The sequence below is a fragment of the Enterobacter sp. 50588862 genome (assembly GCF_001462935.1).
Classification (GTDB): Bacteria; Pseudomonadota; Gammaproteobacteria; order Enterobacterales; family Enterobacteriaceae; genus Enterobacter; species Enterobacter bugandensis.
In genome coordinates, this window is sequence record NZ_LNHM01000010.1 from 1 (window position 1) to 57,671 (window position 57,671).

Here is a 57,671-nt window from a genome sequence, read left to right on the forward strand (position 1 = left end):
TGTTTTGGCGGTGAGAGAGACGATTTTCAGCCTGATACAGATTAACAGAATTTGCCTGGCGGCTTTAGCGCGGTGGTCCCACCTGACCCCATGCCGAACTCAGAAGTGAAACGCCGTAGCGCCGATGGTAGTGTGGGGTCTCCCCATGTGAGAGTAGGGAACTGCCAGGCATCAAATTAAGTAGTAAGCCGGTGCATTAATCCGGTGGTTACAAGCAGTCTTCGGTGGAGCGGTAGTTCAGTCGGTTAGAATACCTGCCTGTCACGCAGGGGGTCGCGGGTTCGAGTCCCGTCCGTTCCGCCACTTATTAAAAGCCCTGAGTTAACGCTCAGGGCTTTTTTCTTATCTGTCGTGTCATTGTTGCGGAAATAGCAAAAATCCTCTGCGTTTTGCGATCTTTTTCTCTATAACAGCGCAAGCGATAATCCTCCTCAGTTTACGAACATAACGATTGAGGAATATTATGACTCTCCCTGCATTCGGTCTTGGCACTTTCCGCCTGAAAGACGACGTAGTTATCGCATCAGTTAAAACCGCTCTTGAACTTGGCTATCGCGCCATTGATACGGCACAGATCTATGAAAACGAAGCTGCCGTTGGACAGGCTCTTGAAGAGAGCGGTGTACCGCGTAATGAACTGTTCATCACCACCAAAATCTGGATCGAAAACCTCAGCAAAGACAAGCTCATTCCAAGCCTGAAAGAGAGCCTGAAGAAACTGCGTACCGACTATGTCGATCTGACGCTGATCCACTGGCCGTCACCGAACGATGCCGTTTCTGTGGAAGAGTTCATGCAGGCGCTGTTGGAAGCGAAAAAGCAGGGCCTGACCCGTGAAATTGGTATTTCCAACTTCACCATCCCGCTGATGGAAAAGGCGATTGCCGCTGTTGGCGCTGAGAATATTGCGACCAACCAGATTGAGCTGTCTCCATACCTGCAAAACCGCAAAGTCGTGGACTGGGCAAAACAGCACGGGATCCACATCACCTCTTACATGACGCTGGCCTACGGTAAGGCTCTGAAAGACGAGGTAATTATCCGTATTGCAGAGAAACATAACGTGACTGCTGCGCAGGTTATTCTGGCATGGGCAATGGGTGAAGGCTATGCCGTGATCCCATCATCAACCAAGCGCGAAAACCTGGCCAGCAACCTGCTAGCGCTGGATCTTCATCTGGATGACGATGATAAAAAAGCGATCGCAGCACTGGAGTGCAACGACCGCCTGGTGAGCCCGGAAGGTTTAGCCCCTGACTGGGATTAATAAGACCCTCCCTCTGTAACCCGAACCCTCACACAGCTCCTCCGGGAGCTGTTTTTATATGCTCGCTCAGGAAGTCGATAAAGGCGCGTATGCGCGTGCTTACCGCTCTGTCGCTGTAATACACCGCGCTGAAAGGCATCTCGACCGGCAAACGTTTATCGGCCATTAGCTCTACCAGTTCACCCCGCGCTATCTCTTTATCAATCATATAGTCTGACAAGCAGGCGATCCCATTCCCTTCCAGGCAAAGCTGCTTCAGCGTTTCTCCGCTGTTAGACGATAACCCGCAGGTAATTTCATGAAGCTGGCCATCATGACAGGCAACAGGCCAGGTGTTCAGCGACACCGGCTCCGTAAAGCCCAGGCACAGATGCTGCTTCAGTGCTTCAACCGTCTCCGGTTTACCATGTTCAGCAATATACTGTGGCGACGCGATAATTTTACGGTAGCTGGCAAACAGCGGGCGGGCCCGCAGGCTGGAATCTGTCAGGGTTCCCGCCCGAATAGCCACATCCACTTTCCGCTCGATGAGGTTAATAAACGTCTCGGACGAGACCAGAGAGAGCGTCATCTCCGGATAGCGTTCACGGAAAGGTTTGATTAACGGCATCAGAAAATGAAGCACAACCGGCGTGGCAGCATCAATGCGCAGCAACCCGCGCGGCGTGCTGCGGGTTTCCATAATCTCCGTCTCCGCTGCGGCCATCTCCTGCAGCACCGACTGCACGCGGCGGAAATAACGTTCCCCTTCTTCCGTCAGGCTGAGCTGCCGCGTCGTTCGGTTGAGCAGACTCACCCCAAGCTTCATCTCCAGCTTTTTCACCGAACGGCTAATGGCCGAGTTAGCCTGTCCCAGCTGCTCGGCTGCGCGGCTAAAGCTGCCGCTCTCGACGACGGCGACAAAGATTGTCAGCTCTTCCGAGGTTGCTTTCATTGTTGCACCACCTGCAAAATTCTATTGATATTTTGACCATTTTTGTTATTTAAGCACTGGCGCATACTGCCTGTCATCTTAATCCTGATGATACGGAGTATTTTATGCCACTGGCGCTACTTGCCCTGACGATCAGTGCCTTTGCAATTGGCACGACCGAATTTGTTATCGTGGGACTGGTTCCTACCATCGCTAACCAGCTTGCCATCTCGCTGCCCTCAGCCGGGTTGCTGGTGTCCATCTACGCCCTGGGCGTTGCCGTCGGCGCGCCGGTGCTGACGGCCCTGACCGGACGTTTTCCGCGTAAACAGCTGTTAGTCGCGCTGATGGTGCTGTTTACCGCCGGGAACGTTCTGGCCTGGCAGGCACCGGACTACACCACGCTGGTGATTGCCCGCCTGCTGACCGGTCTGGCACACGGCGTGTTCTTCTCGATTGGTTCCACCATTGCAACCAGCCTGGTCCCCAAAGAGAAAGCGGCTTCAGCGATCGCGATCATGTTCGGTGGGTTGACCGTCGCACTGGTCACAGGCGTACCGTTGGGAACGTTTATCGGACAGCATTTCGGCTGGCGTGAAACGTTTCTGGCCGTCTCCTTACTGGGCGTTATCGCTCTGGTGACTAGCCTGTTGCTGGTACCATCGAATATTCCAGGCCGGGCGAGCGCCAGCCTGCGCGATCAGCTGAAAGTGCTTACCCATCCGCGTTTGCTTATCATCTATGCGGTTACGGCTCTGGGCTATGGCGGCGTATTCACTGCCTTCACCTTCCTGGCACCGATGATGCAGGACCTGGCGGGCTTCTCCCCGAATGCCGTGAGCTGGATTTTGCTGGGATACGGTATTTCTGTGGCCATTGGCAATATCTGGGGCGGCAAGCTCGCGGATAAGCATGGTGCGGTACCGGCGCTGAAATTTATCTTCGCCGCCCTGGTGGTTCTGCTGATGATTTTCCAGTTCACGGCTTCAATGCAATACGCCGCGCTGGTCACGGTACTGGTGATGGGGATCTTCGCCTTCGGTAATGTGCCAGGGCTTCAGGTTTACGTTGTCCAGAAAGCCGAGCTCTATACGCCGAATGCGGTGGATGTGGCATCCGGTCTGAATATTGCCGCTTTTAATATTGGTATCGCGCTGGGCTCCATTATTGGCGGACAAACCGTCGAACACTTCGGATTAACCCAGACCCCATGGATTGGCGCGGTGATTGTCCTGGTCGCCTTCCTGCTGATTGGCCTGAGTGGACGCCTCGATAAGCCAGCCCGCGTAGCGCTGGGGTAACATCAGTAAGTGATTGCTTACAAAACTGGAAAGCGGTTTCTCAGAAATTGCGTTGAAAGTGTGACCTAAAGTCCCTATAACATTAGAACCAGTCCGTTTTCAGGGCTGGTTCATGTTACAGGGGCTGTTTCCAAAAGTGCGAAAAAATACCTATGCCATGCGTTATGTTGCCGGAATGCCCGCGGAGAGGATCTTACCTCCGGGGTCGTTTGCGAGCATAAGCCAGGCATTACCCGCCGGCACACCGTTAAGCAGCGATGATAAAATCCGGGTTCTGGTCTGGAATATCTTCAAGCAGCAGCGCGCGGAGTGGTTATCGGTACTCAAAAATTTTGGAAAAGATGCCCACCTGGTTCTGCTCCAGGAGGCGCAAACTACCCCTGAACTGGTACGGTTTGCCACCACGAATTACCTTGCCGCCGACCAGGTGCCGGCATTTGTTCTGCCGCAGCATCCCTCTGGCGTAATGACGCTTTCTGCTGCCCATCCGGTCTACTGTTGCCCGCTCCGCGAGCGCGAACCTATCCTGCGTCTGGCGAAATCAGCGCTGGTGACGGTCTATCCGCTGCCGGATACCCGTATGCTGATGGTCGTCAATATCCACGCGGTAAACTTTAGCCTCGGCGTGGATGTGTATAGTAAGCAGTTACTTCCTATTGGCGATCAGATTGCGCATCACAGCGGGCCCATCATCATGGCAGGCGATTTTAATGCCTGGAGCCGTCCGCGCATGAATGCGCTGTATCGCTTTGCGCGCGAAATGTCGCTGCGTGAAGTTCGCTTCAGTGATGACCAGCGTAAAAAAGCTTTTGGTCGTCCTCTCGACTTTGTCTTCTATCGCGGTTTGAGCGTGCACGACGCCTCTGTACTGGTGACGCGCGCTTCGGATCACAATCCTCTACTCGTTGAATTCAGTCCCGGCAAACCTGATAAATAATGGTGTGTCAGGTCTGCCGTGGGGCAGGCCGCGCGGGTGCTGCCCTTTTATTTTTAACCAACAAAGGACAGTACGATGACAACAACACACTCCCATCATGACAACGTAGAAAAACAGTTTGGTTCTCAGGCAAGTGCTTATCTGAGCAGCGCCGTGCATGCTTCAGGTCGCGATCTGGTGCGTCTCGGTGAACGTCTGGCGGCATTCCCGCAGGCGCACGTGCTGGACCTGGGATGTGGAGCAGGGCACGCCAGCTTTACGGCTGCGCAGCAGGTAGCCCACGTTACCGCATATGATTTATCGAGCCAGATGCTGGACGTCGTTGCTGAGGCGGCGAAAGCGAAAGGGCTGAACAATATTGATACGCGGCAGGGCTATGCGGAGTCTTTACCGTTTGATGACGCGTCGTTTGATGTCGCGATCAGCCGGTATTCCGCACACCACTGGCATGACGTCGGCCAGGCATTGCGCGAAGTCAGACGTGTTCTGAAGCCGGGGGGCACCTTCATCATTATGGACGTGATGTCTCCCGGACATCCGGTGCGTAATATCTGGCTGCAGACGGTCGAAGCGCTGCGCGACACCTCGCACGTTCAAAACTACGCCAGCGGGGAGTGGTTATCGTTTATCACTGAAGCCGGGCTGATTGCGCGCTCGTTAATAACAGACCGTTTACCGCTGGAGTTCAGCTCCTGGATAGCCCGTATGCGTACCCCGGAGGCGTTAAGCCAGGCGATTAGGCTTTACCAGGAGAGTGCGTCCGCAGAGGTGAAGGCGTACTTTGAACTGCAGGCGGATGGCTCATTTACGAGCGATACCATCATGGCTGAAGCGCAAAAAGCGGGATAAACAAAAAAGGCACCGAGGGGAATCGGTGCCTTTTTATCTTTCGATCGTGTATCAGGAGTCTGGCGTGGCGCTGTTCTTCACAAACAGCGTCAGCTGGTCGCCCGGTTTCAGATTGTCAGTATCATTATTCCAGCGCATCACATCTTTGATGTTCACGCCGTGTCGTTTTGCGATACTGGACAGTGAATCGCCTTTGCGCACGCGATAGGTGATGCTATCGCTGTTGCTGGCGAGACGCTGTGCACTGTTACCTGCACCCACCGTCAGTGTCTGACCCACCTTCAGCCCAGAGCTGCGCAGATTATTCCACTGCTGCAGATCTTTCGCCGTCACGCCAAGACGTGAGGCAATGCCTGAAAGGGTATCCCCTGAACGCACCTTATAGCTGCGGCTGCTAACGGATGAAGCATCGGCGATCAGCGTTGACTGAACGGCGGCAATTTCACCCGATGCTAAAGACTCACGTAACTGCGCCGCATGTTTCTGCGGAACCATCACATACTGTGGGCCGCTTGCCCCCAGCGTCGAGCCTTTAAAGCCTGCATTAAAGGTTTTCAATTTACTTACCGACATACCCGTCATATCAGCAACTTGTTGAATATCAACCGGATTGCTGAGGCGCACGCGCGCCAGTGCACGACTTTCGTCTGGTGTTGGCAGTTGTACACCGTAACGCTTGCTGTTCTTGAGAATATCGCTCAAGGCCAGCATCTTCGGTACGTAAATCTTCGTTTCCTGTGGCAGTGAGAGCGACCAAAAATCGGTGGATTTACCCCGTGCTTTATTCGCTTTCATTGCCTTCAGTACACGACCTTCGCCACTGTTATACGCTGCGACCGTTAACAGCCAGTCGCCGTCAAACATCTTGTTCAGACGTTGCATCATGTCGAGAGCGGCTGTCGTTGAAGCGACAACATCGCGACGCGCATCATAGTTGCGGGTCTGTTTCAGACCATAGTTTCGCCCGGTGCTCGGAATGATCTGCCAAATGCCTGCGGCATTGGCGCCAGACGTCGCGTGTGGGTCAAAAGCGCTCTCCACTATGGGTAGGAGTACCAGCTCCATAGGCATGTTACGTTTTTTAACTTGCCCGGCTATCCAGTACATATACGGCTCTGCCCGTAACGTTACATCGTGGAGATAGCTCTTATTTCTTAAATACTTCTGCTTCTGTTCGCGAATCCGGCTGTTTTCCGGAATTCCCATCTTTAGCTCGTCGCCAATAGAGGTCCACAAGTCTTGCTCCTGCGCGAAAGATGTCCCATCGTCCATCCAGCGCGCCGAACTTGTAAACTTCCCTGCTTCCCCTTGACCAGCTGCAGAAAGGCTCTGTGCGTGCTGTTGTACGTTGCTGCCGTTCTGCGACTGGCAACCTACAAGCAGGACAGAGGCGAGTAATATCGCTTTTGCCTTCATGTGTGTGTCAATAGTTGCTTAAAAGACGAGCGATGATAACGGCGAAATTTTGAAAAGGCAACCCGCATTTATCTGAAGTTATCTTTCTTTGACCTTAACCATGCAAATCGCTGCTCTGGTTGTTGCAAATTTGTTTCTTGGTTAATTTTATTAATTAAATCAATATCATCTGTTCGTAAGAATAAATTAATCTGGCGCTCATTTTTCAGAATTACGGGCAGTGTATTTTGGTTTTTTGCACGTAACTCCTTCACTTTGTGATAATAATCCTGAATCGCCCGATCCTCAGGTAAGAGGCTTGCAGCAAACTTCATATTTCCTAATGTATACTCATGGGCGCAACAAATAAGGGTGTCATCCGGTAACGCACTAATCTTTTGTAAAGACTGATACATCTGTTCAGGAGTGCCTTCAAACAGTCTTCCGCAGCCGCCAGAGAACAAGGTGTCGCCACAAAAAAGATAAGGTTTGCTGTAGAAACACAGATGTCCCAAAGTGTGACCCCGTGTAGCAAATACGGAAAACTCCCACTCGTGGATGAGGATATTTTCGCCTTCTTCGACTACTTGCGTCGTTCCCTTATTTTGTGTCTCAGCCGGTCCGTACACCACAAGATGCGGAAATTGGGCGCGCAGTTCCTGCACGCCGCCAGTATGATCGTTATGATGATGCGTCAACAGAATGGCGTCAGGCTGCCAGCCGTTATCATTTATGGCGCGCAGTACAGGGGCGGATTCGCCGGGATCGACAATGACGCATCGACGCTCGTCATCGACCAAAACCCAGATGTAATTGTCCTTAAAAGCGGGAATACTGATAAGATTCATACATTACCTCTTATAGCGTGGCGGGTGTTTTGATGAAACCGGCAAGGATACCTCAGTCTGTCGCAGCACCGGAACGTTGGGCGGAATTGCCCTGGGGTGAATACTATCGCGAGGCACTGGAGCAGCAGCTGAAGCCCTGGCTCGCGAAAATGTATGGCTTTCACCTGCTTAAGATTGGCAATCTCAGCGCGGAAATCAATACCGAAAGCTGCGCTATCTCACATCAGGTTAACGTCTCTCTCGGCGGATCGCCGGTTCAGGTGAAGGCAGACCCGTTGCATCTGCCATTTGCAGAGAAATCCGTTGATGCATGCCTTCTTGCACACGCGTTGCCCTGGTGCAGCGATCCTCACCGTATGCTGCGTGAAGCCGATCGCGTTCTGATTGATGACGGCTGGCTGATCCTCAGCGGATTCAATCCGCTGAGCCTGATGGGGCTGCGCAAGCTGGTGCCCGTGCTGCGCCGAACGCCACCCTATAACAGCCGGATGTTCACCATGATGCGCCAGCTCGACTGGCTTTCACTGCTGAACTTTGAAGTGCTCTGCTACGGCGGTTTTCAGGTACTGCCGTGGGCGCGGAAGGGGGGAGTGTTGTTAAGCACGCATTTGCCCGCCTTAGGCTGCATGCAGTTTATCGTCGCGCGTAAGCGAACCATCCCCCTTACGCTTAACCCGATGAAGCAGAGCAAATCGAAAACGCCTATCCGGCAGACCGTTGGCGCAACGCGGCAGTACAGAAAGCCCTGATCAGGATTCAGGCTGGTAGCCTGCATCCTCATGGGCCGGGTTTAAAGCCGCCGCGCGCGCCAGTTCGTCGCAGCGTTCGTTCTCAGGGTGACCAGCATGCCCTTTTACCCATTCCCATTTTATTTGGTGCTGACCTAATGCCGCATCCAGCCGCTTCCAGAGATCGACATTTTTAACCGGCTTTTTATCCGCAGTTTTCCAGCCGCGTTTTTTCCAGTTGTGGATCCACTGGGTGATACCCTGGCGCACGTACTGGCTGTCGGTACTGAGCACCACGTCGCAGTGTTCTTTTAAGGCTTCCAGCGCCACAATGGCCGCCATCAACTCCATACGGTTGTTGGTGGTCAGGAAATAGCCTTCGCTAAAAGTTTTTTCATGCTGGCGATAGCGCATAATCGCGCCGTAGCCGCCGGGCCCTGGGTTGCCGAGACAAGATCCATCGGTGAAAATTTCTACCTGTTTACGCATCTCTGGTAGACTTCCTGTATTTGAAACGTTCAGTTAAACGATAAGTCTGACATAAATGACCGCTATGAGCACTGCAATTACTCGCCAGATTGTCCTCGATACCGAAACCACCGGTATGAACCAGATCGGCGCGCACTACGAAGGGCATAAGATCATTGAGATCGGTGCCGTTGAAGTGGTGAACCGTCGTCTCACGGGGAACAACTTCCACGTGTATCTCAAACCCGATCGGCTGGTGGATCCAGAGGCGTTCGGCGTTCACGGTATTGCCGATGAGTTCTTGCTGGATAAACCGACCTTTGGTGAGGTGGCAGACGAGTTTCTGGAATACATCAAAGGCGCCGAACTCATCATCCATAACGCCTCGTTCGATATCGGCTTTATGGACTATGAGTTTAGTAAGCTCCATCGCGATATTCCGAAAACAAACACCTTTTGCAAAGTGACCGATAGCCTGGCGCTGGCGAGGAAGATGTTTCCCGGCAAGCGTAACAGCCTCGATGCGCTCTGTTCACGTTACGAAATAGACAACACCAAGCGAACGTTGCACGGGGCATTGCTCGATGCCCAGATCCTGGCCGACGTCTATCTGGCAATGACCGGCGGACAGACGTCGATGAAGTTCAGCATGGAAAATGAGTCACAGCAGACGCAGGGCGAAGCGGGCATTCAGCGCGTTGTCCGTCAGGCAAGCCGCTTGCGGGTTGTTTTAGCCAGTGATGAAGAGCTACTTAACCATGAATCCCGCCTCGACCTGGTGCAGAAGAAGGGCGGAAGCTGTATGTGGCGCGCCTGAAAAAACGCCACAATGCCTGTAAAATCATCGGTTGGGTGAATTTTGCAGCAAACGATTCAAAACGTGAGAAAAAGCGTTGACGAGATCGGAGGCACACCGTAATATGCGCCTCGTTCCCCAAGCGGGAACAGTGGAGCGGTAGTTCAGTCGGTTAGAATACCTGCCTGTCACGCAGGGGGTCGCGGGTTCGAGTCCCGTCCGTTCCGCCACTATTCAGGCCCACGTTATTTATAACGTGGGCCTTTTTCATATCTGTACTTTTTCGTCTGCGCGTTCGCTCTTCACGACTTTCCTTTGCGAGGCGCGAGAGCAGAGGGCAATGCCAAACAGAATCAGTACCGTGCTGACCAGATGATACGAATGCAACGTAACGTGAAGGAACATCACGCTGAACAGACCGCCGCTCAGCGGAATAAGGTGGGAATAAATCTCCCCGCGGGTTGCACCGATAGCCGCAATGCCTTTATTCCACAGCAGGTAAGAGAGCCAGGAAGGAAAGACCACCAGGTACATCAGCCCGCTTAAAAAGCCCGGTGCGGTATAGGCCGTCCAGTCAGGTAAGCCGGTCTTTATCAACGATATCGCCAGTACCGGTAACAACACCAGGGCACCGAGGACCGCGCTCACGGCCACAAAGGCATTCCCACCGACGCTTTTCGGCTTCATCCGCAAGAAAGCACAATAAACGGCCCAGCTGGCGGCAGAGCCCATGGTCCAGATATCGCCGCGATTCAAATTTTTAAGCGTATCCAGATGCAGCAGATCGCCCTGCATGACCAGCCAGACGACGCCCAATGAACTGAGAACAACGCCAGCAATATTCTGTACTGATATTTTCTCTTTAAAGACCAGCTTGTTTATCAATAAAACCAGGGCAGGCGTTGTAGATAAATAAATAGCTGCATTAAGAGATGAAGTATATTGCAGGCCGATATACAGCGTGAGTGGGAACATAACCTGTCCGCACAGCGCAAGAAATATGATCGTACCTTTCGCCTTTTTCATCATCGGCCACTGGGCGCGAATCTGTCTGATATAAAGCATCGATAAAAGAAGAGCCGTAATTATCCAGCGTGCGGCGGATAATATAATCGGGTCTGCATGCGCCACCAGTAAATGACCGACGACATAATTACCCCCCCAAAAACAGGCCGCGAGACTAAGTAAAAAATAGGGCATAAAGGCTCCTGATAATAAACATTTTGTCTGCCTTTAGAGTACTGCCGGTGCAGAATTAAATGCTAATATAATATTTTCATCTCACGGTATTGGCTGAAACTATGAAGTTTACTCTCAGGCAACTTGAGTTCTACATTGCGTTAGCGGAAACATTACAAATTTCCAAAGCGGCCAGCCGTTGTCATATATCGCAATCTTCCATGACGGTCTCTATGCGCAACCTGGAGGAGGCGGTGAATGCCCCTCTCTTTATCCGTCATGCAAAAGGGATCCAGTTAACTCCCGTGGGCGAGCGATTTCTCAATCATGCCCGCAAGATCCTCCACGATAGCCGCGCGGCGGTGGAGGATCTCCATCAGCAGCCTGAGGCGATTAACGGCGTCGTGCGCATCGGCATTGCCGAAACCCTTTCCGCTTATCTGCTGCCCAATCTCTGGGGCGATATTGCGCAGCGTTTTCCGCTGCTGGAGACGGCATTTCATGAGGCGCCCGCATCGCAGCTGCTTCAGGCTTTGCGTCAGGGAGATCTTGATTTTTGTCTTTTGCTGACCTCCAATATCAGCCACGATAGTACGCTTGAGGTCGAAACGTGGATCCGTTCGCCGCGCCGGTTATGGACCGCCATCGGCCATCCTCTTCTCAGCGTGCCGGAGCTTCGGTTAAAGGATGTGGAAAAGGCGCCATTTCTGTTGCTGGTGACGGACGATTATCCCGATGTGATATCCGACTACTGGCAAAGCAGGGGCTGTCATCCTGACATTCATTTTCGCACCAACTCCTTTGAGGCGATTCGAAGTCTGGTCGCGCAGGGAAAGGGGGTGACGATTTTATCCGATCTGGTCTATCGCCCGTGGGCGCTCGGCGGTCAGCGCGTGATCCGGCGCACCATTGACGACTGCATTACCTATATGGATGTGGGCATCGTCAAAAACGTCGGGCAGCCGCTTTCTCCGGCCTGTTTGCGGTTGATGGATTTTTTACGACAGCAAACGGCACGTTTGGGCGAAGCGCGCTGAACTGCGTCCCTGAGATTTCCGTTATCCGCCAGATATTTCCTGATTTCCCTGAGGGCCTTCTTGCCCGCAGGTCGTGTATTCCGCTGCTGGGGATGAAGACAATAAGCGCCTTGCTTATTTTCTTTACCGAAACGGAATTGTGCTATGTCTGGTATTACCGCGAGCGGTATTCGTTCCCTGCTCGCCTCCCGTCCACTCTTGTTGGTTCTCTGCTGTGCCACCGCTTGGCCGGCATACGCTGAAGAGTCGATGACCGTTGAGGGGTATTATCGCGATCCCGCGTCATTTATCGCTCCGGCTCATACTCCAGCACAACAATTGCCTGCCAGCGACGGTGCGGGCGCGCTAAAAAACATCCCGGGTTTTTCCGTGCTGCGCAGCGGCGGGAGTAACGGCGATCCGGTGTTGCGCGGAATGTTCGGCTCCCGGCTGACGTTGCTTGCTGACGGCGTCAGCACTCAGGGGGGCTGCGGCTCGCGCATGGATACCCCAACGGCCTATATCACTCCGCAAAGTTACGACACGATAACCGTCATCAAAGGCCCACAAAGCGTGCTCTGGGGGCCAATGGGGTCCGCCGGAACATTGCTTTTTGAACGCCAGCCGGACTATTTCAGCGTACCTGAGCTAAAAGGCAGCGCTGAGCTGCTGCGGGGCGCGAACGGACGCGCGGATCAAAACCTTAATCTCGCGTTTGGCGACCCGCGCGGCTACGTCCGCCTGGACGGTAATCATTCGGAGGCGGATGACTACCGGGATGGTCATGGCAACCGCGTGCCGGGCCTGTGGCGCAGATGGAACAGCGGCGTCACGGTTGGGCTCACGCCTGATGAGGATACGCTGGCGGAGCTAAGCGTGGGAGCCAGCGACGGTAAAGCCCGCTATGCGGGTCGGATGATGGATGGTAGCCGTTTTGCCCGTAAAAGCGCGGCGCTAAAACTGGAGAAATATCACCTGAGCGAGCACGTCAGCAAACTTAGCTGGCAGCTCTATGCCAATGATACTGACCACATCATGGATAACTACAGCCTGCGTCAGCCCGTTGGACCGAAGCGTAAGTCTGAAGTTGGCGGCGTGGTGATGGGCAGCCGCCTTGCCGGCGTGTGGGAAGATGAAACCACCACGCTTACCGCCGGCGCGGACGTAATGCGTAAAAGTCACCGTAAAAAAAGCGCAGGATCGTGGCGTGACGATGCCCGTTTTACCCAGGCGGGTCTGTTTAGCGAATGGCGCCAGTCCGTCACGGCGGACGATACGGTCATCGTGGGTGCGAGGCTGGATAGCATTCGTGCGGACGATCGGCGCAGCGCGCAAAATAGCTCCCGGCACGACCTCCTGCCCGGCGCATTCACGCGCTATGAGTATCGCGTACCTGACGCACCCGTCATGCTTTATAGCGGCATCGGTTATACCGAACGTTTTCCTGATTACTGGGAGCTATTTTCCGGCAAGGCTGGAGAACAAAGCTTTCGTCAACTGAAAACAGAAAAGACCCTGCAATGGGATAGCGGCGTGCAGTTACACGGCGACAAGGTTAGCGCCTGGGCATCGGCCTATGTCGGGCGAACTACCGATTACATTTTGTTTGATTATAGCCGCACGCCGTCGCAGGCCAGCAACATCAATGCCGCCGTAATGGGCGCGGAGACGGGCGCAAGCTGGAGCCTGACGCCCAACTGGGCACTGACGGGAAGCCTGAGCTACGCCTGGGGCGAGAATCGTAGCGATAAACAGCCGCTGCCGCAGATGCCGCCGCTCGAAGGGCGGCTGGCGCTGGACTATACCGGGCAACAGTGGCGCACCGGATTACTCTGGCGTGTGGTTGCGCCGCAGCATCGCGTGGCGCAAAACAAAGGTAACGTCACCGGCCAGGATCTCGGCCCGAGCGCGGGGTTTGGTGTGCTTTCGTGGAGCGCGGGCTACACATTTAACGACCATTTTGAGTCCCGCGTGGGTATTGAGAATCTGTTCAATAAATACTACAGCGAGCACCTCAACCTGGCGGGCGCCAGCCAGTTCGGATACGCCGCAAATCAGCAAATCCCTGAACCGGGGCGCGTATGGTGGCTGGCTATGACATACCATTTCTGATCCTGAGCGTCATTGCTGAGAGCGACCGTTGAGGCGTACGTTTGCCTCTACCGCCTGTTTACAGGCGGTTTTTTTATGTCATATAGCAATATCGAACATTTGCGTTTTCGCCAGCAGGCAATAGAGCTGACAGTCGCTGTTTACCCCCAGTTTTTCCATCGCGCGCAGCTTATGGGCGCTGACGGTTTTATTACTCAAATGCAGCTGTCTGGCGATCTCTGTCAGACTCATCCCTTTGCAGAGCATACGCAACACATCAATTTCACGGGGCGAGAGCTCTTGCTCCGTTTGTGCGCCGGTCTGGAACAGGGAATGCATCAGCTCGCGCTCAATATAAACTTCCCCATTGATCACTGACGTCAGCGTTCTGCTCAGGGTTTTCTCACAGGTGTCCCGACTAATATAGGCTTTGGCGCCTGCCTCCAGCGACATGCGGATAAGCTGCGTGTTTTTGTAGGGCGAAAGCACAATGATTTTAAGCTGCGGATATTTACGGCTGAGCCATTTAATCAGCAATACGCCGTCCATTCCGTTGAGCGGGTTAACGGTTTGGCTGGTGGCAAGAGAAAAGCCAAGGAACAGAATGTCGACAGGCTGTTGGGATAGCAGTGAAAGCAGCTCAGATGGCGTTGCGGTATCGCCCTGAATGCAAAACTCCGGGCGGGGTGAGCCGTCGCTGAAAAGAGAGGGCATATTGGTGATCATGGATAAGACGCCACGACGGATAATGGTGTGCTCATCGGCAATAGCGATACGGACTTTCATGGTTTCTCCTTCGAAAATGTGGGCGACGGTAGGGATAACGCCGCCGGATGACCAGAAAGATACAGATCCTATGCAGAGCATTCTTTAGTACTTGTCAGATAATTCCTTCAGTGCGGTATCGAGTTGCTGCAGATTCGCTTCCATGCGCGCGCAGAAACGCGATGTCAGCGCAGGCAGGGCTTCAGCCGTTATGACCCCTGCCGCCAGCATCTCCGGCAACACTTCAATCGCCTGACAGGTGCGGGTGGCGTTGCGCATGGCAAAGAGGCTCCAGGAGGCCTTCAGACGATGCGCGAGCTGGCTTAGCGTTTGCGGTGACGGGGTGTTTTCCCGTAGCTGTCGAATATCAAGGGTAATGGCTTCGCGCATTTGCTGGCGCATCCGGGTCATGATCTCCGGTTGACCGTTGGCCAGACGCCGGAGTTCGCTGAGGTCAGGCCCCTGATTGCGCAGGCTGTATTGCTGCGCCAGCGCCTGATGCAGGGCATTGAGGGAGAGCGGTTTTCGCAATAACGCGTCCATTCCGGCATGTTTTGCCCGATCGTCCTCACTCTGCAGCGCGCTGGCGGTGTAACCGAGAACAGCGGACGGCGCGGTGATGCTGCCGGCAATATCGCGCAGGAGTATTAACGATGTAAGTTGATAGCCGTCCATGAGGGCCATCTGGCAGTCGGTTATCAGGATATCCACCGGCTCGTTTTCCAGGCGCGCAAGCGCTTCGCCAGCGCTGGCGCAAGGAATAACCTCCTGACCCAGCTCCTGCAGCTGGAGCGCTAACACCGTCAGGTTTGCCGGAAAATCGTCAACGATCATGATGCGATGCGGTGGCAGAGGGGTTATTACAGGTGCCTCATCGGCCGTTGCCGCCGGGCTGGCGACATGAAGCGGTATGCTCACCGTCACCTGCGTACCGCTCCCCGCTTCGCTGGCTATCGTCAGCACGCCTCCCATTAGCTCGACTAACTGGTAACAGATCGCCAGCCCCAGCCCGCTGCTTTGCGGCGTGCTGCTGTCAGTCTGAAACCACGGCTGACCGAGGTGTGGAAGGGCATCGGCCGGGATACCGATGCCAGTGTCGCGAATCAACAGCTGCAAATGTTCACCGTTAAGCTCGGCGTGAAAAACAATTTCTCCCTGCGGCGTATATTTAATGGCGTTGCCCAACAGATTGGCGATGACCTGATTCAGCCGTGCTTTATCGAACAGGAACCAGCCGTCGTGCGGCACGTTCAACTCGCTGCGCCAGTGGAGACCTTTAGCGTTGGCGCTGCTGGCAAAAATCTCCGCGCTGGCGTTAAGCGTCTGCCACAGGGGCCAGGCCTGTGGCTCCAGCCTTAACTCGCCTGCTTCAATCCGCGACAAATCCAGTACGCCGCCAATCACGTCGCGCAATGACCCTGCTGCCTGCCAGGCGATGTTGAGGGACTCGCTTTTGTCGCGCTCCATCTCAAGCAGGCCCAGCATGGCGTTGAGCGGGGTACGAATGTCATGGCTCATGCGGGCGAGGAAGTTCGATTTTTCAGTGCTGGCCTGCTCCGCCTGCGCCAGCGCCTGATTGAGCGCAGCGGTCAGCGCGGCTTTTTCAGTGATATCGATCCAGCCTCCGACCACGCCCTGAGGCCGCCCCCGCGTATCGGTATAGCGGCAAAGCCACCAGTAAAGGGTGGAATTGTTCTGTGTGGTTTCACCCGTTAACGGCGACGCGGCATGGAGCAGCGAGAGGCGATGCGGCAACGTAAACTGTTGGGCAAGCTCGCCCAAAGGCAGGCTGGAAAAGGGGGCGCCCTCTTCGGGCTGTGCCGTGAGTAACGGTGAGTGAATAAAGGAGTCGTTATAGCGCGTCAGCCGCCCGGTCGGATCGCAGACAAACAGCGGCACCGGGACATTGTTCATCAGAGTTTGCCAGAGTGAGAGCGCGTTGTGCAGCTCTGCCGTGTCCCGCTCGCGCTGGCGTCGCTGGCTCTGCGCGGCGCTAAAGGTCAGCAGGGCGACGAATGCTGCGCAAATCGCCACCACGGCGAGCATGACCAGCCATAGCGATTGCACCGGGGCGGTGGGTGTCGTCTGTACGGCCTGCGACAGGTTAAGGCTCGCGTAGATATCAGCCTGCGTTACGGACGCCATGACCGCATTCACCCTTTTGGCATCCGCCGGGTCAGCAATATTTGGTACAAACCATAGCGGCACTTCCGGCAGCGCCAGCGGCGTCAGCGACAGATTGCTGGCGTTATGCTGGCGCAGCAGGTGATGGAGTATAAACGCATCGCCCGCAAGCCCGTCCGCGCCTCCGGCTTTGAGCAATTCAAAACCCTGATCGAGCGAGTTAACCAGCACCAGGTTATCCGCAGGTAACGCCTGACGCAGTAACGTGACGAGCGGAGAGATGCGTATGACGGCAATCCGCTTATGCTGTAATGCGGACAAGGAGCCGGAAAGGGGGTTGCTGTCCTCACTGAGCAGGGCCCAGCTCAGTGAGTCAAACGTGATGGCACTCTTTGACGGTGGCGTCGCGCTGGCGACTATGCGCAACGTGTTCTCCGCATACTGAAGCGGGGGCGCATCAAGGTTGAAGGTCAGGCTATACAGGTTGGACGGAAACAGATTGAGCAGCAGATCGCGCCATACCCCCTGAATATGCCCGTCAGGCGTGAGCGTGACCATTGGCGGCGAAATAGCGGGAAGCAAAACGTGCAGCGTGATTTTGGGCGCATTTTCCTTCACGGGGGAATGGCGGGCGTCAAAGACGCTGCCGTCCGGCAAAAGCCACTTTTGTTCCAGCCATTCAGCGTCTTCCGGGTTAAGGGTGTGAATACGCTCGTTGAAGATTTCCAGCGTGTTTGCCTGCTCAGGCAGAGCCCAGGCACGAAAATGTAGCGGGGGAGTATCGTCCAGCGGCGTCAGGGTCAGCGTGGTGGCGGGGGAGTGGGTCAGCCAGTTACGTAAAACAAACTCCGGGGCGATGAATTCCCGCGCTTTCCCTGCTGCCAGCTGCCTGACGTTTTCTCCCGGTGAGGCTGAACCCGTCGCAGAGCAGCGGGCCGCGACCTCTGAGGGTAATTCCGGAAAGCACAGTGTACCGCCGCGTCCCTCTTTTATGCTCAGGGACGCCAGCGGGAAAGCGAACATTGGCTCGCTGGCGACCAGATCGGCTGCAGGACGCCTTGCGGCAATTAACACATCGATGCGCTTTCGCTTCAACGCATCCAGCGCCGTTGCCGGGTCGCTAAAACGCTGGACGTCCGGCAGCGTCGTATTGCTAAACAATATGCTGAGTTCATCATCCAGAATTCCCGGCGGCCGATCGATAGCGAGAAAAGGCGGCGCGGCGCTCAGCAGGCCCACGCGCAGCGCGCCAGCCGCCGCGTGCCCGCTTATCAGCATGAGGATAAATAATGTCGCCAGCCAGCCTCTGCGCATGCTCAGCTAACCAGCCCCAGACTTTGCGCGCACTGGAGCAGCTCGAAATCATTCCTGGCGTTGAGTTTGCTCATGGCACTCTTTTTTTGCGTACTGATGGTCTGCTTCGTCCGGTTAAGCTGGGCGCTGATCTCGTTCACGGTGAAACCGCGCACCAGCAGGCGCAGCACTTCTGTTTCCCGTTCGGTCAACTGCGCCTGAGGCCTCACCGGTTCGATTTGCCCCCGCAGGGTGCTGCGCAGCGTCTGCAGCAGATTGTTGGACAAACTGGCTTTGTTGAGAACGGCATGCACCCCGCTGCGCCGCAGCGAGTCCAGAAGCTCAGGATTGGTGATCATGGTGACCACCACAATCATGCTCTGCGGATAATGGCGAATCAGCGAGCGGATCATGGTTAATCCGTCCGGGCTGCGCGTGCCGGGCATACTCAGGTCGGTGATGATGATATCGACAGGCTCGCTCGCCAGTTTATTCATGAGTTCATCAGCACTGAGCGCTTCGTGAACGACCCGATAAAGGTCCGGGCGCGTCTGCAGCAATGTGCGCAAGCCTAATAAATAGACAGGGTGGTCGTCGGCAATCAGAACTGTTTTTAGCATGACATCCGATCCGGCAAGGAAAAGACAGGTGTTCACCGCACATCTTAGCGAATGGCGCTTTAGCATCACTCTTACAGTGTAGAGCAGAGTAAGGTGAAAAAGAGTAGCTAAAAAGTGGTGGGCTGTATAGTTGCTGGGGGGCATCAGCCGATCCTGATGGAAAACCGAAAGGTAAAGTAACGACGTTTTCACATTCTATGATAGAGATTTTTTCCGGAGCAGCTGAATGGTTTGTTATTTATCGCGAAATAGCGGCATGGAGGACGATATTTCTCAGGTACGGAAAGGAATTCCTTATTGTTCAGGTTGAATATCAGGTATTACTCAGGCGTTACTCAGAATAAACTTTCTGAAATCATGAATTGGTTGTGGAAAAATCAGGACGGGAAATAGCGCAAAGAGCGAAGGTACTATCATTTATAAGGATATGTTGTTAATTTGTGCCTGAATTAGATAACAGACATGTAACTGTTAATCCCTGCGCTTTTTCGTCATAACAATGTAAACGCTGTAATTTTATTATCCAGGACCTACCCGTGAATAACGAAGAAATCTCTCTTTCAGCGTCAGTAACGTTCGTACCGGAAAAATCATCTCTGGCAACCGTGGATCATGGTGATATACATCTGACGCCCAACGAGCGTCGTTTGCTGGAGTTGATCCTCAGCGGCAAATGTAAAAAAGAGACCATATTTGAAGAGATCTGGCTTAACCAGGGCATGATTGTTAGCGAATCCAGCTATCACCAGCTTATAAAAATGCTCCGCCGCAAGCTGCAAAATGCCGGCCTGCCGGGCTCGATCATTAAAACCATTCCCCGTTATGGTGTAGTACTGGCACCCTGCGAAACGCAGGACAGTGAGGTCGCTTGCCCGCCGCCAGAAGAGCCTGATAACGCGTCTTGTCCCACTCCCGTCGATTGCCCGTCGTTGCCTGCTATCACGGCGGAGTCAATGAAAACTCCCTCACGTCAATACGGGGCTCTGCTGGCGGCGCTGTGCAGCTTGTTGATTATTCTTCCAACGCTGGTGGTGGTCTGCACGGCCGACACGCCGCAGGCGTTTCAGGAAAATCTCTACGTAGATGGCGTCATGTTTCATCTCTCTTCGCTGCGCAGTGTCGATCGGCAGGCGCTGGCGAGAAAGCGGCATGCCCTGCCGGCGGGCATCAATAACGTGTACATCGCGTCGAACGGTCCAAAAGTGTTCGTTGCGCAATGTGAAGGCGAACTATCTCAGGAGGGAAAATGCGGTTACGAATACTATTCGTCATATTGATGGTTTGCATCAGCGTTTCGCTGGGTGGCGCGCTGGCTTACCTGACCAGCAACTACCTGGAAAGTAGAAAAGTGCCCGCCGAGCCCTGCAGCAGCGTCATACGTAATGGCAAATTTATTGATGAAAGCCTGCAGCATTACCAGTTTAATGGTGTAATCACCTGGTGGCCTAAACTCCACAGGCTAACGCTATTTGGTGTAAAAACCGATGAGGCCGGTAACCGGGTATTCAACCGAACCCTGCAGTTAAAATCGGTGACACAGAAGGGAAATGTCATCAATGGCCGGGTGGCAGAATTAAAAATTGCCGTTGGCGATCAGCTGCCGGAGAAGACCTTTCTGATAAGTGAAGATGGTCAGTATATTAACCTGTTATTCAAGCCGATTAATAAAGATAGCTGGCTGATGAAAATTAATGATAACTGGGTAGCAATGTGTGAGTATAAATAATCTCACGATAATTTTATTATAAGACATATCCAGGCTGACGAGTTTTAAATCTGCTGCTGCAGTGAGCTGTTCTCCTGTTTTCAGGAAGATGAATATCCTATCTTGCGGGACAGGATTTCATTATTAAACCTGGAGCAGGATATCTCCCATGTTAAAGAAAAATAAAATATCTCTGAGCGCTATCGCCGCGGGGCTGGCGTTAAGCGGAATGCTGGTCAGCACGTTTAGCCATGCGGCCACAACCGACGCCGCCTCACAGATGCCGGATATTAGTCAGAAAAAAATTCTCGTAGGTTATTGGCACAACTGGGGAATTAACCCGGAAGAGATAGACAAAGCGCGCGGCTATCAGGGAGGCTTACCTTCTGATATGTCGCTGCGTGAAGTGCCGAGAGGCTACAACGTCGTCAACGTCTCCTTCATGAAAGTCATGGATGGGCAGAGCGGGAATATTCCCACCTTCAAACCCTACAACGCGAGCGATGAGGAGTTCCGCGCTCAGGTTGCAGAGCTGAACGAGCAGGGGCGCGCGGTGTTGATTTCACTGGGCGGCGCTGACGCGCACATTGCACTGAACAAAGACCAGACTGAAGCGCTTGCGGCGGAGATTATTCGCCTGACCGATCGCTATGGTTTTGATGGTCTTGATATCGACCTGGAGCAGACGGCCATTACCGCGGCTGACAACAGTACGGTGATCCCGGCGGCGCTGAAAATGGTGCGCGACCATTATCAGCAGCAGGGCAAACACTTCATCATCAGCATGGCGCCAGAGTTCCCCTATCTCCAGGCCGATCGCGGGGTGAACTACAAAGCCTACCTGCAAAATCTTGAGGGCGTGTATGACTTTATCGCTCCACAGTATTACAACCAGGCGGGCGACGGCGTGAATATGATGACGCAGGAGGAGAAGGACGAAGTCGGTGAATGGTGGCTGCCGCAGGAATGGGGGAAGGGCTATAGCGACCGTCAAAAAGAGCTTTTCCTTTACTATCTCACCGACAGCCTGGCAAACGGGACGCGCGGTTATGTGAAGATCCCGGCGAACAAGCTGGTGATTGGTCTTCCGGCCAACCCGGATGCGGCAGGAACCGGCTATGTGCGAGACGCGCAGAGTGTCTTTAACGCACTTTCGCGACTGGAAGAGAAAAATGAAGCGGTAAAAGGGCTCATGACCTGGTCAGTGAACTGGGACAATGGCAACACTAAAAATGGTCAACATTACGGCTATGAATTTCTGAACCGCTACCAGAGCATCCTTGACGGCAGTCTGCCGGATGGGGGCGACGAAACAGATACTCAGGCGCCAACACAGGTGCAGGGCGTGCAGGCCACGCTGAAGGGGCAGGATGTTTCGCTCAGCTGGCTGCCAGCTAAGGATAATACTGGCGTGGCGGGGTATGCCATCTGGCGCGGTCTGGAAAAGATCGGTGATACCCATGAACTCAACTTTACTGACACCCAAACCCAGCCTGGCATGAGCTATCGCTATACGGTCATCGCCTATGATGCAGCCAACAACTTCGCTACGCCGAGCCAGCCGGTCAATGTTACCGTGCCCGATAATGACGATGGCGGAGGCGAAGAGGGCGGCCAGGGCGGCGACGTTACCCCATTCACGCCGGGTAAACTCTATGCCGTAGGGGATAAAGTGCTCTATGAGGGCAACGTTTATCGCTGTCAGATTGGCCATACAGGTGCCAGCCATTGGTCGCCGGATCGGGCCCGCAACTTGTGGGTAGCTGAATAACCTATTTCTTAAACAGCATGGCTTCGCAGGGAGCCGTGCTGTTTGTTTTACAGGACAACGACTATGCAAACTTCTCTGGTTATTGCCAAACGTTACGATCGGTTTTCTCGCCTTCTGCACTGGGTGGTCGCAGCCGTCATTATCTACGCGATGTGCATGGGCTATATTCTGCACGCGCTGGAAGGAACCCGCTGGTTTACCTTCTTCTCCGTGCTGAATATGTCGCTGGGTACCATCGCCACGCCTGTCATGATGGTGCGCTTCGTCTGGCGTTTCTTCCGCCCTTCGGTGCCCTATCCGGCAACGGTAGCCGGACGTAAAAAACAGCTGGTGGTATTTATTCATGAGCTGTTTTATCTGACCATTATGGTGGTGCTGGTTAGCGGTTTTCTGATGCTGCAAAAAGACTACAACCTGTTTGGTCTGGTGCCGGTTTCCCGCCCGATCGCCATCGCCGAAGTGAATGCGTTTTTCTTCCAGGTGCATCGCTACAGCTGCATTTTGCTGGGTGTGATTCTGCTTGGGCATGTCGCGGCGGTGTTGAAATACACCTTTAGCGGGCAGCGGGAGATTCTGCAGCGGATGCTGTGAGAAAGAGGCTCACTCCCCCCATCAGATGCGCGGTGTTGCCGATCCTGTGAAACATCACCATCCCGCGCATCTGCCTTCCGTGCAGCGTTTGCAGAACAACTTCCCGGGCAAAGCTGCTTTCACGTTGCTGTGAGTACCAGGCGCGAAAACCGGGCAGGAACGGCGTATCGCAGTGTGCGTCCAGTAGCGTCAGGGTGCTAAGCGTCTTTTCCTCATCAGGGAACAGCGCTTCCGTACTGCCTTGCCAGTGGATCTCCTCGTCTGGCATCGAGAGGCGAAACACGACGCAAGAACCCGTCTGCGACAGGCGAATAATTATGGCACTGGTGCTGGCCGCGAGCGCCTGTTGCTGTTGGATCCAGCCGCGGTACTGATATAAACAGTTGGCAAAAATCGCCGAAAATACCAGGTACCACTGCGCCTGCCAGATTGCGGGGATGAGATCGGGCGTTAGCGTGTAAAAAATCCCTTCCCGCTGCTGGGTCGCCAGCACCACAATCAGGTATTGAATAAGCAGCAGAGCGCCAACGCCGCGTCCGGAGAGCGCAAACACGCTCAGTAAAACCACCGTCGTTTGCACCAGCAGCAGGTTTAGCCCCTGCCAGAGCGGTGGCAGGAAAAAGTACCCCGTCATCAGCACCAGGGTATTCGCGGCAAGAAGCAGAGCTTCCCGCCCGTTAAACCGCGGGTGCGACAGCATTTTGCTCTCACGCAGCAGCGGCAGAATGGCGAGAATGCCGGTTAATGCCGCCAGCACCCAGGAAAAAAAATGCAGAGGCGCAATCGGATACCCTGAGAGTAACAGCGCCAGATTAAGCAGCAGGCTGCCGCAAAAAATGCTGAAGATTAACTGCAGGGGGTAGATCAGTTCACCAATAATCGGCCTGCGCGCAAAACGCAGCGCAGGCAGTTGCGCATTCAGACGAAAGACGGCGACGCACAGTGGAAATATCGCGACGTCGAAGAGGGCGAACAGGCACGCCAGCGTGAGCGGGCGGCCTATCCAGACGCCAGCAAACACATGCAGCAAGCCCGCGGTAGCCAGCCACAGCGGCCACTCTCGCGGGGCCGTCAGCCATAACGCGGCGAAAAGCAGCGGCGCCGGGAGCCAGAGCGTGGTGGAGAGGCTCCAGCTATCCCGCGTATGAAAGCTCAGCAATGCCAGCAGGATATAGAGACCCGAAAAGGCCAGCCAGCGGATAATATTGGTAATCAGCGTTGTTCTCCCACTGAGGCATTCAGCGTTATTCAGGTATTTATCATTTTAAGCTCAATTATTTTATCGTCGCTATTGATACGCTGGGATTTTTTCTAAAGGGCTTAACGATGGACTGGCAAAGCGACAAACGCGATCCTGCTACCCTGTGGTTTTCACTTTCTTCACGAGCGGCAGAACATGAACAGGGAAAGGAGTGGCATATCGCGGCATTATTGTGGAAAGAAGCGGCACAATATGCAAAAGCGCATCTGAATATTGAATGGGCGAACTTGCGCGGAGACTTTTGTACTTTACGTGCAAACAGGCTGCCTAAATATAACGAGTAGTCTCTGCTATTATCGGAGATTGCATGTCCCTCAGAGTGTGGAACCATGGTTGAGAGTGTAATACTCGTTTTTAGCGTTTTTCTGGGCGCCATTATCGGCAGTTTTTGCAATGTCATCATTTATCGGCTCCCCTTGATTCTCCACGGTGAAGCACTCTCTTTATCGTGGCCTGCTTCCCACTGCCCACGCTGTAAACACCCCATTAAATTTCGCCACAATGTTCCTCTGATGGGCTGGCTGCTGCTGCGCGGGCGCTGCGCCAGCTGTGGTCAGGCGATATCGTGGCGCTATCCGCTGGTTGAAGGGCTTATGGCGCTGCTGTACGGGGTGATTATCTGGCAGCAGGGCATCACGCCGCAGAGCCTGTTCGACCTGCTGGCGGTGACGTTTTTGCTGCCGCTGCTGTTTATTGACCTGCGCACCATGCTCCTGCCCGACCGTCTGACGCTCCCGCTGCTAGTGATGTCGCTAGCGTTTGCCGTCAGCGGCTATAGCCGGGTGGAGCCAACGCAGGCATTAATCGCCGCTCTGCTGGGATTTGGCGTGCCCTGGGCGCTCTCTTTGCTGTTCCGTTTATTGCGCGGCCATGAAGGGATGGGGATGGGGGATATGAAACTGCTGGCGGCGATCGGGGCGTGGCTTGGCCCGCTGGCGCTGCTGGATGTTTTTGTTGCCTCGACCCTGCTGGCGCTGATCACGGCGCTGATTCTGTTGCGGATCAAGCCCGGTCAACCGTTTCCCTTCGGACCGTATCCGATTATTGCCGCGATAGGGTGGGTGATCTTATACCGATAAAAAAGCGCCGGAACGAAGGGGCGATTTCCGGCGCAAAAATGATAACGAAAGTGTAGGCAGGGAATGATAATGTGAGGCGCGGGTCAGTGAAGACCCGGCCAGAGTTAACTTACAGTATTATTTGCACTCTTTAGGCATGTTGGCAGCACCTTCTTTCTTCCAGACGCCCCACTCGCCATCGGAACCAGGCTTAACGCCTCGGGTTTCCCAGCTGTTCAGCCAGATGTTGCCCTCATAGCTCACTTTTTCACAAGGTGTCTTGTAAGTCTTGCTGTGATCCCAGGCTTTTACATCGGTTTGCGCCGGGCGCAGCTTGATCACCTTCGTTGCCGTGGAGACTTTACCGGTATCAGGTGCCGTCACTTTCACCTGCAGCGTCACGTCCACATTGTCGGTATACGGATGTTTACCCATGAGGTTGGTGCTGAAGTTATTTGGTGACGAGATCTGAATCTTATCGGCGTGATTCAGTGCGGACCATTCAATTTTTGCCCCTTTTAACGAGTCATTATTTTTGGACACGACGGCGGCAGCAATAATGTCACTGCCAACAATGGTGTCCTGGTTGTTGCCCGTATTGATCTGCACATCAGAAGCCTGCTGCGCTTCCTTCACGGTCACGGTGATATCGTCGGTGCTGGTTTTGCCATTTTTGGCCGTCACCGTCAGGCGATAGGTCACTTTACCGATTTTGCCGGGTTTAATCAGCGCGCGGGCTTTTGCCGCGTGGACGGTTGAAACCCATTCGCCACCGTTAGCAACCTGCAACGCACCAATGTCCTGCCCTGAAATGATAGTCCATTGGTATTTTTCAGCATTGACGCTTGCGGAACCGTTAAGGTCATAACCACGTGATTCACTGTTGCTGTAAACGGTGAAGTCACTGCCTGCCTTCGCCTCCGGTGCCGTGCTATCCGCTTCAGCTTTGGCATTCAGGGTGACGGTTTTTGAATCACTCACGTTTTTATCATTGGTGACGGTCAGCTTCACGTTGACGGTAAAATCGCTCTCAGGTTTAGCCTTCAGGCGAATGCTGGCTTTAGCACTGGTGCTGTTTTCCAGAATGACCTTATCGGCATTGCTGGTGACGGCCCAGCTGTACTTCAGCTCTTTCCCCGTTGAGGCGCTACCGTCCAGCGACAGCGTGCTGGTTGACAGGTTATGACTGGATGGCGTGACGTTGGCCACCGGTTTGGTAATGACTTCACCGCCAAAATCGACGTCAATCATCTGATAAAATGCGTTATCGGTATCGCGCACGCGCCAGACGGCATAAATTTTCTGCTTACCTTCACGCTCCGGTACGTCGCAGGTGTGGGTTTCGAAGCCTGTCGGGAGAGAAATATCGGCCGACGGGTTGCCTGGCGCATAGGTATAAACCTTATGGCAGAATGGCTTATCTTCAAACATCGCCCTGGTCAGGCGCGAATCCGCACCCGGAACAGACTGCCAGTCCGGCTTAGTGATGTAGTAGGTAAAATAGGTGGTGCGGTGCTTAGCCGGTAAATGCCATTTAAACTGGTGCGGACCCGCAGACATAGGGTTGTTGTAGGTATTCTGCTTTTCGTCATCAAGCTTGCTGAAGGCGGGAGTTGCCGTTGAACCACCGCTTGCCAGTTTTCCATCCGGCGGGAACTGGAACAGCTGTTCGTTGGCGATCGGGGTTGGGCTCATATCGTTGCCAGCCGGGAGCTTCGGCGCTTCCACGGCGTCAGCAGGCCAGACGTTACTATGCTCACCTTTATCGTTCATCGGCGGGAAATGAATCACCGAACGGGATTTTGGTTCAAAAACATAGCCATGCGCCAGTGCGCCCGTGGAATACATACCAATCAATGCCACGGCTAACGCCGACGTAATATTATTCATCTTGAGTAGTTTCAAAATAATCTTCCCTGAATTAATTGAAGGACACTTCTACGTGACTGAGAGGGTTGTTCTGTTTGGCATACACCTTATTTGGCTCTGACTCATCAGGTGTAATCTCGCCGTTGCTGTGCCTGAAACCGGCACGCAGTTCGGGGTGCTGCTGATTGATAGCCTGGGCGAGGGCGTAGGACCAGTGGGCCTCTTCGCCAGCAAGAATGGTGACGCGCGTTTCCAGATTTGGCAGTTCGGTTCCGTCGTTAAAGAAGCGTGCACGAATCGTTTGCCCTTCAACGACCTTCACTTTCTCACCGTTGACGGCGCGTTCCAGCGTGCCTAGTTCTTTCATGCAGTTCTGGTGACCCTGTTCGCAGTTTGCCGATGGCGAGGTCGTGGCGGCGTTAGCTGAAACGCTGACGCCCGCCCCTGCCAGTAAAGCGGCAAGGACAAAAGCAGATCCTGTTAATTTCATAAGTTCCCTTATTTATTACTGAACAATAACGAAAAGTTAATCTCACCTGCGGCGCAGGTAAAAAGGCGTTATTACCGTGTGATAACAGGGACAAATAGTAACGGGAGGAGACAACCGGCTTGAATAAGAGACTTCTCTGAGCAATTAAGAGTCGGGGAGTTTCGGCAGAGAAGAGCGACCGTTCGTGCTGTAAAGAGGGCGGAGCGCGACAGAGTATGAAATAGTACTGCCAATTTCAGTCCTTGACGCATATTAATAAAATCTGAGCGAGTACGGAGTTTAAGAAATGACGTTTTTACGGTTGTCCTGAGTGTTGAATTAATAAAATAAAGCCTGGCTTATATCCAGGCTTTACTATTATGTTAACCAAAAGGGTTTTTAAGGGCAGCTATTATTAGCTGCATCCGACGTTCGCCATGCCCCCCACTCACCGCCGCTTCCTGGCTCTTCTTGTCCTGCGTTGACATACCACTGATTCAGCCAGATTTTGCCGTTATGCGATACGCGGGTACATTTCACCGGGTAGGCGATCCGCGGGTTATACGCTTCTGCGCTGTCATCAGGAATATCAGGTAACTGTGGTTTTTTCACCGTTACGGTGATCTTCTCAGCGCTCATGCTTCCGTCTTTGCCCGTGACGGTTAACCAGTAGGTTGCTTCTCCGTCTGTATTGGCGGGAATGAGTGCCCGGGCGGTAGGCCCTGAAACTTCACGTACCCAGCCTCCGGCATGTTTCTCCTGTAGCCAGAATGTGCCAGTACTGTTTTTGTCGATAGTCCATTTCCAGGAGACGGCATTCTTGCTGGCGCTCCCATCTAACTGATACGCACGGGAAGAATCGGTCGTGCCGGTAACGGTAAAGCTTTCTCCCGGCACTGCCTTTACTTCCTCCTGTTCTTCCTCTTTGAGTTCCAGAATCCTGGCTACCGCTTTTGCCATATTGGGGTGAGTACCTACTTTCGCTGAATCCCCCGCAGCTAAAGGTGTACCGGTTTCCTGGAGAATGGAGCGCATCTGTTGAGGCGTGACGGTGATATTGTGCGCTTTTGCAATGGCCGACAGGCTGGCGACCACGCCTGCGATAATCGGGTTCGCGGAGGACGTGCCGGAGAAACTTGAGGTGTATTCCGCATTTTTTATGCTATGCAAACCGCCGTAACCCGTAGTAACCACATCCCAGCAGCCCCAGCTGGCGCTGGTCACACGTGAGCCATAGGTGCTGAAAGAGGCTTTTTTGCCATTGTTTGCACAAAACGCGCCAGCAATGATCGCGCCGGAATCCCGCTTTTTAACGTCAAATTTTCCATTAAATCCTGCATGATCGAGGTTGATATTGCCATTGCCTGCCGCCTGAATCACGTGCACGCCCTTATCCGTCAGCGCTTTTATCACGTCATAATAGGCTGGAGCGTTTTCCTGGGGGACATAGCAAGAGGAGGTGCAACCTGTCACATCTCCTCCGCCGGTCTGCATACCAATTTGCACCACATCTCCTGCCTGGAGTCTGGGGATCATATTGTAGAGATTATTGGCCTGCCATTTGACGTATCCCATACGGGCGTTCCACGTCAGACCTTTGATGCCCGCATTGATATCTTTCGCCGCCATAATCCCGACGGAGCTGGTGTCGTGATCTTCGCCTGGCGTATAGCGCTTATCACCTTCATGGAAATCGATCGGCGGCAAATTCACATGGCTGGTATTCCATGCGTTGTTTTCCATTGAGACCAGCGAAATGCCGCTACCATCGTGCCCTGAATACTGATTTACGCTGTCGCGATTAACGCCACCCATATAGTAGCCGGGCCGTTTTTCATCTGGCGATTTGGTGTAATCCTGCAATCCACGAAAATCCGGGACGGTGGCCTGGCTGGTACTGTTCAGGGCATAGCTCAGCCCGGAATAGGGCGGCAGGTCGGGAGCCGTGACCCCCTTTTCCAGCGACACCGGCATAGATTCCGGGTAAGCCAGCTCAATATCTTGTCGCGCCGCCAGTTCATTAATTACGTCATTGATATATGCCGCGTCATGTTGCTTATCGGCTGGCAGGGCTATACGTAAATAACGGTTAAAGCCGTAGCGTTCATTAAGCGCATCCATCTCGCTTAATTCACTGCTGCGTAAATGATTTGCCGTAAATAACGGACTCACGGCGAGGGTACTGTCGCGTAATGAAAAGGGTGAAGACTTATTAAGCGTTGTACCGGGTTTTAATTTCACGATAACGGAGAGATACGAAGTGCCTTCCCAGGCTTGCTCGTGCGCGACGGAATTTTGCGCAAAAGCGGGGGCACTCAAAAGTGCACAAATAAGCAGGGCCAGTCCAGTTTTATTCATGTCAACGATCTTCCTTATTAAATGACATCCAGAGTATTGCTGGGATCATCCTGCCATTAGGGGAAAACCTGCATAAGAAGAAGGTCAGCAATAAAATTGCGAGGTGTCTGTTCCATGTTAAGAATTACCTGCTCCGGAAAATATACGGCTGAAATTGGGCTGAGAAATTTATGAAGCAGGCTGAAAGAGTTGTTAAACATCAATGCCTAAGTATTGAATTTAATGAGGGGCGGAAAATCTCATGAACATCTCCTGAGTGCTGTATGGAGTTTAGGAATTATCTGGATCTTAATATCGCTAACCAGGGAGTTTAATTAATAAGGGATGCGTCACAATGCCCAGTGTTTCGTACTGTTCTTTACGTCAAAAATTATCCGTGTGGATAATCCTTTTACATTATTTATTTTCCATCTTTTTGCTCACTGTTCCCCCCGTCGCGCGGGCGCAAACTGAAACTCACGCAACCATTGAAAGCGAAAGCAATCAGCCCCTGCGGGATAAAATGGCCGGCATGTGGGGAAGCGCCCAACAAAACGGCGCGGGTGATGCCCTGCGCGGTGCGGCAAATAGCGAGGTGAATGCCGCGTTAACCCAGGAAGTGGAAGCGTGGTTAAACAATATCGGCGGGAAAGCTCGCGTTACGGCAGATGTCGGTATTGGCGGGAGCGATAGCCGTGATTTCGGGCTGGACTATCTGTGGCCGGTTAAAATCTGGCAACACGACATTCTGTTCACTCAGATGAGCGCACACCGCTGGAACGAGCGCGATATCCTTAACGTTGGCCTGGGCTGGCGGCATACCTTTAACCCGCATCTGATGGCGGGTGGAAACCTCTTCTTCGATCAGGATGTCACGCGCCACCATAACAGAATGGGGGCAGGCGCCGAGCTGTGGAGCGATGGGATTCGTGCGTCCGCGAACTACTACCTGCCCCTGAGCGGCTGGCGTCATTCTGACGACAGCATGTTTAATGACGATCCCGACCGCTATGAACTGTATGAACGTGCCGCCCGCGGCTGGGATCTCAATCTGGAGACGGCCCTTTCACAGCACGTCGCGCTTAAATTGGGCTGGTTCCAGTGGTATGGCGATAAAGTGGACGTTAACGGCAGCCGCAGCGAGGCCAGCCACAATCCTCACGGGCTTAACCTCGGGCTTAAGTGGCAACCTGTGCCGCTGGTAGGGGTCAGCGCGGAGCAGAGCATGATTAGCGGGCAGCGGGATAACTTCTCTGTGGGGCTGAATTTCCACTGGGAGTTTGGCCGAAAACTTTCCGAGATGCTGGCAAGTGAAAATGCGGCGGCTTTGCCCTCACTCATGCAGTCCCGCACGGAGTTCGTTACCCGTAATAACAACATCGTTCTCGCCTATAAGCAGGAAGAAAAAGACAGACGTCTCTATTTCAGCCCGACGGAAAAAACCACGCAGGCTGGCGTACCTTTGCTGCACGCGGTGAAAGGTGGGCAGGGGGGCGTCATTCGCTACACCTCCTCCAGCACGGCGATCGCGACCGTGGAGCCGGGCAGCGGTCTGGTGAACCCAACGCATCGGGGCGATGTCACCATCACAGCGACGGAAACGTCACCTGTCGATCCGGAGCACGTATTAAGTTCCGCCAGCTATCACCTGACCGTGACGCCGGGCGATTTTGCCCCTTCCGTCGAGGGCGTTGCCATTAAGGGGGACATGTCCCCGGGCCAGATCCTGGAGGGGAGTTATCTCTATAAAAGCAATGAAGGGGAGGATGAAGATCCCGAGCAAACCCGGATGCGTTGGTATGACGCAGATTCAGGCGAACTGCTCAAGGAAGGGAGTGCTACGTATGAGGTGCAAACGCGTGATATGGCCCGAAGCGTGGTCTTTGAAGTCACACCGTTCAACAAAAAAGGGATACCAGGGGAGAGCGGAACGGCGAAAATTACCGGGAGCGCAACGATAACCACCCTGCGTATCGATCATCTGCTTTCACCCGGTGAGATCCGCCGTGACGGCAGCGTGAAGTTCTTCGAAGAGGGTCACGGTGCGTTGCTGGTGTTAGCCGAGGTGAAAGACGGTCAGGGTTCCCCTCTGACCGATCAGATGGTGTACTGGCAGAGCAGGAACTCGCTTGGCTCGTTGTCGCAAAACAGCGTACGCACCGATGAGCACGGTCAAGCGCTGGTAAAAATAGAAAACATCATGGCGGATGGTGAAGATGAAATTACGGCCTCGCTGATCCCGCCAGGCGGGATCCAGACCCAGAGCACCGCCAGTGATAACAATGTTCAGCAGGAGAAGATGGCGCTGGTGGTCGATTTTGCCCACCCGCTTGCCATCCGCTTCGTGGCCTCTCCCGAGCGCGCAGAAGTTGCCACGGAAAAGACGTTCACTATTGAAGTTACCGATCAGGATGGTAAGCCTCTGACGGTTGAGAAGAACGTCACGTGGAGCAGTAACGGTGAAACCCTGAGCGGCAAAACGGATAGCGAGGGAAGAGCATCCATCGCACTTATCGCGCCGCAAAAAGCAGCAGAGAAGTGGGTGGTGAACGCCACGGTAGATACCGTGAGTAGCCCGTCAGCGCCCGTAAGCCTTGAGCCAGGGCCGGTGGCAAAAGTGGTGCTGGACGTCCCGGAAAACGTGGTCGCAGGCAGTGAGGATAAAGCCGTTAGCGCGCAGCTGTATGACCGGTTTGATAACGCGGTTATCAGCCGTAAGCAGGCCATCACCTGGCGGATAGAAGGGAGTCAGTTCCGGGAAGCGCCTACCGGAGACAGCGATGAGCACGGTATTGTCAGTGCAACCGTCGTAGTACCTGAAAAAGCGCCATCGCAGGTGAAAGTCTCCGCCGGTGATGAGCAGAAGATCGTCAATGTGACTGTCGGGAAGGTGAATCATGTTGAGCTTAAAGGTACCCCTGATACGCTGAATGCCAATGGGAGCAGCACTTCGACGCTGACCGCCATCGCGCTGGATGAGCACAACAATAGCGTACCGGACGCACCCGTAACGTGGTCGTTAATCACGCAGCAGTTTGGCGCGCTGAGCAACGCGATCGAAAAAACCGATGCAGAAGGCAAAGCGACGGCCACGTTTACGACCGCATCCGCGGGAGGCAATGCGCAAATAGAGGTCGATATTGGCGGCAAAAAACAAGCGACGCAACTGACGCTCAATGGTTACCCGATTATCCGCAGCATCACGCTGAACAAAACCGCCGGGCTGAAGGTGGGCGATACGGTAAGCGTGGAAAAGGTGGACGTGGAGCAGAACGGCGGCGGCGAGGTGACGCTGAGCTACCAGTGGCACCGTGACGGTGGCGCGATCGATGCCGCCACGTCAGACAGTTATCACCTGACGGAGCAGGATACGGGGGCGACTCTCTTTGTGGTGGTGACCGCGACCAACGATGCTAAAAATGAAGGCGATAAGGCGTCGTTGAAAACGGAGCCGGTGGTCGGGAAGGCGTCAGATGTTACGGTAACCGCCAGCGCGGACAGCGTGGATGCGAACGGGCTCAACACCATTACCTATACCGCCACGGCGAAGGATCGCTTCGGCCGTGCGGTGGTGGGCGAGGCGATTGTCTGGGACATCGACAAGCCGGAGCTGGTGAGCCGGGGAGAGGCCAGCGCCGTCACCGGTACAGAAGGCACGGGAACGATGATCGTCACCGCGAAAAATACCGGCGGAAACATCACGGTGAGCGCCACGGTCAACGGCAAGAAGGGCGAGTCCGGCGTGGCGCTGCAGGGGATTCCGACGATCAAAAGCATCACGCTGAACCAAACCGCCGGGCTGAAGGTGGGTGACACGGTAAGCGTTGAGAAGGTGGACGTGGAACAGAACGGCGGCGGTGAGGTGAAGCTGAGCTACCAGTGGCACCGTGACGGTGGCGCGATCGACGGCGCCACGTCGGACAGTTATCACCTGACAGAGCAGGACACAGGGGCAACGCTGTTTGTCGCGGTAACCGCTACCAACGCGGCCAAAAATGAGGGCTATAAGGCGTCGTCAAAAACGGAGCCGGTCACCGGGAAAGCGTCAGCCGTGACGGTCACTGCCAGTGCGGCCAGCGTGGAAGCTAACGGGCTGAACACCATTACCTACACCGCCACGGTGAAGGACCGCTTTGGCCGTGCGGTAGTGGGCGAGGCGATTGTCTGGGATATCGACAAACCGGAGCTGGTGGCCCAGGGGGATACCAGCACCATCACCGGAACCGGAGGCGTGGGGATAATGACCGTCACCACGAAAAATACCGGTGGAACCATCACGGTGAGCGCCACGGTCAACGGCAAAAAAGGCGAATCCGGCGTGGAGATTTACGGCGCGCCGTTGGTGACAGACCTGCATATCTCCGGCACGCCGAAGGTGGGGCAGACCCTGAGTGCGGAATACACCTTCTCGGCAAACGGGAGCGGTGCGGATACGTCCACCTACCAGTGGCAGTGGAAGGACGGAGAGACATGGAAGAATGCGGCAGCCGCTGGCAATACGGCACGAACGTTCACGCTGCCGGACAGCTATGCGGGCTACAGCGTGCGGGTGGTGGTGACGCCGAAGGGCAGCAGTCACCCGTCGCTGACCGGAACGCTCCAGGAGAGCCAGGCGGTGACGGCTTACGGCACGCCAGCGGTGGAGGATGTGCGTACATCCGGCACGCCGGAGGTGGGACAGACCCTGAGGGCGGAATACACCTTCAAGGCGAACGGAACCGGTGCGGATGCTTCAACCTATATCTGGGCGAGGTATGAGAAAACCAGCTGGATGCCGATCGAGGGGGCCAACGGCCGGGAATACACCCTCCAGGCGGGAGACGCGGGTTACAGCATTAAAGTAACGATAGTACCGGAGGGCAGCAGTCAGCCGTCGCTGGTCGGGGCGGTGCAGCACAGCCCGGCATTAGATGTTTACGGTGCGCCATCGGTGACAGATCTGCACATTTCCGGCACGCCGGAGGTGGGGCAGACCCTGAGGGCGGAATATACCTTCACGGCGAACGGAAGCGGTGCCGATGCCTCAACCTATATCTGGGCGAGATATGAGAAAACCAGCTGGATGCCGATCGAGGGGGCCAACGGCCGGGAATACACCCTTCAGGCGGGAGACGCGGGTTACAGCATTAAGGCGGTGGTGACGCCGACGGGCAGCAGCCAGCCAGCACTGGCCGGAGCGGTACAGAGCAGCCCGTCGGTAGACGCTTATGGGGCGCCGTCGGTAACCAATCTTCACATCTCCGGCACGCCGAGGGTGGGGCAGACCCTGAATGCGGAATACACCTTAACGGCAAACGGGAGCGGTGCGGATGCGTCCACCTACCAGTGGCAGTGGAAGGACGGTGAGACCTGGAAGAATGCGGCCGCCGCTGGCAATACGGCACGCACGTTCACGTTGCCGGACAGCTATGCGGGCTACAGCGTGCGGGTGGTGGTGACGCCGAAGGGCAGCAGTCACCCAGCTCTGGCCGGAGTGGCGCAGGAAAGTTCAGCGGTCGAGGTATATGGCGCGCCGGCGGTGTCGGGCCTGAAGATTTCCGGCACGCCGAAGGTAGGGCAGACCCTGAGGGCGGAATATACCTTCAAGGCGAACGGAAGCGGTGCGGATGCTTCAACCTATATCTGGGCGAGATATGAGAAAACCAGCTGGATGCCGATCGAGGGGGCCAACGGCCGGGAATACACTCTTCAGGCGGGAGACGCGGGTTACAGCATTAAGGCGGTGGTGACGCCGACGGGCAGCAGCCAGCCAGCACTGGCCGGAGCGGTACAGAGCAGCCCGTCAGTAGACGCTTATGGGGCGCCGTCGGTAACCAATCTGCACATCTCCGGCACGCCGAAGGTAGGGCAGACGCTGAGGGCAGAATACACCTTCACGTCAAATGGAAGCGGTACGGATAAATCCACCTTTATCTGGGGGAGATATGAGAGAACCAGTTGGATGCCGATCGAGGGGGCCACGGGTCGGGAATACACCCTCCGGGCCGAGGATGCGGGTTACAGCATTAAAGTGACGGTAATTCCGGAGGGCAGCAGCCAGCCTCAGCTGCAGGGCGATACACAGCACAGCCCGGCGGTGGATGCCTATGGTGCGCCGTCAATAACCAATCTGCATATCTCCGGCACGCCGAAGGTGGGGCAGACCCTGAGTGCGGAATACACCTTCACGGCAAACGGGTCCGGGACGGACGCCTCCAGCTTCCAGTGGCAATGGCAGGATGGTGCAACATGGAAGAATGCTGCAGGCGGCACGGCAAGAACGTTTACGCTGCCGGACAGCTATGCGGGCTACAGCGTGCGGGTGGTGGTAACGCCGAAAGGCAGCAGCCAGCCGTCGCTGACCGGTGTGGTACAGGATAGTCCGACGATGGCAGCCTATGACGCGCCGTCGGTAACGGGCCTGAGGATCTCCGGCACGCCGAAGGTTGGGCAGACCCTGAGGGCGGAATACACCTTCACGGCAAACGGGGCCGGTACGGACATCTCCAGCTTCCAGTGGCAGTGGCAGGATGGTGCAGCATGGAAGAATGCCGCAGGCGGCACGGCAAGCACGTTTACGCTGCCGGACAGCTATGCGGGTTACAACGTGCGGGTAATGGTAACGCCGAAGGGCAGCAGCCAGCCGTCGCTGACCGGTGCGGTACAGAACAGCCCGGCGGTAGCGGTATATGGTATGCCGTCTGTGACGGGGCTAAGGATCTCCGGCACGCCGGAGGTGGGGCAGACCCTGAGGGCGGAATATACCTTCACGGCAAACGGGGCCGGTACGGACGTCTCCAGCTTCCAGTGGCAGTGGAAGGATGGCCAGACGTGGAGGAATGTCGCAGGCGGCACGGCAAAAACGTTCACGCTGCCGGACAGCTATGCGGGTTATGACGTGCGGGTGGCCGTGACGCCTAAAGGTTCAGGGCAGCCGTTATCTGGCACTGAGGCCTTTAGTGGTGCTGTTACCATAAGATCTAAGCCTGCGCCTTTCGTTACAAACCTGGGTTACAGTGGCAGTACCGGAGCCTGTAACAGAATAACGGCAACCTACACCTACAACGCTAATGGCGGTGCATCTGAAGGCAACACGATATTTCAGTGGAAGTGGGGAAGCACCGTCGTTTCCAACATAAAAAGCGTTACTTTAGGCTATTGGGGGGAAGTCACGCTTTATGTGACGCCAGTTAATAAGGACGGTATCAGAGGAAAGACGGAATCAAAAACGTTTAAAAATACGGGCTTAAGTAGCTGTGATTGGTAAACACGTTAATTCATTCTGAGGTGTTTTTGTAAACAAGGGGGCATAAGCCCCCTGAACTCTACCTGTCGAATATTTTACAAAGTGCAGGGCTAAAATTCATGAATAATGTCTATCCTGAAAAGCAAGCATCAATACTCATTGGCGATGCCGCCACGCAATTATCCTTGCAGGGGATTAATATTGATCATGTTTCGCTTAGTTATTATCTGGGTAAAAAACTTGAGTATGCCCGGAGTATTAATGATTGCTTGTACGCTGAAGTCATATGTATTGCGCTATCAATGTTGAAGGAAAACGCTAAGTCATCCGGGCAGTGCTGCTGTAAATATAAGGAATGGATTGAGATATCACTTGATTAAGGGATGGACTTATTACGTTTTCAGATCTGCCTTTTACTGTCTCGGGCGATTTTCACTTCTTCAGCAAAATCCAGTGCTTCTTTGTAATCAAAGCTACGCGTTTTGGCATTATGCCTGCCCGGTAACGGTGCCGGTATTTTCACCCCGAACAGCTCACCCGTCGTCATGAGCGCATACACTAATTCAGCCTCGGTGACATCGGCCATTTTCGCCAAAACATTCGTCCTGATACAAAAACTTAACTTCACGTCTAGTCCTCCGTTTTCAAAAGATTTTCAGTCATGTTGCCTTCTGTAAAAATCGATAACGCTGTCGAGATTGGGTCGCATAAAGTTCATGGCATCAATGGTTTCGCACCAGCCCGACAGGGATTCATTTGCTTTTACATACCATGCGTGCTGCTCGCTTCGGGTGTGATGACCCGTGATCAAAACAAGCATGTCGGGTTTAATTCTTCTGATGAACTCCAGATACTTCACCAGATGCGTCTTCGTGCCAAACGTGTCAGCATCGATAATGCACAGTATTTTATCTCTGGCGATAAAATAAAATCGCGCTATTTCTTCAAGCCCTTTTTCGAATAAAAAAGAGTTTGTTCGCACGCAAACCCGAATTTTTTCATGAGTCTGTTTAATTGATGGTTCCATCTTATGTCTCGCTCATCAGGGTAAAATATATGAGATGGCTATTAAGCCTACTATTCCAGCCTGAATAGTGGCAAGGCATTATATTCATTCCTCAGAATAAAATAAGACGGAGCTGGTCTTCTGATTAATAAGAATCTACTCTGTATCTATGAGTTAAAAATAAATAAACGATGATTTTATCTGGCGGTATGTTTTACGGCCTGACGCTTTAAGATATGGTCACTGTTGCGTAAACTTGTTGTTTTTATTTTTCTCAAAGAGGACATTTTCATGACAAAGACCGTCGTAGCATTAGCCATACTTAGCGCTTTTTCAACGGCATCAGTATGTGCCAGTGATTATGCGCGTATGATTAATATTGAAAACCCTGACCATCTGAAAATCAGGGTTCAGAATGCTATTTATGAAGAGGGTTACGATAGCGATTTTATTCCTCATGTCTGGTTTGGTAACGAAGATAACGGCGTGATGAATATCATTGTCGATAATGGTGCGGTGCTGAACGAATCTATTGAAAACGGCCTTAACTGCAACTATGCCATGATTGTCAGTAAAGACAACGGCGTCAACTTACAGGCAAACGGGAAAAACTGTCGTTATAAGAAAAAGAGTTACCGTTCCATTAACTCTCCGGTGATCACCATTATTAATGATTCATCTTTAACGCTTCGGCCCTATTTTTCCGTTAACGGGAATGATTTTTTTGCTGCCGCCGGCGCGATCATCCCCAACGGGATCCGCATGTTCACCGGGGACAGTGGCGACTGGAAAAAACAGGGCGTTCGCCATGGGGATAACCTGAAAGTGAAGTTTAGCTACACGCTGGCAGAGTCGGGTTCGCAAAAAGAGGTCGTCTGCCCGTCTCTTGACACCTTAACGGAAAACCGACTTTATCACCTTCAGGGCGGTGAGCAAAATGCGCTCTGCGTCCTTGAGAGTAATGAGATTCACATTAAAAACGATCGTATTGTTGCCGGATGGAACAAACCTCTGACCAAAGCAGAGCTGCTGCAACGGATCGAAGCCACCGCCGCAGACGATGACGTCATCATAGATATGCCAGATGACAAATACATGGCGCTCTTTACCCAGCCGGATGAATATAAAATCCCGCTGAAAGCAGGGGACGCAAAGGCGACAATCACATTAGTGGTTATCAAAGGGACCATTCCCATCGCGCAGTAAAAACGGCAATACATTAGCGAAAAGCTAACAAGCCGTCAGGCAACATCTCAAGGAGCATGTTGCCTGACGCGCCAGAGTTTTAGGGAATAGCGGTCATCACCCATTGTGGCCGATATTTTTGCTCTCCACCTTTGATATCACACCAGGCAATAAGCGGGTCGGCAACGGTACCTGTTTTTTCATAAAGTAACATTGTACTGCTCTCAGGATTGGGTTCGGATGCTTTAACCCCTGCAGGCAGCCACCATTTGCAGGCAAACTGGGAAACATCGGGCGTGGAGCCCGGCTCTGGAATGACCTGTGCCACATTAACGCTCGCATAGCCTTTCAATGATTTCTGGGCGGCAGCCACCCGATCGTTAACGATAAAAGACGTATCGGGGATCGCGCCATCAGGAAAGAATTCTTTAATTTTCGGCCAGATCCGGGCAATCGGCATTGCCTGATTATAACCATTCACCAGCTCACCGCTGGTACTGAGCGCCAGAACGCGCTGCGTGTCGTTATCGATCAGCGGCGCACCTACGCCCGGCTTCATGGGGTTGTTTTTATTACTCATATCGTTGTTGTATGTGCTACAACGATGCCGGAATTGACCCGCTTCGCGGTCATATAGCTCAATAGCACAGTGGGTGCCATCTGACTTATTCACTGCAGCATACAAACGCGCATTATCTTTTTTAAACTGCGCCTGCGGCAGATAAAATTCGGTTTTTTGAGTGGCAATGTCGTTAGCCTTCGTCTCATCTCTTGGATCAATCCCTAAATAACCCAGTGATTTGACGAAATCTTCTTGCGCTTTATCGCCCGCAAAATCTAACGACAATAAGCGATATTTACCGTCTCTGCTGGATGACTTGCCAAAGGCTTTCACTTTGGCCGTTTTCTTTATCTGATAACTGGTGCAATCGTTCGGATTAACCTCAACCTCCTGAACAAACCAGACCTCTGTGGTTCTTACCTTTTTATCTTCTTTTAAAGGGAAACTGCTTAATACCAGCAGATCGCCATCAACCCCTTTTTCGCCGATGCGCCATCCGGTATTGTAATGCGGTTTTTCCCGGTCATAGGTATCGCGGATCACCGCGACGGGTTTTGTATAGTTATAGATAAAAGGTGACTCTTTAAAGCAGGAGTGCGGGGGCGGGTTTTTGTCACCCGGGATGATATTAAACAATGACACATCCTGAAGCTTTGCCTCGCCCCTGACCTGGAAGGCAATTTCGGCCTGTCGGGAAGAGGGAAGTGCAGAGCCATCGGCAGATAACAACCGTACCGTTACGCTATCACCAAAGATGGATAATGCATCGAAACTGACATGGTGATCATCCGAGCCGCTCAGGATTTTCTCAGCCGCATAGCGGTAAACTTCGTTGTTATTTTTACCCGCAATTTCCACTATCGCCTCGGCGGGCAGGTTAGCATACGAGATATGAACATCAAGCAGCGCCGCATCTTCTATAACAATCGTCTCCTGCGTTTTATTTTGATTCAGATAATGATCAACTTCCTCCAGTGGAATAGCCGTTACGTGATTTTTTGCCTTAATTGCCAGCTCACCAGCAAATACAGGGCTTATGTTTTGAGACACAGCAGCCAGCGAGATGAAAAAATAAGCCAGTCTTTTTTTTTGCATATACGCACTCTCCAGTTTGTGTATTTCTGCACTTCCAGAGTGGCGATCAATAACATGCCCGCCATGGCCCCGCTGGTAAGAAAAAGACATATTTTTATGATATTGCGGCTAATACCTTATTATTCCATTAGCGACCACAAGCCGCAGGCAGCGGGGCCTGCGGATCGCTCTCTACCTGAAATTTCCAGTCGTAATACGTTTTCGCTTTGGCAAACTGTTTTGGATCGTGACGAAAGCCGACTTTTTTACGTGGCGTACCCTTTCCGAGACTGCGCACGCCAATCCAGCGCCCCTGAGGATCGAGGATCATCCCCCAGTTTTTACTCCCGGTTAGCGGGTCGGCGTAGTGCTGGCGCAAGTGATAAAGCGGTTTTCGCCCGCGTTTATCAATAAGTAGCTGTTCGAAACGCACGGGAAAACAGCCATCACCGTTGCCGCGGTAGGCCTGTATCGCCGCGCGGATTTGATCGCCGCGAAATAAAAGCTCAGCCTCCTGTTGCGCCTGATAACGCATCTGCACCTCATCGCGGCTTTTCAGCAGCGACAACGCCAGCGTGGAGAGCGCAATCAGCAGCAGCAGATAGGTAAAACCTCCCTGTTGTTTAATCGAACGCATCGCGATGATCCTGACCGGGTTTAGGTGGCGTCTCGACGTCAATAATTTGCCCTTCGTCATCGGTCTTCGCCTCCCAGATATCGCGGCGGTTGGTGATGGGATCCAGCGGCATCTGGCGCAGATAACCGGCCTCGATCAGATCCTCCAGGCTGTATGGCCCCGCCAGGCGATCGCGGCGGTAGTGATCGATCGCGCTGCGCAGCGCATGCAGATTATGCTCGCGCACCACCTCTTTGGCTCTGTCCGCGTGCTGGAAAAAACGTGGAGCGACCAGGGTCATCAATGTCGCGATGATCGCCATCACCACCAGCAGCTCGATGAGCGTAAAACCTTTTTCACCATTGCGCATAGGGCACTCCATTCAGACCGCTGGCCGTACTGGTACTACTGACATCAAACACGTCTTTCCCGCCGCCGCTGAAATCGCCAGGTGGCTGCGTGGATGCGCGTAACCGCCAGGTCTCTTCATCATTTTTTCCCTCGCAATCGCACATCGGATCGCGCGGTATATGGCGCAGGAAGTAGATCATCGCGCCAGTGGGCGATGTCTTATCCCGGACGCCTTCCACCAGGCTTTTTAGTGTCGGCGGATATCCCGATTCGCTGGTTTTTTTCTCAATGATGCCGTCCACGCTTGCCTGGTGATAACGGTCAATGGCATCGCGTAGCGTGCGCAGCGACTCACGTAACTGCGTCTCCTGCTGCCGCTGATGGTAGTTACGCATCAGCGGCGCAGCGGCAGCGGCAAGCGTGGCGAGTAGCGCCAGCGTGACGATCATCTCAATCAAGGTAAAACCGCGCTGGCGCTGCATTACGATGCTCCGTTTTCCGTTTCTGACTCATCGAGGATCGGTGGCGGCAGCGTGGCCGCCCGGTCAGGGAAATGGGCCGGCGGCGCAAGCGCCGGTGCGGTAAACCCACTCCCCGGCTCGTCGCGCTGCAGGTCGCGCAGTTGAATGCTGTCGCCCGTTAAATCGTCGCTGCCCATCTCAATGGTACTGACGTGGCTTCCCGGTAAATCGAGGTTGCGCTCAATAGTCGGCGTAATTAACAGCACCACCTCCGTGCGCTCTTTGTTGTCGGAATTGCTGCTAAACAGGCGGCCCAGCCCCGGGATGTCACTTAATAACGGCGTTCCTTTTTGGGTCGTGGTTTCATCCTGCTTGATCAGCCCTGCCAGCATCTGGGTCTCGCCGTTCATACTGCTGAGCGTGGTATTGGCTTCGCGTTTCGTGGTGCGGTAATACTTTGCTCCGTTCTCACCGGGTTCTTCGGCGCCCAGGGCACTGAGCGTGAACTTCACCTCCATCGAGATGTTATCGTCCATGCTGACTTCCGGGGTGACTTCCAGCTTCAGGCCGACGTCCTGATAATCCACTTTCTGTTGCGAAATCCCGTCATTGACGGTTGTGGTCAGTACCGGGATCGTTTGACCAATATCAACCAGCGCTTTTTTATTGTTTTTCACCCGGATCCGCGGGTTGGCCAGCACTCTGGCGTTGCTCAACACTTTTTTCATGTCAATGGTCATATTGTCGATATCGACCATGATATTTTTGGCGCTCAGGTCGCCCAGCGGGATCCCGCTTCCCTTTAAATCACCTTCTTTACTTTTCGCAAAACCCGCACTGATGGTTTGCGGCAGCTTCACGCCAAGCGCTTCGAGATCGTTGGTATTTACTTCCAGCACTTCAACGGCCAGCGTGACCTCCGCTTCAGGCCGGTCGAGCGTCACTAACAGGCGCTCCGCTTTTTCCACGTTCTCTTTTGGCCCGCGCAGGGTGACGGAGTTGGTTCGCTCATCAACGTGCACATCCTTCAGCTTGACCATATTGCGCAGGGCGACGTTGACCTCTTTTGCTTTCGCATAACCCAGGAAGATGGTTTTGACGACCACGTCGCGATAGATCTTCTCTTTTTGCGCGGTAGCGGGGTAGATCAGCAACGTATTGCTGTTCAGCACCTTCTTCCGCAGGTTATTCGACAACAGCAGCACGTTGATAGCATCTTCCGCAGTGGTGCGTTTGGCTATCAGGCTGCCGGTAGTGCTGGAGGAAATATCTTTGTCAAAAATGATATTGACCCCGGTCATCTGGCTGATGGTGTTAAAGATGGCCATCAGGCTGTGCTCGCGAAAATTAAGCGCTATCGTTTTTTGCAGTTCCCGGTTCAGACGCTGCTCCGGCTGGTTGATCCGCGACACCTCACGCATCAGGTGATCGCGCAGCGCGCGCGCCTGGGGCCAGTTGGGATCTTCTTCCAGCACCTGCTGGATTTTGTGCAGCGCGCGTGCCGGGTCGCGGGTGCTGTTAGCCACCGCCTCCTTATACAATGCGTCCAGCGCTTTACGGGCATCGAGTTTGCGTAAGCCCTGCAGGGCGCGCAGGTTGCCGGGCTCATAGGTAAGCGCATCGCGCCACATTTGCGTCGCCAGGGTGTAATTGTTCTGACGCACCGCGAGATCGGCATTTTTCAGGTAGTCATTGACCAGCTTTTTGCTGATGTCAGCCTGCTCGGCGCGAAGCGCAATATTCTGTGGGCTGGCGATACGCTGTTGGTCTATCTCCTTAAGCCGCTTAACCAGCACCTGCGGCGAGGCGGTCACGGATCCCCGGACCGGAGGCGCCGCACGTTGTGCACAGCCGCTCAGTAGCGCGCATGACAACAAAAAAGTGAGAGCAATTGTTTTTTTCATGATTAATGTGTCGGTTCCGATTGCAGCTCATCCAGTTCCAGCCGCTGCTGGCTATGGGTGGGCTGCCATTCAAACAGGAGGTGGTCGTTCGCCACCGCTTTTAAAATCCAGTTGTTGACCGGCGAACTGCCGATCCAGATCCTGCCGTCTGCCCTGCAGCGCTCGCAGACCGGCCAGGTCTCTTTGCCATCCGTCAGCACAACGATCCTTTGACGGTTTTCCCACCAGGCACCGAGGAGCTGAAGCGGTAGTGGCGGTGCGGTTGGTGTCGCCTCTTCAGGCCGATCGTTTTCCGGCGGCTGTTCTGCTGCGTCTTGCGCCCTGCTATGTGGCGTTGAAAAGAGATCGATGCGCGTTGCGTGAGCCGTCTCCGGCTTTGCTGGCGCGGGGCGCGGGCGTGAGACCGGCTGCGCCTCGAGCGGCGCTTGCGATATCTCGTCATCGGCAAACTGGCTCCAGAAAACAGCACCGGCGGTCAGCACCAGCGCCAGCTGTAAATAGCGCGGCAGTTTCATGGCGACTCCTTCAACAGGCGAAGCTGCACGGTGGCGCTGAGCTGGCTTTCCGATGGCCCGGCGCGCCGCAGGCTTAGCTGCTCAATGCGTAACGGCAAAGTGCGGCTTAGCGTTTCCAGGGCGTCCATCAGTGGCAGATATTCACCGCGCAGCGGAATATCCAGCCGTAGCGCGGTTTTGCCGTCGTCGTTTTCCAGCTGATAGCGGCTGGCGTCGACCTTCATCCCTCGGCTCCTTAACTGCTCAAAAATGAGCCTGACCTGCTGATATTCTCCGAGGCTGATGCGGCTTTGCAGTTCCGGCTGCTGTTTATCCAGCGGCAGCGCGGTTTGTAGCTGCGCCTGGATCCGGGCAAGGTTCTCCTGCAAATGGATGGTGTGCGGCCGCACGCCGCCAAGCCATAACAGCAGCAGTCCTGCGGGCAGCCCGGCGAGCACGAGCGGAACCGTTCCGATGCGCCCGGCAAATAACGCCGCCTGCCAGCGCAGCACGGCAGGTTTATTCTGAAGCCGCATGGTGCGCCTCCGTCGTCACCTTGACGTCGAGTACCGCGTTAATCGGCCAGGCAGGATCGCCCTGCGCCGACTGGCGATGGTTCTCAAGCACCACATGCGCCGGCAACTGCTGTAGCCGCTCGCTAAAGGCGAGCAGGGCGTCAAGATTGCCTGCATTCACCGTAAGCCGCGCATCGCCTTTACTGGCAATGACGTCAATGCTCAGGAGCGCAATATCAGGCGTAAGTACGCTGCCGATGTTGTCCAGCAGCTTGATGGCAGGCGGGACGGCCTGCAGTTGCTGAGCCTGGCGCAACCGGCGCTGCTCCGCTTCACGCAGTTTGCGCAGCACCTGCTGCCGTTGGGCGAGCTGTTGCTGTACCTGCGACGTCTCCAGCTCAAGGCGCTGGTGCTCAAACAGGCCATACATCACGGCACCGGTGAGCGGTAAACAGAGGAGTCCGGTTAACAGCAGTGTGCGTGCGGCCCACGGGGAACTACGCGTAAACAGCGGCGTCATGAGGACTCTCCTGTAGCACGACTTCCTGGTGATGCTCACCGTCGGTATGAATGACGTAGCCAGGACAGTCCTGCATTCCGCTTAGCCGGGCGATAACCCGCAGCTGGGCGTCCATCTCCTGCTGTGGCAGGGTGAGTGTCCAGACGTCGCGCCAGCTGTGGTGCTGACGGCTGGCAATCCGGCTATGGTGGGGGCTCATCGCCACAAACAGGCCGTTTTCCGGCAGTGCGGCGGCGAAGTGGCTAAACAGCTTTTGAAACGGCGTGACAACACCGCGAAAACGCAGCCGCTCCCGACGCGCCAGCGCGACAAGCAGATGCCAGCATGGTTGCTTCAGGCACGCGGCCAACGCTGACTGCTGCCAGTTAAGGGTCTCGAAGCGCACCTGCCAGTCGACGGGCGGACTCGCGCGAAGAACCGCCTGCTGTCGGGCGAGCTGGAGCAGTTCCTGCGGTGTGGTCACGCCGTCATGCCAGGGCTGAATTAAAAACGTCAGATCGTCGGTATCGAGGTGGAACTCCACCGCGTCACGCCACGGTAAGACGGAAGGGCGCAGGCGCAGCAGCGTTTCGAGCGCGGCTTCAAGAGGCTCATCTGGCCGGCGTTCATGGGTGGCGAGAACCACGTTGTTGCGGCGCAACCGCACGGCATAAGGCCAGATATCGCACTGCCAGGTGCTAGTGAGTGATAACACGGTTCACCTCCTCCCAGGTGGTTTTGCCTTCGACCACGGCGCGCAGCGCGATGGTCGAGAGCGGAACAAAACCGTCATTCAGCGCCACTTCCTTTAGCTTGCGCCGGGGCGATCGCGCCAGCATTGCCTCTTTCATCGCATCGCTGAAATGCAGCACTTCCGCCAGCGCCAGCCTGCCGCGAAAACCGCTGTCGCGGCAGGTATCGCAGCCTCGCCCTCGACGCCAGCGGGGCGTGAGCTGCTGCAGCGGTCCGGATTGCCACGCCGCGAGAAGGTCATCTGTGGGCGTGTTGTCATCAATACAGTCCGGGCAAATCTGGCGCACCAGCCGTTGCGCCACGACGCCGTTAAGGGCGGTGATCAGGCTGGCGGGCTCCACCTGCATATATAAAAAACGTTCCAGTACGCTAAAGACGTCATTGGCGTGAACCGAGGAGAGCACCACGTGGCCGGTGAGCGCCGCCTGCACGGCAATGCCGGCGGTTTCACCGTCGCGGATCTCACCCACCAGGATGATGTCCGGGTCGTGACGCAAAATGGCGCGCAGGCCGCGGGCGAAGGTGAGCCCTTTTTTATCGTTGACCGGAATTTGCAGCACGCTGTTGAGCTGGTACTCCACGGGATCTTCAATGGTGATAATTTTGCATTCACCGCTGTTGAGTTCGCTGAGTGCTGAATAGAGAGTGGTGGATTTCCCGCTCCCCGTTGGCCCGGTGACGAGCACCATACCGTGGGGCAGATGGGTTAACTGGCGAATCGCGCCCAGCGTGTGCTCATCAAAGCCGAGCGTCTCCAGGCGCAGGTTTTGATCGTGAGATTTATCCAGCACGCGCAGTACGGCGTCCTCGCCATAGACGCCCGGCATGATGGACACGCGAAAATCGACGGGACGCTGGAGAATCAACGCCTTAAAGCGCCCGTCCTGAGGAGTGCGTCGTTCGGAAATGTCCATGCAGCTTAATACCTTGAGACGGGAGATCACCTGTTCCGCCTGCTGAAGTCCGGCGCAGTGGCGAATGCTGTGCAGAACGCCATCGATGCGGTACTTCACCATCAACCCATCCGCGACGGCACAAAGATGAATATCGCTGGCGCGGCTCTGCAGGGCATCAAACAGCGTGGCGTTAACCAGCTTAATGACGGCGTGGGGTTCACTGGCGATGGCTGCTGGGGTGATCTCCAGCCACCGGGCCTCTTTATTCTCTTCACTCTGCTGCTGCTCCAGCTGGTCGAGCGTGCGCTGCTGTTTTGCCAGTTCATCAAGGCGGGCATTAAGCTGAGAGAGCGGGGCGAGCGCGGGGAGCGCATTCACGTTATAGGCCCACTGGCGCAGCGCCAGTGAAAACGGATCGCCCAGCGCAACGTGGAGCTGACCGTTCACGCGCAGCGGCAATGCCCGCTGGCTGAGCGATTCGGTCAACGGTACGGCTTCGAAATCCTCTTCGCTGTCGGCGAGCTGTGTGGGTGAAAGCGGCGTGAGCCCCAGGGAACCGGCGGCTTCTTCTAACGCGCCGGGGAAACTGTCCAGCAGTTCCGCCAGCGCCTGACAGCGCTGCTCGTCTGGCAGGTCGAAAAGGGGTTCTACAGACGGTGAGTGAGACATTATTGCAATCCTCCTGCCAGTTCAAAAATGGGCATGTACAGTAAAAACACGACGAGCCCAACGATGCCGCCAACGACCATCATCAGAATCGGTTCAAAAATTTTGCTAAAGGTTTCAATCGCGCGTTCCAGCGATTCGTCATAAAAAGCGGCGATCCGCTCGCACATGGCAGGCAGTTCGCCGCTGCGTTCGCCGACCTGCAGCAGGCGGCTGGCGACAGGGGTCGTCATCCGTTGCGCTTCCAGCATGCGGGAGAGCGACTCGCCGGCGGCGACGTCGCGGATAACCTGTTCAACCTGCTGACGATGCGTGGCGGGCAGGATCTCCCGGCTCAGCATTAACGCATCTGGCGCGGGAAGGCCGCCCTGCAGCAGCAGGCCCAGCGTGCGGTAGAAACGCACCAGCACAGAAAGCTGATGCTGCTGGCGTAAGGCGGGAATGCGCAGCAACAAACCGAGCGCGCGCTGGCGCAGGCGCGGGCTACGTACCGCCATCACGATGCCTGCGACCGCTGCCGCGCAACCGGCCAGCAGCAGCGAGCCATGGGTTTGCGTCAGGCGTCCCCACCAGAGGATAAGCTGTGCGCTGGCGGACGGGTTCTTCATCCCGTCAAACACCACGGAAAAACGCGGAATAATAAAGCCGAGCAGAAAGAACAGAATTATCCCGCCGGCGGCAATGACAATCGTCGGATAGAGCAGGGTTGATTTAATCCGCTTGCGCAGAATTTCCATTCTTGATTCGTAAAACTGAAAACGCTTTAGCGCCTCGGGTAAGTGTCCGGTTTGCTCAGAAGAGGCAACGGTGTTAATCAGCAGAGGCGGAAACAGTGCTGGTAGCGCCATCATCGCCTGGGAGAGTTGCGCTCCTTCGTAGAGCTTTTTAACCAGCGTATCCAGAACCAGCGAGGTGCCACCGTCGCGGCTGCTTTCGCGCAGCGCTTCGACGGCCTCGACCACGACCAGCCCGGCTTCCAGCAGAGCGATAAGCTCCTGCAAGAACAGATTCAGTGGAAAGCGTTTCTCCTTGCGGGCGGGGCGTTCCTGTACCTGCAAAACGATGCCGCCGCCAGCAATAATTCGGGCGCTGGCATCATCAGGCGACGCGGCAAGTACGGTCTGATTGACGCGTTTCCCCCCCTGGAGGATGGTGACGGTATATGGTTTCATTTTGGCGACAGTGTATGGCTCTGCCTTTTAAGGCGGGCATAATGCGGAGCCACTTTTTTTATGTATTGTTGACGAAGCGCGCGGCGCTGGGGGGTATTTGCCGTTCCGGCGTTATACGCCCCCACCGCGTCCCAGGTATAACCAAAGCGCTGGATTTGACCTGCCAGGATCCAGGCGCCGGTCATGACACTTTGGCAAGGGTCGGTAAGCAGATCTTTTTGACTAATACGAAATTTACGCAGCGCATCGAAGTGAATGCTATTGATCTGCATCAGACCGACATCCATTGAGCCATCACGATTTTTGTTGATGGCCCGGCTATTACCGTTGGATTCCACTATCGCTATCGCCTGTAATAGCTCTGGCTCAATGCCGTAACGTTCTCCCGCCAGCTGCCAGCAATCGGCCCGGCAGGAAAATACGCTGAAGATAAACAGCGAATATATGGACAGGCGCAGCATAGTCAGAACCCGTAAGTGACAGGCTTACCGTCTTTACCGCCGGAGGTTATTTCGACTTCATTAATGGCGTCTTTTGTCCGGGCGGGGTTATGCCACTGGTACGGATTGCCCCAGGGGTCTAACGGCACATGCTGGCTAAGATAAGGGCCATTCCAGTTTTGCGCGTTGGAAGGCTTTTCAGTCAGCGCTTTCAGACCTTGTGTTTCAGTTGGATAACTGCCGGTGTCGAGGCGATATTGCCCGAGTGCCTCAGCAAGCGAGCGCATCTGGCGCATGGCGGTTTTCTCCTTAGCCGAGTCGACATTTGAGAAGACTTTTGGCCCGACAAATCCTGCCAGCAGCGCAATAATCATCAGCACGACCAGCAGTTCAAGCAGGGTGAAACCACCCTGTTTTCGCATCACGTTTGTTGCATATTTCATTGAGAGCGTCCCTAGTTGGATAATAGTTGTGATTAATTCCTGAATTTTCCCTGATAAAAGAGCGGGAACACAGGTATGCCATCTTTTTTAATTGGTGAAGATGGGAAAATTAAATAAAGAAGCGTCTTACAGGATGCGAGAATTATCCCGCGCTGTCGTTGAAGTATTTATTATAAATGCGAGAGATATTTCTTATTTAACGCGGAGGGTTTCCTGATTCACCACTCTATTATCCCCAACGATCTCGGCGCTAAAAAAAAAGACAATTTGCGAGGTAATCCACAGGACTATCATCACAAAGCAATAAGGAACTTTGATGAAAAAACTTACATTATCTCTGTTAATTGGTAGCGCACTAATGGCGCAGTCGGCTTTCGCGGCGCAGGCACCGCGAGCGGTCACCTATATGACCTCTTGGGGCGTTCCGGTCGAGTCCGTTGAGGATATGAAAGAGGTGAAAGCGGATACGTTCCTGCTTTCATTTGGTGGCTGGGATGCAAGCGGTAAGCTGTCCAGTTCCGATAATATTGTTGCAGTACCACAATATGATCCCTGGTACATTAATGCGCCAGCCTATGTCGTGTGGAGTCAGCTGAAGCTGGCGCACCCGGAGAAAAAAATGATGCTGGCGCTCGGCGGCGAGACGTATTCCGCGATGTGGTCTTATCTGAATAACGCGCAAACGCGAGAAACGCTGGCGCAGAATCTGGTGAATCTGCTGAATACCAACTTCCCGGTATATAAAAAGAACCTGAAGCCGGAAGAGATGGTTGGCGAATGCCTGAGCGCCGACTGGCAAGGCAAATGTAATATGGCGAACTACCAGAAGGCGGGTACCGTTCAGATTGACGGCATCGATTTTGACTTTGAAAAGCCCGATCGCGTCACGCCAGAGGAAAACGCAAACCTGCTGGATCTGGCTGAACGGGTTCGTAGCAAGCTCAATGCGTCCGGCAGCAAAAAGCTGCTGAGCCTGACCACCTATCACGTTGGTGCTGACCCGGAGAACTGCCGCAACAGCGCGGTAACCGAGAATTGTTCCTTCGTTGAGGCGGCTCGCTCTTCACACCATGGCGAAGTTCTGCCGCTGCTGACGCAGGGGAAAAACGTTTTCGATTTCTTCAACGTCATGGCCTATGACGCCGGCCCACGCTTTAAGTATGACGTGGCGATGGCTAACTACGCCCGGGCGGTGGGTGATAAGAGCAAAATCGTTCTCGGTCAGACCATCAACTCCCAGTGGGGGCCAGAAGGTCGCTTTGTTGAAAACCGACAGAACAACGTAAACCGTGCGGGCTGGCAGGCGGAAAACGGCTATGGTGGGTTCTTTATCTGGACGTTGGGTTCAAACGATCAGCAGCTGTCCATCCCGCAGCAGGTTGACTATTTCAATGAAATGAAAGAGCGCGCGGACCTGATGTCACCTGAACGCCCGCAGGACACCGTCGCGCCAACTGCGCCAGCAGGACTGAAGGTGCTGAACAATGGCTTGACTATCACCCTTGCCTGGCAGCCCTCCACCGATGACCGTGGCGTAGTGGGATATGACATCTACCGTAATGACATCAAAGTCGGGTCTTCAACGGACACCCAGTGGACCGATAATGCGGTAGAGACCGGCGGTGTGGTGTACCACTACAGCGTGAAAGCACGTGATGCAGCGAACAACATCTCTGAAAGCAGCAACGTGGTTAAGGTAGAAACCGTACAGGTCGAAGAGGGACGTCCTGACGCGCCAGGCGGCCTGGCCCTGGTTTCTTCGACGGAAAACAGCCTGACGGTGAAATGGAATGCGGTAGACAACGCGGTGAAATACCACGTACTACGCGATGGGGCGGAGTTACTCACCGTAAGCGGAACGCAGATCTTCGACAGCGGCCTGCGCGCGGGAACAACCTACAGCTACCAGGTGATCGCCGAAAATGCCAAAGGTCATCAGTCTCTCGCCAGTACACCGCTTAAAGCCACGACGAAAAAGGGGTCTGTGACGCCTGAGCCGGAAGGCGAGTGGAAAGTCGGTACGCGCTATAAGACTGGAGAAATTGTCACGTATAACGGCACACAGTATCGCTGCGTGCAAGGGCATACGTCTCAGTCCGACTGGGCGCCGACTGCGGCTGCGACGCTTTGGCAGCCTGTTCCTTAATCTTTCGCGGCCCTCGCAAGGGGGCCATTTTCAGGCGTAAGCGCGCCTTATTTATTACTTTTTGTTAACTTATTGTTATCATTTGTAGTGCAAAAAATTAACAATAGCACTATTGTAGTGCAATATTTGCACTGTTTTTGTGCGTTTCATGTTCTTTTCCGGCCTTTATCGTCTCAGGATGCCGCTTGCATCTGTAACAATACGTTGCTGTAACCCCTTCATTTACTACCGCTTTTTTAAATCTCTTTTGAACCATTAAAAAATTGGTTCGTTTATTGCTTAATCATTAGCACGATAAGTAGCACGCCATATCAATAACTTATCGTTCATAAAAAGAAAATAACGATGATAGTGAGCGAACCAATATGGAAAAGCCGTCACGGTTTCTGGCCAATTCCAGCACCGCGCTTGAGCAACTGCGCGGGCTAATCAACCAGCATGAGTCAACACCAGGCACTCCGCTGCCCACGGAACGTGAGCTATCGGAAACACTCGGCGTAGGACGACGCGAAGTGCGTCGCGCGCTGGACGTGCTGGAAGAAGAAGGGCGGATCTGGCGTAAACAGGGCAAAGGCACCTTTATTGGTCCGGCTGCCCCTGTTGAACCGCTGGCCCTTCAGGGATTGGTTCAGCAGACCAATCTGCTGGAAGTGATGGAAGCTCGTATACAGATCGAACCCGGCTTAGCCCGGCTTGCGGCACTGCGTGCCACCAGGGAAAACCTCGCACTCATGCAGCGCATGCTGGAACGCATCGACAAGGTCAGCCCGGATGACCGCGATCTCAATGAACTCTGGGATAGCGCCTTTCACCGCGCCATTGCCGAGGCGGCGGGCAATCGCCTGATGCTCGGCCTGTTTGACGCCATTGACGCCGTGCGGCGCGAACCCGGCTGGCAGCATCTGCGTGAATTAGCCCGCACGCCCGAACGTGTCGACAGCTACAACGACCACCATCACAAGATCATGTCCGCGATTATCCATCGCCAGCCTAATGAAGCAGCGGCCGCCATGCGCGAACACCTGCTCAGCCTGCAAAACGCCCTGATTCAGGCGATCCACCTTGAGGACGATTTCACGCTATGACGACGATCCCGTTTAAGGACTCCACGCCTGTACTCCGGCTGAATAATCTCAACGTTAAGTTTTCCGGCTCGCCGGTCAGCGTCCTGGACGGCATTTCCCTGACGGTCAAAGCGGGCGAAACGCTGGCGCTGGTGGGGGAGTCCGGCTGCGGGAAAAGTATCACCTCACTGGCGCTAATGGGTTTACTGCCCGCCAGCGCGCAGATTGTCAGCGGCGAGATGCAGTTTCGCCGCCACGACCTGCGCAAGCTTTCGCCGCGGGAATATGCCGACCTGCGCGGCAGCGAGCTGGCGATGATTTTCCAGGAACCGATGACCTCGCTTAATCCGGCCTTCACGTTAGGCGATCAGCTCAGTGAAGCGGTCATGCGTCACCAGAACGTTACGCGCCCGGAGGCGATGAAGGTCGCGCTGCAGATCCTTGAGAAGGTGCAGATCCCGGCGGCAGAGATGCGCCTCAAGGCGTATCCGCACCAGCTTTCCGGCGGCATGCGCCAGCGCGTGATGATTGCCATGGCCCTGATCAACCACCCTAAACTGCTGATTGCCGACGAACCCACCACCGCGCTTGATGTCACCATCCAGGCGCAAATCCTCGCCTTGCTCAACAACTTAAAAGAAGAAACCGGCACGGCGGTGCTGATGATCACCCACGATTTAGGCGTGGTGGCTGAAGTGGCCCAGCAGGTGGCGGTAATGTACGCCGGGCAGGTGGTGGAGCAGGGGAGCGTTGAGGCAATATTCGCTGACCCGCAGCACCCGTACACCATCGGCCTGATGGGCTCGATCCCTTCGCTGGGCGCACGCAAAGGCCAGCTCTCCACCATTCCCGGAACGGTCCCGCTGCCGGAATCCATGCCGCAAGGCTGCCGTTTCGCGACGCGCTGCCCGTTTGCGCAGTCGCGCTGTCATGATGAAAAACCGCAGCTCACCACGCTCGGCGCGGGCCATCAGGTCGCCTGCTTCCGCGTGCCGCTCGAACACCACATCGCCCTGGGAGAGACCGCATGACCACGCCCATTCTTGAAGCTCGCGACCTCAGCAAGATGTTCCCTGGCACGAAAAAACTGTTTACTCCGGCGCGTTTTGTCACCGCTGTTGATCGCGTTTCCCTTTCCGTTATGCCAGGGGAAACGCTCGCTATCGTAGGCGAATCTGGCTCCGGGAAATCCACGCTGGGCCGCTTGCTGCTGCGCCTTCTGGCAGCCAGCGAAGGGCGCGTGTTTTATCAGGGCGAGGAGATCACTCACGCGACTGGCGCGCGCCTTAATCAGCTCCGGCGCGAACTGCAGATTATTTTTCAGGATCCTTTTGCCTCGCTGAATCCGCGCATGACGGTGGAGCAGATCGTCGGTGAGCCGCTGTGGCTGCACCAGAACATGAAGAAAGCGGACCGTCAGTACCGTGTCGCGGAGCTGCTCAAGACCGTTGGCCTGCCTGCCGCCTGGGCTGGGCGCTATCCGCACGAGTTTTCCGGCGGGCAGCGCCAGCGTATCGGCATTGCGCGCGCGCTGGCTTCCGGACCAAAGCTGCTGCTGGGCGACGAGCCGGTTTCCGCGCTGGATGTGTCGGTGCAGGCGCAGGTGGTTAATCTGCTGGAGAGCCTGAAGCACCAGTTGGGGCTGACGATGGTGATCGTCGCCCACGGTCTGGCGGTGATCCGCCACATGAGCGACCGCGTGGCGGTGATGTATCTTGGGCAAATCGTCGAGCTTGCCACCGTCGACGAGATCTTTGACGCACCGCTGCACCCTTACACCCAGGCGCTGATCGCCTCGGCGCCGCAGATGCAGCCGGGCGTTGAGCGCGACGCGCCGCTGCTGCAGGGGGATCTGCCGAACCCGGCTAACCCGCCGTCGGGCTGTCGCTTCCACACCCGCTGCCCGTACGTCACCGACGAATGCCGCCAGGTCGAGCCGATTAATCAGGTGCTCGACGGCGGGCGTCAGGTTGCCTGCCACCGCTGGCAGGAAATTAACCGCGATCGCAGCGTTATCCAGATCGCACCGCCATCCGCAGCCTTTCTGCGCCGCCGCGCGCTGTTTGAACACGCGGCCACTCACTCCTCCCTTCCTTCAAGGAACTCATGATAATGACAATGCGTAATTCTCTTTTGACCGTACTGGGAAGTGTTATGTTGCTTGGCGCGGCGCTGCCCGCCCATTCTGAAAGCGTGCTGCGAATCGGCCTGGGAGCAGACCCGGACATGCTCGACCCGCACCTGGCGCGCACCTACTATGGCCGCTTCGTGTTTGCCTCCCTGTGCGACAGGCTGGTGGACGTCGACGAGCATCTGAAGGTCGTGCCAGGTCTCGCGAAATCGTGGGCCTGGAGCGCCGACGGCAAAACGCTGACCATGGATCTGCGCGAAGGCGTGACCTTCCATGACGGAGAGAAATTCGATGCCGCCGCCGCGAAATACAACCTCGACCGCGCCCTGACCCTCAAAGGCTCCCTGCGGAAAAGCGAGATCTCCTCCGTGGAATCGGTAGAGGTCACCGGCCCGATGCAGATAGCGCTGCACCTTAAAACGCCGGACGCAGCGCTGCTGATGCAGCTTACCGACCGCGCGGGCGCGATGATGGCACCCGAGGCCGCGAAAAAGCCTGACTTTGCCGCCCATCCGGTCTGTTCCGGCCCGTACAAGTTCGACAGCCGCGTCTCGCAGGACCGCATCGTTCTGACCCGCTTCGACAACTACTGGAACAAAGGCGCCTACCACTTCGACAAAATTATCTATCTGCCGATCCCGGATGCCTCCGTGCGTCTGGCGAACCTGCGCGCGGGCGATCTGGATCTGACCGAAGGCATCGCCGCCAGCGACGTCAAAACCGTCGAAGCCGACAGCAAGCTGGCGCTGGCGAAGGTCACCGGCCTGGGCTATCAGGGGATCACCTTCAATATTAACAACGGTAAGGTCCCGGCGAACGATCCGTTCAAAGATGCCCGCGTGCGCGAGGCGTTTTCTCAGGCCATCGACCGCGATGCGTTAAACCAGGTGGTCTTCGAAGGCCTCTACACCCCGGCAAACCAGGCGTTTTCGACGGTGAGCCCGTATCACGTGAATCTGCCGGTTCCGCCGCGCGACGTTGATAAAGCCAAAGCGCTGCTCAAAGCGGCAGGCGTCACCGCGCCGCTGACCGTCAACCTGCTGGTGCCGAACAACCCAACCTCGCAGCAGGTGGGTCAGGTATTGCAGGCGATGGTCGCCGAGGCCGGCTTCACGCTGAACCTGCAGATGACCGAATTTGCCACGCTGCTGGATCGCCAGCAGAGCGGTGATTATCAGCTGAGCTTCTCCGGCTGGTCGGGTCGCCCGGATCCGGACGGCAGCATCTACGGCTTTATCCACAGCAATGGCACGCTTAACGATGGCCGTTACAGCAACGCGCAGGTCGATGAGTGGCTGACGCAGGCGCGCCAGAGCACCGACCAGGCCGCACGCCAGCCGCTGTATGACAAGGTGGTGAAGCAGCTGCAAACCGACATGCCGATTGCCTACCTCTACTTCGAGCCGCGCATTTTCGGCCTGAACAAAAGCGTGCAGGGCTTTAAGCCTTACCCGGACGGCATCGTGCGTCTGGCCGGTTTGACGCTGGCGAAATAAACGTCCTGAGGAGAACCCATGCTGGAACTGATTTGCAAACGTCTGCTGCTGGCCGTCCCAACGCTATTGCTGGTGAGCATGATGGTGTTCGGGCTGCAAAAGCTGCTGCCCGGCGACCCGCTGATCGCCATGGCCGGTGAGGAACGCGATCCGGCGGTGATCGCCCAGCTGCGCGCGGAGCTGAACCTGGATGCACCGATCCCGGTTCAGTATTTCCACTGGCTGACGCGGGCGCTGCAGGGCGATTTGGGCGTCTCCTTGCGCACGCACGAGCCGGTGACCGAGCTTATCGCCAGCAAGCTGCCGGTTACGCTGGAGCTGTCGCTGCTGGCGATGATTATTGCGCTGGTGTTTGGCATCAGCATGGGGATCCTTGCGGCGGTGAACAAAAACAGCTGGGTCGATCACGGGGCGAACTTCGTGGCGATCTCAGGGATCTCTATTCCCCACTTCTGGCTGGGGATCCTGCTGATTCTGGTCTTCTCGGTGAACCTGCAGTGGCTGCCCGCGTCCGGCTACGTGCCGTTCAGTGAAGATCCGCTTCAGAACCTGCGCACGCTGCTGCTGCCCGCGTCCGTGCTCGGAACCGGGCTGGCGGCGACGCTGATGCGCCATACCCGCGCGTCGATGATTGCGGTGCTGAAAGCGGATTATATCCGTACCGCACGCGCCAAGGGGCTGCTGCCGAAGGCGGTCATTCTAAAGCACGCGTTTCGCAACGCGCTGGTGCCGGTGATCACCCTCACCACGCTGCTGTTCGGCGAGCTGCTGGGCGGCGCGGTGCTGACCGAGCAGGTGTTCACCATTCCGGGCTTTGGCAAGATGATCGTCGACTCGGTGTTCAACCGTGACTACGCGGTGGTGCAGGGCGTGGTGCTGATCGTGGCGATCGGCTTCCTGCTGCTCAACCTGCTGGCCGAC

General features: G+C 55.0%; 50 protein-coding genes, 2 tRNA genes and 1 rRNA gene (1 of these 53 running past the window's edge). 26 read left to right on the forward strand and 27 right to left on the reverse strand.

From position 1 onward, the window contains the following. Positions 1 to 54: 54 nt before the first annotated feature. The 3 genes from rrf (at position 55) to dkgB (ending at position 1,267) form a co-directional block, all read left to right on the forward strand. Positions 55 to 170: ribosomal RNA gene (rrf, locus tag APT89_RS05360) — 5S ribosomal RNA — on the forward strand. Between the two features lie 56 nt (positions 171 to 226). Continuing rightward, positions 227 to 303, forward strand: a tRNA-Asp gene (locus APT89_RS05365). Between the two features lie 160 nt (positions 304 to 463). Then, positions 464 to 1,267: a 2,5-didehydrogluconate reductase DkgB gene (gene dkgB / locus APT89_RS05370; RefSeq protein ID WP_060571883.1), complete on the forward strand. Its 804-nt coding sequence runs from the start codon at positions 464 to 466 to the stop codon at positions 1,265 to 1,267. A 28-nt stretch (positions 1,268 to 1,295) separates the two neighbouring features. Here dkgB and yafC read toward each other — a convergent pair whose 3' ends face one another. After that, positions 1,296 to 2,201 (reverse strand): DNA-binding transcriptional regulator YafC, encoded by a 906-nt coding sequence (gene yafC, locus APT89_RS05375; protein ID WP_060571884.1) that lies wholly within the window; start codon positions 2,199 to 2,201, stop codon positions 1,296 to 1,298. A 104-nt stretch (positions 2,202 to 2,305) separates the two neighbouring features. Here yafC and APT89_RS05380 point away from each other — a divergent pair, with 104 nt between their 5' ends. The 3 genes from APT89_RS05380 (at position 2,306) to APT89_RS05390 (ending at position 5,267) form a co-directional block, all read left to right on the forward strand. Continuing rightward, the gene (locus APT89_RS05380) at positions 2,306 to 3,481 is read left to right on the forward strand and encodes an MFS transporter (protein ID WP_028015604.1); all 1,176 of its coding nucleotides are present in this window, start codon (positions 2,306 to 2,308) and stop codon (positions 3,479 to 3,481) included. Between the two features lie 136 nt (positions 3,482 to 3,617). Then, entirely contained in the window at positions 3,618 to 4,418 is an 801-nt protein-coding gene (locus tag APT89_RS05385; protein WP_028015605.1) for an endonuclease/exonuclease/phosphatase family protein, read from the forward strand. Positions 4,419 to 4,493: 75 nt separating this feature from the next. After that, positions 4,494 to 5,267: a class I SAM-dependent methyltransferase gene (locus APT89_RS05390; protein WP_028015606.1), complete on the forward strand. Its 774-nt coding sequence runs from the start codon at positions 4,494 to 4,496 to the stop codon at positions 5,265 to 5,267. Positions 5,268 to 5,318: 51 nt separating this feature from the next. Here the strand turns inward: APT89_RS05390 and mltD are convergent, their stop codons facing one another. Beyond that, positions 5,319 to 6,683 (reverse strand): murein transglycosylase D, encoded by a 1,365-nt coding sequence (gene mltD, locus APT89_RS05395; RefSeq protein WP_060571885.1) that lies wholly within the window; start codon positions 6,681 to 6,683, stop codon positions 5,319 to 5,321. A gap of 68 nt (positions 6,684 to 6,751) precedes the next feature. After that, on the reverse strand, positions 6,752 to 7,510 hold the full coding sequence (gene gloB / locus APT89_RS05400; RefSeq protein WP_060571886.1) for a hydroxyacylglutathione hydrolase: 759 nt from the start codon (positions 7,508 to 7,510) through the stop codon (positions 6,752 to 6,754). A gap of 32 nt (positions 7,511 to 7,542) precedes the next feature. Between gloB and APT89_RS05405 the strand changes: the two genes are divergently transcribed. Beyond that, entirely contained in the window at positions 7,543 to 8,259 is a 717-nt protein-coding gene (locus tag APT89_RS05405; RefSeq protein ID WP_047363867.1) for a class I SAM-dependent methyltransferase, read from the forward strand. Here the strand turns inward: APT89_RS05405 and rnhA are convergent, their stop codons facing one another. After that, positions 8,260 to 8,727, reverse strand: a complete 468-nt coding sequence (rnhA, locus tag APT89_RS05410) for a ribonuclease HI (protein ID WP_028015610.1) — start codon at positions 8,725 to 8,727, stop codon at positions 8,260 to 8,262. It lies immediately after the preceding gene. Positions 8,728 to 8,791: 64 nt separating this feature from the next. On the opposite strand from rnhA, the gene dnaQ reads away from it, so the two are divergent. Then, complete coding sequence (gene dnaQ / locus APT89_RS05415) at positions 8,792 to 9,523, forward strand: DNA polymerase III subunit epsilon (RefSeq protein ID WP_028015611.1); 732 nt, start codon at positions 8,792 to 8,794, stop codon at positions 9,521 to 9,523. A 132-nt stretch (positions 9,524 to 9,655) separates the two neighbouring features. Then, positions 9,656 to 9,732: transfer RNA gene (locus APT89_RS05420), tRNA-Asp, on the forward strand. Positions 9,733 to 9,769: 37 nt separating this feature from the next. Here APT89_RS05420 and APT89_RS05425 read toward each other — a convergent pair. Then, the gene (locus APT89_RS05425; protein ID WP_047363869.1) at positions 9,770 to 10,702 is read right to left on the reverse strand and encodes a DMT family transporter; all 933 of its coding nucleotides are present in this window, start codon (positions 10,700 to 10,702) and stop codon (positions 9,770 to 9,772) included. Positions 10,703 to 10,803: 101 nt separating this feature from the next. On the opposite strand from APT89_RS05425, the gene APT89_RS05430 reads away from it, so the two are divergent. Then, entirely contained in the window at positions 10,804 to 11,718 is a 915-nt protein-coding gene (locus tag APT89_RS05430; protein WP_041911171.1) for a LysR family transcriptional regulator, read from the forward strand. A gap of 144 nt (positions 11,719 to 11,862) precedes the next feature. After that, the gene (locus APT89_RS05435) at positions 11,863 to 13,809 is read left to right on the forward strand and encodes a TonB-dependent copper receptor (protein WP_082632944.1); all 1,947 of its coding nucleotides are present in this window, start codon (positions 11,863 to 11,865) and stop codon (positions 13,807 to 13,809) included. Between the two features lie 78 nt (positions 13,810 to 13,887). Here the strand turns inward: APT89_RS05435 and APT89_RS05440 are convergent, their stop codons facing one another. The 3 genes from APT89_RS05440 to APT89_RS05450 form a co-directional block, all read right to left on the reverse strand. After that, the gene (locus APT89_RS05440; RefSeq protein ID WP_041911170.1) at positions 13,888 to 14,574 is read right to left on the reverse strand and encodes a LuxR C-terminal-related transcriptional regulator; all 687 of its coding nucleotides are present in this window, start codon (positions 14,572 to 14,574) and stop codon (positions 13,888 to 13,890) included. An 84-nt stretch (positions 14,575 to 14,658) separates the two neighbouring features. Then, positions 14,659 to 17,991, reverse strand: a complete 3,333-nt coding sequence (locus APT89_RS05445) for an ATP-binding protein (RefSeq protein ID WP_060571888.1) — start codon at positions 17,989 to 17,991, stop codon at positions 14,659 to 14,661. Between the two features lie 2 nt (positions 17,992 to 17,993). Beyond that, complete coding sequence (locus tag APT89_RS05450; protein ID WP_047363873.1) at positions 17,994 to 18,590, reverse strand: response regulator transcription factor; 597 nt, start codon at positions 18,588 to 18,590, stop codon at positions 17,994 to 17,996. Positions 18,591 to 19,126: 536 nt separating this feature from the next. Between APT89_RS05450 and APT89_RS05455 the strand changes: the two genes are divergently transcribed. The 4 genes from APT89_RS05455 to APT89_RS05470 all read left to right on the forward strand — a co-directional run bounded on the left by APT89_RS05455 (position 19,127) and on the right by APT89_RS05470 (position 22,657). After that, positions 19,127 to 19,867: a winged helix-turn-helix domain-containing protein gene (locus APT89_RS05455; protein ID WP_047363875.1), complete on the forward strand. Its 741-nt coding sequence runs from the start codon at positions 19,127 to 19,129 to the stop codon at positions 19,865 to 19,867. Continuing rightward, on the forward strand, positions 19,837 to 20,316 hold the full coding sequence (locus APT89_RS05460; protein ID WP_126296587.1) for a hypothetical protein: 480 nt from the start codon (positions 19,837 to 19,839) through the stop codon (positions 20,314 to 20,316). Before APT89_RS05455 ends, APT89_RS05460 begins: the two co-directional genes overlap by 31 nt. 148 nt (positions 20,317 to 20,464) lie before the next feature. Beyond that, positions 20,465 to 22,066, forward strand: coding sequence for a glycosyl hydrolase family 18 protein (locus APT89_RS24700; protein ID WP_052954160.1), 1,602 nt, complete (start codon positions 20,465 to 20,467; stop codon positions 22,064 to 22,066). 63 nt (positions 22,067 to 22,129) lie between these two features. Next, positions 22,130 to 22,657: a cytochrome b gene (locus APT89_RS05470; protein WP_041911166.1), complete on the forward strand. Its 528-nt coding sequence runs from the start codon at positions 22,130 to 22,132 to the stop codon at positions 22,655 to 22,657. On the opposite strand, the gene APT89_RS05475 is transcribed toward APT89_RS05470, so the two are convergent. Next, positions 22,620 to 23,816 carry a hypothetical protein gene (locus tag APT89_RS05475; protein ID WP_060571889.1) on the reverse strand — a complete coding sequence of 399 codons (1,197 nt, stop codon included), beginning with the start codon at positions 23,814 to 23,816 and terminating at the stop codon, positions 22,620 to 22,622. The two genes, APT89_RS05470 and APT89_RS05475, sit on opposite strands and share 38 nt — an antisense overlap. A 167-nt stretch (positions 23,817 to 23,983) precedes the next feature. Between APT89_RS05475 and APT89_RS23970 the strand changes: the two genes are divergently transcribed. Then, entirely contained in the window at positions 23,984 to 24,202 is a 219-nt protein-coding gene (locus APT89_RS23970; RefSeq protein WP_120247323.1) for an ANR family transcriptional regulator, read from the forward strand. Between the two features lie 45 nt (positions 24,203 to 24,247). Continuing rightward, positions 24,248 to 24,997 carry a prepilin peptidase gene (locus APT89_RS05480; protein ID WP_072201694.1) on the forward strand — a complete coding sequence of 250 codons (750 nt, stop codon included), beginning with the start codon at positions 24,248 to 24,250 and terminating at the stop codon, positions 24,995 to 24,997. Positions 24,998 to 25,114: 117 nt separating this feature from the next. On the opposite strand, the gene APT89_RS05485 is transcribed toward APT89_RS05480, so the two are convergent. The 3 genes from APT89_RS05485 to APT89_RS05495 all read right to left on the reverse strand — a co-directional run bounded on the left by APT89_RS05485 (position 25,115) and on the right by APT89_RS05495 (position 29,672). Further along, the gene (locus tag APT89_RS05485) at positions 25,115 to 26,881 is read right to left on the reverse strand and encodes a lytic polysaccharide monooxygenase (RefSeq protein ID WP_131728584.1); all 1,767 of its coding nucleotides are present in this window, start codon (positions 26,879 to 26,881) and stop codon (positions 25,115 to 25,117) included. 16 nt (positions 26,882 to 26,897) lie between these two features. Continuing rightward, entirely contained in the window at positions 26,898 to 27,335 is a 438-nt protein-coding gene (locus APT89_RS05490; RefSeq protein WP_041911163.1) for a hypothetical protein, read from the reverse strand. A 378-nt stretch (positions 27,336 to 27,713) separates the two neighbouring features. Continuing rightward, positions 27,714 to 29,672, reverse strand: a complete 1,959-nt coding sequence (locus APT89_RS05495) for a S8 family serine peptidase (protein ID WP_060571892.1) — start codon at positions 29,670 to 29,672, stop codon at positions 27,714 to 27,716. A 502-nt stretch (positions 29,673 to 30,174) separates the two neighbouring features. On the opposite strand from APT89_RS05495, the gene APT89_RS05500 reads away from it, so the two are divergent. Together APT89_RS05500 and APT89_RS05505 are read left to right on the forward strand one after the other, a co-directional pair. Further along, a complete protein-coding gene (locus APT89_RS05500) occupies positions 30,175 to 36,897 on the forward strand; it encodes an inverse autotransporter beta domain-containing protein (RefSeq protein ID WP_060571893.1) in 6,723 nt (2,240 codons plus the stop codon). Between the two features lie 98 nt (positions 36,898 to 36,995). After that, positions 36,996 to 37,256, forward strand: coding sequence for a hypothetical protein (locus APT89_RS05505; RefSeq protein WP_041911160.1), 261 nt, complete (start codon positions 36,996 to 36,998; stop codon positions 37,254 to 37,256). Between the two features lie 20 nt (positions 37,257 to 37,276). Here APT89_RS05505 and APT89_RS05510 read toward each other — a convergent pair whose 3' ends face one another. Both APT89_RS05510 and APT89_RS05515 read right to left on the reverse strand, forming a co-directional pair. Further along, positions 37,277 to 37,462, reverse strand: a complete 186-nt coding sequence (locus tag APT89_RS05510; protein ID WP_045630703.1) for a hypothetical protein — start codon at positions 37,460 to 37,462, stop codon at positions 37,277 to 37,279. A 69-nt stretch (positions 37,463 to 37,531) separates the two neighbouring features. After that, entirely contained in the window at positions 37,532 to 37,903 is a 372-nt protein-coding gene (locus tag APT89_RS05515) for a hypothetical protein (RefSeq protein ID WP_041911158.1), read from the reverse strand. 270 nt (positions 37,904 to 38,173) lie between these two features. Here APT89_RS05515 and APT89_RS05520 point away from each other — a divergent pair, with 270 nt between their 5' ends. After that, positions 38,174 to 39,088 (forward strand): hypothetical protein, encoded by a 915-nt coding sequence (locus APT89_RS05520; protein WP_131728585.1) that lies wholly within the window; start codon positions 38,174 to 38,176, stop codon positions 39,086 to 39,088. A 79-nt stretch (positions 39,089 to 39,167) separates the two neighbouring features. Here the strand turns inward: APT89_RS05520 and APT89_RS05525 are convergent, their stop codons facing one another. The 13 genes from APT89_RS05525 to gspG form a co-directional block, all read right to left on the reverse strand. Beyond that, complete coding sequence (locus APT89_RS05525; protein ID WP_047363885.1) at positions 39,168 to 40,724, reverse strand: hypothetical protein; 1,557 nt, start codon at positions 40,722 to 40,724, stop codon at positions 39,168 to 39,170. Positions 40,725 to 40,851: 127 nt separating this feature from the next. Then, positions 40,852 to 41,340, reverse strand: a complete 489-nt coding sequence (locus APT89_RS05530; RefSeq protein WP_045259774.1) for a type II secretion system protein — start codon at positions 41,338 to 41,340, stop codon at positions 40,852 to 40,854. Further along, positions 41,327 to 41,689 carry a type II secretion system protein gene (locus tag APT89_RS05535; RefSeq protein ID WP_080339181.1) on the reverse strand — a complete coding sequence of 121 codons (363 nt, stop codon included), beginning with the start codon at positions 41,687 to 41,689 and terminating at the stop codon, positions 41,327 to 41,329. Before APT89_RS05535 ends, APT89_RS05530 begins: the two co-directional genes overlap by 14 nt. Next, complete coding sequence (locus APT89_RS05540; protein WP_028012053.1) at positions 41,676 to 42,152, reverse strand: type II secretion system protein; 477 nt, start codon at positions 42,150 to 42,152, stop codon at positions 41,676 to 41,678. Before APT89_RS05540 ends, APT89_RS05535 begins: the two co-directional genes overlap by 14 nt. Next, positions 42,152 to 43,945: a secretin N-terminal domain-containing protein gene (locus APT89_RS05545; protein WP_239689080.1), complete on the reverse strand. Its 1,794-nt coding sequence runs from the start codon at positions 43,943 to 43,945 to the stop codon at positions 42,152 to 42,154. The genes APT89_RS05540 and APT89_RS05545 overlap by 1 nt, the downstream gene beginning before the upstream one ends. A 92-nt stretch (positions 43,946 to 44,037) precedes the next feature. Next, entirely contained in the window at positions 44,038 to 44,550 is a 513-nt protein-coding gene (locus tag APT89_RS05550) for a hypothetical protein (RefSeq protein WP_045630687.1), read from the reverse strand. Next, a complete protein-coding gene (locus APT89_RS05555) occupies positions 44,547 to 45,065 on the reverse strand; it encodes a hypothetical protein (RefSeq protein ID WP_060571896.1) in 519 nt (172 codons plus the stop codon). Before APT89_RS05555 ends, APT89_RS05550 begins: the two co-directional genes overlap by 4 nt. Further along, positions 45,049 to 45,564, reverse strand: coding sequence for a hypothetical protein (locus tag APT89_RS05560; RefSeq protein WP_045630685.1), 516 nt, complete (start codon positions 45,562 to 45,564; stop codon positions 45,049 to 45,051). The genes APT89_RS05555 and APT89_RS05560 overlap by 17 nt, the downstream gene beginning before the upstream one ends. Continuing rightward, positions 45,542 to 46,258, reverse strand: coding sequence for a hypothetical protein (locus tag APT89_RS05565; RefSeq protein ID WP_060571897.1), 717 nt, complete (start codon positions 46,256 to 46,258; stop codon positions 45,542 to 45,544). The genes APT89_RS05560 and APT89_RS05565 overlap by 23 nt, the downstream gene beginning before the upstream one ends. After that, positions 46,242 to 47,861, reverse strand: a complete 1,620-nt coding sequence (locus APT89_RS05570; protein WP_060571898.1) for a GspE/PulE family protein — start codon at positions 47,859 to 47,861, stop codon at positions 46,242 to 46,244. The genes APT89_RS05565 and APT89_RS05570 overlap by 17 nt, the downstream gene beginning before the upstream one ends. Continuing rightward, positions 47,861 to 49,030, reverse strand: a complete 1,170-nt coding sequence (locus tag APT89_RS05575) for a type II secretion system F family protein (protein WP_045630683.1) — start codon at positions 49,028 to 49,030, stop codon at positions 47,861 to 47,863. Before APT89_RS05575 ends, APT89_RS05570 begins: the two co-directional genes overlap by 1 nt. Continuing rightward, positions 49,027 to 49,491 carry a lytic transglycosylase domain-containing protein gene (locus tag APT89_RS05580; protein ID WP_060571899.1) on the reverse strand — a complete coding sequence of 155 codons (465 nt, stop codon included), beginning with the start codon at positions 49,489 to 49,491 and terminating at the stop codon, positions 49,027 to 49,029. Before APT89_RS05580 ends, APT89_RS05575 begins: the two co-directional genes overlap by 4 nt. A 2-nt stretch (positions 49,492 to 49,493) precedes the next feature. Further along, on the reverse strand, positions 49,494 to 49,913 hold the full coding sequence (gspG, locus tag APT89_RS05585) for a type II secretion system major pseudopilin GspG (protein ID WP_045630682.1): 420 nt from the start codon (positions 49,911 to 49,913) through the stop codon (positions 49,494 to 49,496). A 316-nt stretch (positions 49,914 to 50,229) separates the two neighbouring features. Between gspG and APT89_RS24405 the strand changes: the two genes are divergently transcribed. The 6 genes from APT89_RS24405 to APT89_RS05615 form a co-directional block, all read left to right on the forward strand. Next, entirely contained in the window at positions 50,230 to 52,059 is a 1,830-nt protein-coding gene (locus APT89_RS24405; protein WP_060571900.1) for a glycosyl hydrolase family 18 protein, read from the forward strand. 365 nt (positions 52,060 to 52,424) lie between these two features. Beyond that, positions 52,425 to 53,144 (forward strand): FadR/GntR family transcriptional regulator, encoded by a 720-nt coding sequence (locus APT89_RS05595; protein WP_028012064.1) that lies wholly within the window; start codon positions 52,425 to 52,427, stop codon positions 53,142 to 53,144. Next, on the forward strand, positions 53,141 to 54,154 hold the full coding sequence (locus APT89_RS05600; protein WP_060571901.1) for an ABC transporter ATP-binding protein: 1,014 nt from the start codon (positions 53,141 to 53,143) through the stop codon (positions 54,152 to 54,154). The genes APT89_RS05595 and APT89_RS05600 overlap by 4 nt, the downstream gene beginning before the upstream one ends. Then, positions 54,151 to 55,233, forward strand: coding sequence for an ABC transporter ATP-binding protein (locus APT89_RS05605; RefSeq protein ID WP_060571902.1), 1,083 nt, complete (start codon positions 54,151 to 54,153; stop codon positions 55,231 to 55,233). Before APT89_RS05600 ends, APT89_RS05605 begins: the two co-directional genes overlap by 4 nt. A gap of 2 nt (positions 55,234 to 55,235) precedes the next feature. Continuing rightward, positions 55,236 to 56,750: an ABC transporter substrate-binding protein gene (locus APT89_RS05610; protein ID WP_072201695.1), complete on the forward strand. Its 1,515-nt coding sequence runs from the start codon at positions 55,236 to 55,238 to the stop codon at positions 56,748 to 56,750. An 18-nt stretch (positions 56,751 to 56,768) separates the two neighbouring features. Further along, positions 56,769 to 57,671 carry the 5' portion of an ABC transporter permease gene (locus APT89_RS05615; protein ID WP_028012068.1) on the forward strand. It continues 39 nt past the right edge of the window, so the window shows 903 of its 942 coding nt (coding positions 1–903); its start codon is at positions 56,769 to 56,771; its stop codon lies off the right edge, out of view.

What these genes read in the sequence shown, in the direction of transcription:
- dnaQ (WP_028015611.1), top strand. Translation starts at nt 8,792, where the DNA reads ATGAGCACTGCAATTACTCGCCAGATTGTCCTCGATACCGAAACCACC.
- APT89_RS05380 (WP_028015604.1), top strand. Translation starts at nt 2,306, where the DNA reads ATGCCACTGGCGCTACTTGCCCTGACGATCAGTGCCTTTGCAATTGGC.
- APT89_RS05450 (WP_047363873.1), bottom strand. Translation starts at nt 18,590, where the DNA reads ATGCTAAAAACAGTTCTGATTGCCGACGACCACCCTGTCTATTTATTA.
- APT89_RS24700 (WP_052954160.1), top strand. Translation starts at nt 20,465, where the DNA reads ATGTTAAAGAAAAATAAAATATCTCTGAGCGCTATCGCCGCGGGGCTG.
- mltD (WP_060571885.1), bottom strand. Translation starts at nt 6,683, where the DNA reads ATGAAGGCAAAAGCGATATTACTCGCCTCTGTCCTGCTTGTAGGTTGC.
- APT89_RS24405 (WP_060571900.1), top strand. Translation starts at nt 50,230, where the DNA reads ATGAAAAAACTTACATTATCTCTGTTAATTGGTAGCGCACTAATGGCG.
- APT89_RS05480 (WP_072201694.1), top strand. Translation starts at nt 24,248, where the DNA reads ATGGTTGAGAGTGTAATACTCGTTTTTAGCGTTTTTCTGGGCGCCATT.
- APT89_RS05600 (WP_060571901.1), top strand. Translation starts at nt 53,141, where the DNA reads ATGACGACGATCCCGTTTAAGGACTCCACGCCTGTACTCCGGCTGAAT.
- APT89_RS05405 (WP_047363867.1), top strand. Translation starts at nt 7,543, where the DNA reads ATGAAACCGGCAAGGATACCTCAGTCTGTCGCAGCACCGGAACGTTGG.
- APT89_RS05575 (WP_045630683.1), bottom strand. Translation starts at nt 49,030, where the DNA reads ATGAAACCATATACCGTCACCATCCTCCAGGGGGGGAAACGCGTCAAT.
- APT89_RS05580 (WP_060571899.1), bottom strand. Translation starts at nt 49,491, where the DNA reads ATGCTGCGCCTGTCCATATATTCGCTGTTTATCTTCAGCGTATTTTCC.
- APT89_RS05505 (WP_041911160.1), top strand. Translation starts at nt 36,996, where the DNA reads ATGAATAATGTCTATCCTGAAAAGCAAGCATCAATACTCATTGGCGAT.
- APT89_RS05540 (WP_028012053.1), bottom strand. Translation starts at nt 42,152, where the DNA reads ATGCAGCGCCAGCGCGGTTTTACCTTGATTGAGATGATCGTCACGCTG.
- APT89_RS05440 (WP_041911170.1), bottom strand. Translation starts at nt 14,574, where the DNA reads ATGAAAGTCCGTATCGCTATTGCCGATGAGCACACCATTATCCGTCGT.
- APT89_RS23970 (WP_120247323.1), top strand. Translation starts at nt 23,984, where the DNA reads ATGGACTGGCAAAGCGACAAACGCGATCCTGCTACCCTGTGGTTTTCA.
- APT89_RS05515 (WP_041911158.1), bottom strand. Translation starts at nt 37,903, where the DNA reads ATGGAACCATCAATTAAACAGACTCATGAAAAAATTCGGGTTTGCGTG.
- APT89_RS05490 (WP_041911163.1), bottom strand. Translation starts at nt 27,335, where the DNA reads ATGAAATTAACAGGATCTGCTTTTGTCCTTGCCGCTTTACTGGCAGGG.
- APT89_RS05595 (WP_028012064.1), top strand. Translation starts at nt 52,425, where the DNA reads ATGGAAAAGCCGTCACGGTTTCTGGCCAATTCCAGCACCGCGCTTGAG.
- gloB (WP_060571886.1), bottom strand. Translation starts at nt 7,510, where the DNA reads ATGAATCTTATCAGTATTCCCGCTTTTAAGGACAATTACATCTGGGTT.
- APT89_RS05535 (WP_080339181.1), bottom strand. Translation starts at nt 41,689, where the DNA reads ATGCGCAATGGTGAAAAAGGTTTTACGCTCATCGAGCTGCTGGTGGTG.
- APT89_RS05605 (WP_060571902.1), top strand. Translation starts at nt 54,151, where the DNA reads ATGACCACGCCCATTCTTGAAGCTCGCGACCTCAGCAAGATGTTCCCT.
- yafC (WP_060571884.1), bottom strand. Translation starts at nt 2,201, where the DNA reads ATGAAAGCAACCTCGGAAGAGCTGACAATCTTTGTCGCCGTCGTCGAG.
- APT89_RS05425 (WP_047363869.1), bottom strand. Translation starts at nt 10,702, where the DNA reads ATGCCCTATTTTTTACTTAGTCTCGCGGCCTGTTTTTGGGGGGGTAAT.
- gspG (WP_045630682.1), bottom strand. Translation starts at nt 49,913, where the DNA reads ATGAAATATGCAACAAACGTGATGCGAAAACAGGGTGGTTTCACCCTG.
- APT89_RS05460 (WP_126296587.1), top strand. Translation starts at nt 19,837, where the DNA reads ATGCGGTTACGAATACTATTCGTCATATTGATGGTTTGCATCAGCGTT.
- APT89_RS05610 (WP_072201695.1), top strand. Translation starts at nt 55,236, where the DNA reads ATGACAATGCGTAATTCTCTTTTGACCGTACTGGGAAGTGTTATGTTG.
- APT89_RS05390 (WP_028015606.1), top strand. Translation starts at nt 4,494, where the DNA reads ATGACAACAACACACTCCCATCATGACAACGTAGAAAAACAGTTTGGT.
- APT89_RS05530 (WP_045259774.1), bottom strand. Translation starts at nt 41,340, where the DNA reads ATGCGTTCGATTAAACAACAGGGAGGTTTTACCTATCTGCTGCTGCTG.
- APT89_RS05445 (WP_060571888.1), bottom strand. Translation starts at nt 17,991, where the DNA reads ATGCGCAGAGGCTGGCTGGCGACATTATTTATCCTCATGCTGATAAGC.
- rnhA (WP_028015610.1), bottom strand. Translation starts at nt 8,727, where the DNA reads ATGCGTAAACAGGTAGAAATTTTCACCGATGGATCTTGTCTCGGCAAC.
- APT89_RS05430 (WP_041911171.1), top strand. Translation starts at nt 10,804, where the DNA reads ATGAAGTTTACTCTCAGGCAACTTGAGTTCTACATTGCGTTAGCGGAA.
- APT89_RS05470 (WP_041911166.1), top strand. Translation starts at nt 22,130, where the DNA reads ATGCAAACTTCTCTGGTTATTGCCAAACGTTACGATCGGTTTTCTCGC.
- APT89_RS05525 (WP_047363885.1), bottom strand. Translation starts at nt 40,724, where the DNA reads ATGCAAAAAAAAAGACTGGCTTATTTTTTCATCTCGCTGGCTGCTGTG.
- APT89_RS05555 (WP_060571896.1), bottom strand. Translation starts at nt 45,065, where the DNA reads ATGCGGCTTCAGAATAAACCTGCCGTGCTGCGCTGGCAGGCGGCGTTA.
- APT89_RS05570 (WP_060571898.1), bottom strand. Translation starts at nt 47,861, where the DNA reads ATGTCTCACTCACCGTCTGTAGAACCCCTTTTCGACCTGCCAGACGAG.
- APT89_RS05550 (WP_045630687.1), bottom strand. Translation starts at nt 44,550, where the DNA reads ATGAAACTGCCGCGCTATTTACAGCTGGCGCTGGTGCTGACCGCCGGT.
- APT89_RS05510 (WP_045630703.1), bottom strand. Translation starts at nt 37,462, where the DNA reads ATGGCCGATGTCACCGAGGCTGAATTAGTGTATGCGCTCATGACGACG.
- APT89_RS05500 (WP_060571893.1), top strand. Translation starts at nt 30,175, where the DNA reads ATGGCCGGCATGTGGGGAAGCGCCCAACAAAACGGCGCGGGTGATGCC.
- APT89_RS05435 (WP_082632944.1), top strand. Translation starts at nt 11,863, where the DNA reads ATGTCTGGTATTACCGCGAGCGGTATTCGTTCCCTGCTCGCCTCCCGT.
- APT89_RS05520 (WP_131728585.1), top strand. Translation starts at nt 38,174, where the DNA reads ATGACAAAGACCGTCGTAGCATTAGCCATACTTAGCGCTTTTTCAACG.
- APT89_RS05560 (WP_045630685.1), bottom strand. Translation starts at nt 45,564, where the DNA reads ATGACGCCGCTGTTTACGCGTAGTTCCCCGTGGGCCGCACGCACACTG.
- dkgB (WP_060571883.1), top strand. Translation starts at nt 464, where the DNA reads ATGACTCTCCCTGCATTCGGTCTTGGCACTTTCCGCCTGAAAGACGAC.
- APT89_RS05495 (WP_060571892.1), bottom strand. Translation starts at nt 29,672, where the DNA reads ATGAATAAAACTGGACTGGCCCTGCTTATTTGTGCACTTTTGAGTGCC.